Genomic DNA, 57109 nt, shown 5'->3' with positions numbered 1-57109 from the left:
CGCGCCTCAGTACTGGTTGGTCCAGATGAGGTCCAACCCGCCCGAGCGCGCGTCGCCGTACTGGCCTTCCAGGCTCCAGCGCGTGCCCAACTGGTACTCGAAGCGCACCGCGTTGGCGTTCTCTCCCTGCTGGAGGTTGGCGCCCACGCGGCCGGTGTAGCCGACGTAGATTTTGTCCGTCACGTACGTGCCGACCTCCAGCTTGGTGCCCGCGATGCCGGAGTCCCCCGCCTCGATGGAGACCACGTCCAGGGGCAGCTTCGCCGCCAGGGCCTTGCGGGCCTCGTTGGCCACCAGCGAGCCCACCACGGACGCGGCCTGCGCGCTGGCGTTCATGGAGGCACCGGAGCTGCGCTCCAGCGTGCGCCGGCCTGTCGCCAGCAGCGTGTAGATTTCCGACTCCGGCAGCGGCGGGTCGCTGGTGGGCTTGATGGTGAGTTCACGCCCCTGGCCCCGGATGGTGACGAACACGGTGACCTTGGCGCCGTCGTTGCGGTGCTCGGCGGTGACGTTGATGTACGGCGACATGGCCGGGCCGGTGAAGCGCACCTGGCTGTCGCGCTGGACGTCGAAGCGGCGGCCCAGCACGTCCACGCGTCCACGCAGCACGCGCACCTCACCGAACAGGCGCGCCACGTCCGTGTATTCGACGCGGAAGTCCTCCGACAGCCCCAGCTCCGCGTTGATGTCGGAGCCCTTCACCCAGAGGTTGCGGGGCGCATTCACATTCACCCAGAACACCATGGGCGGCGTGGCCGCTTCGTCCGGGGGCGCGCCTTCCACGGGTGTCCCATCGGGATTCGTCGGGAGCTGCGCCTGGGCCGCCTCCTTGCGCTTCTTGGGGTTCAACGGCTCGCCGTTGCGCACCAGCACCACGTCACCGGGCCGCTCCAGCGCCTGCAGGTCCTTGCGCTTGGCTTCCGGCAGCTCGATGGTGGCCTCGGGGATGGCGACGTTGCGCAGGTTGACCAGGCGCTGGGACAGCGTGCCCTCCACCTTCGCGCGCAGGCTCACCAGCGCCATGAGCTGGTCGTCGACGATGATGGGGAAGTTGCGCATCACCAGCGGCGGCTCGGACGTCCCGGGGCTGGACAGCTCGTACTCATTCCGGGCGTTGAGCACCGCGGTCAGCGGCGAGTTGAGGTGGAGTGCGCCGTTGCCGGCCTTCGCCGACAGCGTCGTGACGGCGATGGCCTCGCGGCTGGCCTTCAGGGCGAGCTGGATGTCGCGGTACTCGCCCAGGCCCATCAGCCCCAGCTTGCCGTCCTTCCACTCCAGGCTGCCGTTGATGCTGGGCGCGCCCAGCGTGCCGGCGACGCTGGCGTCCGCCTGGAGCACGCCGCCGATGCTGCGCAGCATCTCCACCGTGCCGGAGAGGAAGGCCGGGTTGAAGTCTCGCGCCTTGAGTGTGACCTCCACTGGCGCGGTGTCTGTCTGCGGTCCCCGGGTGAGCGCGGGCAGTGACACGTCCAGGCCCAGGCCGCCGTTCACCAGCATGGTGCCGCCGCCCGGCTCGGTGAGCAGCAGGTCGAAGCGGGAGCGGGTGTCCCTGTACGTGTAGTTCAGGCGCACCTGGCCCAGGCCCGTGTTGCCCACGCCCAGGTCCTGCACGCCAGCGGTGAGCTCCAGCTGCGGCGCGTCGAGCGTGCCCCGCGCGCCCAGCTCCATGGCCAGCACGCCCTGGATGCCCGTGGGCCGGCCCCCCTGCGGTGGCGGCGCGCCCTCCGCCACGGGCGACGCCGGGGTGGCCAGGCCGGGGAGCTCCTTCAGCGGCACCGGGCCCACGCGGCCGGTGATGTCGAAGGGGATGTGGCCGTAGACCTCGCGGTCCTGGAGCGCGCCCAGCGGGGCCGCCAGCGTGGCCGTCAGCTGCGCCAGCGGCCCGTCCTGGCGCTGCGCGTTCAGCGTCAGCTTCACGTCCTGGTCGCCGCCCACGACGCTGAGCTGCCCGTTCATGGGCGGCAGCCCGTTCATCGTCACCGCGTGGGCCTGCACGCGCAGCGTCGCCTGGGGCACCAGCACCGAGCCCTCGAAGTCCAGCTCCGCCGTCACGGTGCCGCCCGGCTGCTGCACGCCGCTCATGCCCTGGAGCAGGGTGAGGGGCAGCTGCGTGACGCGGGCCTCCACGCCCAGCGTCGTCGCGAGGAGCTCATCGGGCGTGGGCGGCTTCGCCATCAGCCCGCCCACCGTGAAGGGCGTCCGCAGGGCGACGTACGTCGGGGAGCCCAGGCCCTCCACGTCCAGGCGCGCATCCAACGTCGGGTCCTCGCGGTCGGACACGGCGCGCAGCTGGAAGGCCAGCGGCACGGGCAGCGAGAAGCCCGGCGGCGGCGTCTGGTAGCGCACGTCCTGCCCGCGCAGGGTGAAGTCCAGCAGGGGCTCACGCGCGGGGCCTTCCACGGTCAGCGTGCCCGCCAGCCGGCCGCTGGCGCTCTCGGGCTGGCCCGCGAGCTTCATTGCGCCGGCGAGGTCCAGGTCCTCCAGCTTCACGCGCACGGACATCGCGTCGCGCCGGCGCTTGAGCACGCCCTGCACCGGCACGTCGAACTCGGCGGCGAGCCGCGCCACGGGCAGGCTGGCCGCCAGCGTCCCGATGGCGCGGTCCTTCACGTAGCGCGCCTTCACTTTCGCCTGGAGCCCCTCGTAGCCGCGCGCGCTGCCGTCTTCCAGCCGCAGGTCGGCCTCCGCGTCGGGGCGCGCCATCTTCCCGCTGACGGCGGCGTGGCCCGTCAGCCTGCCGCCCAGGCCCAGCGACTCGGGGATGAGGGACCTGGGCAGCCGCGACAAATCGAACGCGCCCAATTCCACGCGCGCGGTGACACGCTGGCCGCGCATCGCGCCCTGGAGCGACAGCGTCTGCCCCTCCGACGCGAGCCGCAGCGGGGGCGCCACCTCGACGTCGCCTCCGCCGAAGCCCAGGTGCGTGGGCGCCTGGAGCGTCCAGGTGGCCTCCGGCCAGAACAGCGCCAGCTGCTGGATGGCCAGCCCCTGGCCATCGTCGTCCACCTGGCCACCGAGCGTGAGCCCCAGCTCCGCGTCTCCCGCCACGCGCACGCTGGCCTCCAGCGCGCGCTCCCGCGTGGCCAGCGTGACGGCGACGTCGCGCAGGTCCCGCCCGCCCGCCTTCAGCCGGGACACCACCAGCGTGGCGTTGGACGTGAGGGGGTGGCTGACGTCCGGCACCTCCAGCTTCAGGGACACGTCCTGCGCCGCAACGTCGCCGTACCGCAGCGCCGCGAAGCCGCCGTCGACCTTCACCGCGGGCGCGCGCGGCGGGCCCTTCACGGAGAAGTCCAGCGTGCCGTTGCCCGCCATGGGCGCCACCACGCCTGGCATCAGCTTGGACAGCATCCGCGACAGCAGGGCGAGGTTGCCGGCGGTGAGGCCGCCTTCCAGGTTCACCGACTCCGCCGTGCCGTCTCCCCTGGCCTGCAGGGCCACGCCCGGGGCGAGCAGCCGCAGCCGCATCAGCGAATACCGGCCCTCCTTCGCGCTGGCCTCCAGCTCCACCGGACCCAGCGGCTGGCCCAGGTACTCGGACGGGGACACGGTGAGCTTCACCTCGCCTTCCATCGACTCCAGGCTCGTGCCTCCGCCCTTCGCGTCCAGGTCCGCGGCGATGCGCGTCTTGGGGCCCTGCGCCATCAGCTCCGACAGGTCCACGTCGCGCGCCTTCACGGACAGGCCGTCGGTGCGCATCCGCTCCAAGTCCAGGCCGCCCTTCACGGACAGGGAGGCGCTGGCGGCCTTCGCGGTGACGTCCACCTGGGCCGCGTCGCCCTCCAGCCCGGCGGAGCCCTCCGCGGACACCGGCACCAGCAAGGGCCAGGTGGGCACGAAGGCCCGCAGCAGGTCGGGCGGCGCGGACAGGCGCCGCAGCTCCAGCCCTGCCTGGAGCATGCCCTCTGGCGCGCCCGGCGGCGTCTCCGGAGGGAGCTTCGCGCGGCCGCTGGCCTCCAGCGCCAGCCCCGCGGCCTCCAGGTCGACGTCGCCCTCGAACACGCCCTCTTCGCCGCGGGCCTTCAGCGCCAGCCGCACGGGCCCGGGCACGGGGCGGGTGAGGCGCGCGGTGGCCTCCAGGTTCGCGCCCACGCCCTGCGTCGCGGCGGCGTAGCGGGCCGAGCCCCGGGCCTCCAGGTCCTCCAGCCGCACCTGCCGCTCACCGCCTTCGGGCAGCGCCTGCCGGAAGTCGACATAGCCGTCCTCGAGCACCAGCTCGTGCAAGTCCAGCGTCAGCGAGCCGCGGCCCGTGGAGGGCTCCTCGGGGCTGGGCGCGCGGGGCTCCAGCGCGCGCGTCAGGTTCAGCCCGCGCTCGTCCTGGGCCAGATACAGGCGTGGACGCTCGAGGCGCGCGGACAAGAGGTCCACGTGCTGGCGCACCAGCCCCGCCAGCCGCGCGCGCACGTCCACCCGGGCAACCTCCGCCACCAGCTCGCCTTCGGGGTCATACAGCTTCACGTCCTCCAGGATGACGCCGCCCAGGGACAGGTCCAGGCGCCCCAGCTCCAGCCGGCCGGAGAGCTGCTCGTTGGCCAGCGCGAGCCCCTTCTGGACGAGCCAGGCCTCTCCGCGCGACGTCGTGGCGAAGACGAGCACGCCCGCGACGACGAGCACGATGAGGCCCACCAGGCCCAGCAGGCTCCACAGCACGCGGCGGCCCCAGCGCGCGGGCCGGCTCGGGGGGGATTGCGTCAAAACGCCTCTCCAATCGACAGGTGCAGCGCGCACTGCCCGTCCGGAGCGCCCGCGAACGCGCCGCTGGGCGTCGTCGGACCCGTGGGCCTCCACCGGCTTCCAATGCCGAAGCAGCCTCCCGCTTCGGGATAGATGTATCCCGGGGTGGAAACGGGCAATCCCCCGCCGATGTTCAACCGCCGGGCGATGTCCAGCCGGATGGGCCCCACGACGGTCAGGTACCGCAGGCCCATGCCCACGGCGTGGTAGTGCTGGGGGCCGAAGAGCTTGGGCCGGTTCCCATGGGCGAAGTCCTCGATGCCCACCAGGCCCGTGTCATAGAAGGCCGCCACCATCAGGCTCTCCGTGAACTGGTAGCGCATCTCCACCGAGGTCTCGAAGAGGCTGTTGCCCCCCACGGGCACGGTGTCCCACTCCTCGTCCTGGACGACCTCCGGGACGCCGTCGCCGTCCACGTCCGCGGTGCGCTGCAGGGCGGCCAGCGGGGACAGGCGCTGGCCGTTGAAGCCCCGCATGAACGTGCCACCGCCCGAGAAGAAGCGGGTGACGATGGAGCTCTGGCCGCCGCCCGCGGGGTTCAGCGTGCCCGCGCGCACCTTCGCCGCCAGGATGAACCGCTTGTCCTCGCCAAACGAGCGGTAGACGCGCAGGTCGGGCAGCAGGCGGACGTAGTTGAAGTCTCCGAAGAGCGGACCGCCGCCCTTCTGGATGGAGAGGGAGAGGTAGTAGCCGTCGCGCGGCTCGATGACGTCATCGCGCCGGTCCCAGGTGAAGGCCAGCTCCAGGAAGCTGAGCGCCACGTCGCACTGCTCCTGGCCTTCGCCGCAGCCCAGGACGATGGGCGGCACCCGGGAGTCCGCGCTGACACGGCCGCTGAGCCGGTACACCTGGAGGTTGTACGAGGGGAAGATGGAGAAGTCGGGGTGCGGCTGCCAGATGACACCCGTCTGGAGCCTGCCGCCCCAGAAGTCATAGGCCTGCTCCAGGCCCTTCTCCACGCTGAGCGAGTTCTGCGCCCGCAGGTCCCGGAACAGGAAGCGGGGCTGCTCGTATTCGGCGGTGACGTCGAAGACGGGGCCGTTCTTGTTGAAGCTGAGGACGTTGGGGATGAAGGCGTAGCCCAGCCGGCCGCGGACGGTGAAGCGGCGCAGGCCGCCGCCGAAGTTCCGGTGGGTCCACTCGCCCACCGCGCGGACCTCCTGCCGGGCCGCGTCCACGCCCAGGCCGCCGCCCAGCCGCACGGAGCGGAAGGGCGCCTCGCGCACGTCCACCACCACGGGCACCGTGCCGGACTCGCGGTCCGGCGCGCCGCGGTTCACCTTCACCGCGCCGAACACGCCCATGCGGAACACGCGCGCCTGCGCGTTGGCCAGCGCCGTCTCGCTGTACCAGTCCCCCTTCTTCAGCGCGCCCGTCACCTGTTCAATGATGCGGCGCGGAGGCACCTGGGGGTTGGCGTCCGTGGCGACGAAGGTGTTGCCGAAGCGGTAGCGGATGCCGGGCCGGGTGCGCAGCTCCACCACCGCCTGCCGGGTGTCCACGTCCACCCGGACCTCACCGTCGACCTCGGCCTCCGCGTAGGCCAGCTCGCGCAGCCGCTCCTGGACGCGGACCTTGGCTTCCTCCCAGGCCTCTTCCCTGAAGACGTCGCCCTCGTGCAGGGGCAGCCCGTCCAGCACGTACTCGCGGTGCTCCTCGCGCACGTCCTCCGGCAAGGTGTCCAGGCCCGTCACCTGGATTTCGCTGATGCGGGTGGGCTCGCCCTCCTGCACGCTGATGTCGATGGCGACCTTGTCGTCACCGTCCGGGTTCACCTCTGCGTTTGTGACTTTCGCCTGGTAGTAGCCCTGGGCCTGGTAGTACCGCTCGATGCGCCGCAGGTCCGCCTGCCAGGCGTTGGCGTCGAAGTAGCTGGGGCCGCCAAAGGGCCAGAAGCCCCAGAAGGGCGTCTCGGTGGTGAGGATGCGGTCCTTGATGGCGCCCTCGCTCACCTGGTCCGTTCCCTGGATTTCCAGGTGGGTGACCTTGGGCCCCGAGGGGGGCGGCGCGTTCGTGGTGGCGCAGGCCGCGGTGAGCAGCAGGGCGAGCGGAGTGGCAAGGCGGAGGTGTCTGAGCAGGTCGGCGGCCACGGGAGGTTTCATAGCCGGAAGGCTCGCGGCCCCAACACTTCTTCCGTCCAGGATGGCAATGCTTTGTCGCATACCGGGACGTCGGGCGGGACTCCAGTGTCCGGTGTCACGGCGTGGCGCCTCGTGAAGACGTGCAAGCCGCGCCCGGCTGGCCCAAGATGGGAGGTCATGGCCCAGTCCCGGCGAATCAGAAGCCTGGTGTTCTCCGTGCTCGCGGTTTGCGCGTCCTCGTGTGGTGTCTCCGAGGACGAGGCGGTGCGCCCCAAGGAGGGGGAGAGCTTGTCGGACGCGCCCTACTGCGGCTCGTTCGGCTGTGTGAATCCGTACCAGTTCTGCACGGAAATCTTCCTGGAGTTCGGCCGCTCGCCGCCCATCTGCGTCTTCGACAACGTCTGCGAGCGGCTGGAGTGCGCCAACGCCAACCGCACCTGCGCCCTGTTCGACGGCTTCCCGGCCCAGGTGAAGTGCGTCGAACCGTGAGGCCGGCGCCGCCCGGGACTCTGAAGCCCCCGGGCGGACGGTGGCTCAGCGCCGCGCGGACGCGGTGAGCCAGGCCAGCCGCTCGGCGGCCTCGCGCGTGCGCGAATCGGTGAGCAGGTCGCTCACGTTCTGTTCGATTCGATAGGCCCAGTTCGAATCGCTCATGGAGCCGGGCAGGTTGATGCGGTCCCGGGTGCCGAGCACGTCCTGCCAGGGCAGCACGCACAAGTCACTGTTGGCGTTGAGCGCCGAGGCCAGCATGGCCCGGTGCACGTCCGGGGTGAACTCGCGGGTGAGGGCCACGCCGTTGAGCTCCGGCCACGAGCGCGCCGCCGCCTGCCGCTCGGGGTCCCCCGCGCCCTCCCACCACTCGGCCACCGTGTCCGTGTCATGCGTGCCGGTGGTGACCAGGGACACCGCCGGGAACTGGCGCGGGTCGCGGTAATGGTTGTCGTCGCGCTCCCAGCGCATCACCCGGTAGCCGGGCAGCTGGAGCTCCGCGAGGATGTGGCGCACGAAGGGCGGAATCACGCCCAGGTCCTCGGCGACGATGCCGGCGCCCTCGGACAGCAGTCGGAAGGTCTTCTCACCCAGGCGGCGGTGGCTCTCCTCGTCCGGCGGGATGAAGCGCCCGGCGGGCGTCTGCGCGTCGCGAATCCACTGCCGGAAGTACCCCACCGCGTGGTCCACCCGGCGCAAGTCGTAGTAGCTGGCCGCCTTCTTCGCGCGCATCTTCAGCCACGCGAAGTCGTCCCGCTCCATGGCCGCCAGGTCGAAGTAGGGCAGGCCCCAGTCCTGGCCCGTGGCGGAGAAGTCATCCGGAGGCACGCCCAGGCGGGCGTCGCGCCGCAGGATGTCCGGGTGCGCCCACACGTCCGCGCTGTCCTGCCCGATGATGAACGGCTCGTCGCCGCACAGGAGGACGTCCCTGGCGCGGGCCTGCGTCCGCACCTCGTTCCACTGCTGCTCGGCCACCCACTGCAGCCAGGCGTGGTAGCGCACGCGGCGCTCCAGCTCCCGGGACTTCTGGGCCAGGGCCTCTGGGTGGCGGGTGCGCAGCGGCTCCGGCCACTCCCACCACGGGCGGCGGTCCTCCTGCTCGCTGATGGCGGTGAAGAGCGCGTAGCTCTCCAGCCACTCGCCCTGGGCGTCGCGCCACTGGCGGAAGGCCTTCGCCCGCTCGGACTGGGGCGCCCAGTGCTGGGCTTCGAAGACGTCGAAGGCGCGCGCGAAGGCGGCGTCCTTGAGGGGGAAGACCACGTCGTAGCGCACGCGCGGCGCCGCACGCGCCTCGGCCAGCTGGGCGCGCTGCGCGTCGGACAGGGCCGCCTCGCCGCCGGCCGCGGTGAACTCCGGCAGCCGCTGCAGGTCGATGAAGAGCGGATTGAGGCCGAAGGCGGAGCGCGTCGCGTAGGGGCTCGGGTCACCCGGCGCGGTGGGCAGCAGCGGCAGCACCATCAGCATCCGCTGGCGGGCGGCCTGCATCCAGGTGAACAGGCCCTCCAGGGCACCGAAGTCACCGATGCCAAAGTCGCTCTGCGAGCGGAGGGAGAAGAGCGGGAGCAAAAGACCGGAGAGCCGGCCGGGTGTGGACATGGTGCGATGCAATCTGCCCCAGCCCCGCGCCGGTGGGAACTGCCGACGCGCTCCGAAGGTGTCTGGGTTCTTCGCTTTCCGGACGGAAGGGCCGCTAACATCCAGGCGTGAACTGGTTGCCGGAGTCTTTCTACGCCCGCCCCGCGCTGGTGGTCGCCCGGGAGCTGCTCGGCACCTTGCTGGTGGTGGAGGAGGGCGGACAGCGCCGGGTGGGCCGCATCGTGGAGACGGAGGCCTATCTGGGCGAGCACGACCTGGCGTGCCACGCGGCCAAGGGGCTCACCCCTCGCACCGAGGTCATGTTCGGCCCGGCCGGCGTGGCGTACGTCTATCTGATTTATGGCATGCACCACTGTTTCAACGTCGTGACGGATGCCACGGGGGTGGGAGCGGCGGTGCTGGTGCGGGCGGTGGAGCCGGTGGAGGGCCTGCCCCCGGGGACGCGCACGGACGGGCCGGGCCGCCTGTGCAAGGCGCTGGGCCTCACCCGGGCGCACAACCGGCGGGGCCTGTGCACGCCGGCGCTGCACCTGAGACGCGGGACGCCTGTTCCCGAGTCAGCGGTGTCCCGGGGACCGCGGATTGGCGTGGACTATGCCGGGGCGTGGGCCGCCGAACCCTTCCGGTTGTGGGTCCGGGACAGTCAACATGTCAGCAAGGGGCCGTCGCCCGAGGGCCGCAAGCCCGCTTGACGGCGGGCTTCCTGGCTGGTTGGGTGCGTCCCGCCATGTCCGACGAGGCCGTCATGGAAGAGGACCGTCAGCTCCTCTCTCGCGCACAGGATGGGGACGTTTCCGCCTTCGAGGCCCTGGTGGATGCCCACCGGGACAAGGTGTATGGCCTGGCGCTCCGGATGACCCGTTCGGAGGCCGACGCGGCCGAAATCACCCAGGACACCTTCCTGTCCGCCTACCAACACCTGAAGGACTTCCGGGGGGATGCCGCCTTCGGCTCCTGGGTGCACCGCATCGCCGCCAACCATGCGCTCATGCGCCTGCGCCACCGCCGAGTAGCCCAGGCAGCCGAGCAGGAGCTCCAGGGCCCGGAGTTCACCGAGCGGGGCTCCCTGGCGGAGTATCCCCAGTCGGACTGGAGCCGGGACGCCGAGGAGAAGGCCCTGGACGCCGAGCTGGGGGCCGCCATCCAGCAGGCCTCGGACCGCCTGCCCGAGGGATACCGGGAGGTCTTCCTCTTGAAAGACGTGGAGGGCCTCAGTTACGAACAGATTGCAGAGGCAACGGGGGACTCCATCCCCGCCATCAAGAGCCGGTTGCACCGGGCACGGCTCGCGCTCCGTGAAGCCATCGACGCTTTCTACAACCGGGACAGTCGCGAGTTGTGAAACGCGACGAAGCGCTCGGCATCTTTGAGAGGAACGAGGGCGCGCCGCAGCCAGCCGAGGTTCGGATGTACAACTGCAAAGATTCCATCAACCTCCTGCTGCAATTTCTCGACGGAGAGATGTCTCCCGAGGACACGCAGCACCTGCGTGAGCACCTGCGCGGGTGCAGCCCCTGTGTGGATTTCCTGCGCACCTACCGGGCCACGCCCGGGCTGTGCAAGAAGGCGCTGGCGGCGAAGATGCCGAAGGAAGTCTCCGAGAAGCTCACCGAGTTCCTTCGCTCCAAAATCAAGTCCGCCTCGTGAACCTGAAGTCATTGTCGTTGCCGGAGTTGGAGGCCGCGCTCGCGCCGCTCTCCCCGTCGCCCGCCGCCGTCCGCAAGGTGTTCGCGGCCGTCTTCGCCCACGGTGCTCAGTCCGTGGAGGAGGTCGCTTCGGCCCGTCAGGTGCCACGCCGCGTGGGAGACCACCTGCGCGCCCACGCGGAGCTGCCGAAGCTGGCCATCGTCGAGCGCCGCCGCGCGGACGACGGCTTCGTGAAGTACCTCTTCGACTCGCCGCTGGGCGGGCGTATCGAAGCGGTCCGCATCCCCATCTTCGATGAGAAGTACGTCATCTGCGTCTCCAGCCAGGTGGGCTGCGCGCTGGCGTGCGACTTCTGCATGACGGGGAAGTTGGGCTTCAAGAGGAACCTCCAGACGTGGGAGATATTGGACCAGGTGCTCCAGGTCCGGGAGGAAGCGGACCGGCCGGTGCGCGGCGTCGTCTTCATGGGGATGGGGGAGCCGCTCCTCAACTACAAGGAGACGCTGCGGGCCGCGGACATCCTGCGCCACCCGGCGGGGTTCTCCATCGCGGGGGAGGCGATTACCTTCTCCACGGCGGGCCATGTGCCGGCCATCCGCCGCTACGTGCGCGAAGGGCATCCGTACCGGCTGGCCTTCTCCGTGACGAGCGCCATCGCGGAGAAGCGCGCGAAGGTGCTGCCGATTGAGAAGACGCATCCGCTGCCGGAGCTCATCGACGCCATCCGCGAGTACAGCGAGGTGCGGCGCGAGCGGGCGATGATCGCCTACGTCGCCATCAGCGGCTTCAACCTGGGCCGCGAGGACGCCGAGGCGCTGAAGGCCGCCTTCGAGGGCATCCGCATCAAGGTGGACCTCATCGACGTGACGGACCCCACCGGGAAGTACCTGCCGCCCACGCCCGAGGAGCTGAGCGCGTTCCGCGACCACCTCCAGATTCTCAAGTCACCGGTGGCGCGGCGGTACTCCGGTGGCAAGGAGATTGGCGCGGCGTGTGGCACGCTGGCGGCCACACAGTACGGCGGCACGGTGATGCCGCGGCCCGTTGAGCCGCCGCCTTCCACGACGCCGTGACGTGCGCGCGAGGGCTGGGGCCTAGGGCGGGGAGGGTGGACTGCCGCCGCCCTCGTTGTCCCAGCCATCCTCCTGGTGACCCGAGCCGTGCCATTGCCCCGCAGGGGGCGCCTGTCGTGCCAGCGGGCTCTTGCTCCAACTGCCAAAGTCCAGCAACTGGAGGGTCCGGTCCTCCGCCTGGACGCGGTACGCAATCCACTGGTCGCCCAGGAAGATTCGGTGCGCGCCGGGGGAGACGAGCGCGAGCTCGCTCGCATGGGGGCGGCTCATCCTGGACGGGGAGCGGGCGGCGTCGTCGGCAGCCGCGGCGAGCATGTCCAGCCGCTCCTGGATGGGGCGGCGCTCGGAGAGAGGCAGCCTCTGGTAGGCCTCCGTGAGCTCGGGGGCGACAGTGACGCGATAGGACATGGCGAGAGACCTCGGTGAGGGGATGGGCCCGCCATGGGATGTGTTCCGCCCGGAAGGTCCACGTGATTGAAGGGCGCGACTGAAAAATGGTCATGGTGGCCGCGCCCTGCCGTGGCCGGGCTGAGCCCTCGCTCGGAGGCCGGCATTCCTTCAGGTGACAGGCGGTGGGGCGGCGGTTCGCGCCAGGTGCGCGCTCCGGTGATGTTCACCGCGGGCGGGGCGGCGTGGATGCCGCTTTCGTATCGGCGGCGTCCGACTTAAACCCGACGGTGCTCGGCTCGCCGGAGGTCGCACGCGCGGATGGTGGAATTCATCGACCAGCTCATCTCGGCCCTGGGGCCCCTGGGCCTGCTGGTGCTGGGGCTGGCGGCGATGTTGGAGTACGTCGTGCCGCCCTTTCCCGGGGACACCATCACCCTGTTGGGGGGGGTGTACGCAGTGCGTGGCGCGCATCCGTGGGTGCTTGTCTTCCTGGTGGTGACGGTGGGCAGCGTGGTGGGCGCGGCCATCAACTACGCGGTGGGGCACTGGCTGGCGAAGCGCTTCGACGCCCACCCCGAGCGCAGCTTCGTCGGCATCACCCATGCTCGGCTGGCACAGGTTCAAGCGCGCATGCGCGTGAATGGGCCGTGGCTGCTGCTGGTGAATCGTTTCCTGCCAGGCATCCGAGGGCTCATCTTCGTCGCCGCGGGGGCCTCGCGCATGCCGCGCTTCAACGCGCTGGCGCTGGGGGCGGTGTCCGCCATGGCACACACCGGGCTGGTGCTGGGACTGGGCGCGGCGGTGGGTGGCAACCTGGAGCGGCTGACGGCGCTCGTCGCTCGGTACCAGTACGCGGTGGTGGGGCTCGTAGTCATTGGCGCCATCGGCGTGGGCATCCGGATGTTGGCTCGGCGCCGTGCCCCCGCGCCGGGGCCTTGAGTTCGTCTCAGGACGGCGCCTTGGTGTTGCATTGCAGAGGCGCGCGGCCCCGCGCTTGAGTCGCGGGCATGCATCCGCAGGCGCGTTCCTGGAGTCCGTTGTGGGTGGCCTTCATTCTCGCCGTGGCAGGGTGCCAGGCAGGGGACTCCGGGACGGGAGGCTCGCGTCAGGGGTTCCGGCCCCGGGATGCAGTGGTGGACTTCGGCCGTGTGCTGGAGGGGGCTCAGGCTCGCCGCGCGGTGACGGTGCTGGCCACGGGCCGTGCGGGCCTGACGGTGGTGGCCTCCGTGGATGCGCCCTTCGCCGTGGTGACGTCCGAGGTGAGCGTGTCCGGAGGCGGCGCGACCGAAGTGGAGGTTGTCTTCACCGCGGGGCATGGGCTGTCGGAGGGAACGCTGCTGCTGTCAGGCGCGGGGCTGACGGAGTCCGTTCGCCTCACGGGCCTGGGCATTCGTCCCATGCCGTGTCCGGGGCGTCCCTGCTTCGACTCCCGCTTCGACGTGGCGTCCGGGACGTGCGTGGAGACGTCGCTGGAGGAAGGCGCCGCGTGCACGCCGGAGAGCCGCTGTCAGGTGGACGGCCGCTGCCAGGCGAGCGTCTGCGTGGGCCACCCGAGGACGTGTGACGACAACAATCCGTGCACGGTGGATGCGTGCTCACCCACGCGGGGGTGTGTGACGTCTCGGGTGGCGTGTCCCGCGCCGGAGAACCCCTGCAAGGTGGGGTTGTGTGACTTGGAGGAGGGCTGCACGGCGGTGGACGCCGACGACTTCAGCCCTTGCGGCCCGGCGGACTGTCAGACGGCTCGCTTGTGCTTCAGCGGCGCGTGCCGGGAGGTGACGCCCCCCGAGGGCTTCGTCTGCGCGCCCGCTACCGCCTGCCAGGGAGAGGGGACGTGCCAGGGCGGCGTGTGCCAGCGGCCGGGCCCTGTCGAACTCGCGCCGGAGCTCAGCCTGGAACTGGAAGGCGTGCCAGTGGAGGCGGACGGTGGGACGGTGTTGCTCGTCTTGGAGGACTCCCTCTACACCTCCGTGTGTGGCGGGGACGCGGGCTGCCAACTGGTCGCGTATACGCGCTCGGGGCTGCTGCGTTACGCGACGCCTTATCCGGAGGGTGGGGCCCGGACGCTGCTGGCCGCATCGGATGCGGGGGTGGTGGTTCATGCCCCGGAGGGGCTGGAGGCCTATGCGCCGCGTGGCTCCGGGGCGCGCCTCTGGCATGCATCCTGGGCGTCGCTTGGAGTGGGCGAGCCCCCCTCGCCGGGCCGACCCCCTGCGAGCCACGTCGCACTCACGCTAGAGGAGGACGTGCTCGCGTATGTCGCGTGGCGAGCCGCCCCGGATGCCGGCGGCGCGGAGGACGGCGGTACGGCGCCTGAATCCGCGAGGCTCATCTTGCTCTCGGGTCGCGAGGACGCGGGCACGCTGTTGGGTGTGTCGCAGGTCGAAGCCTGGCGAGGGGAGGCGCGGCTGGGGCTCGACGCGCTGGGAACGGCCTGGCTCTACACGACGGATGGGCGGCTGGCGCGGGTGGACCTCGACATCAGCGCGCTCTCGAAGGTGTCGCCAATGGAGCCCGATGAAGGCGGAGGCACGGCGCTGAAGTTGAGCGCGCTGGTGGACGGCGGTGTTCCAGGTGGAGGTGCGTCCCTCGCCATCGCGGGTGGGCGGCTGCTGGTGGGGGCGCGAGCAGTTGTCCCGGTGGATGGCGGTGTGCCCGTCATGCTTTCGGACGGAGACGGCGGAGCCGGCGCGCGAGCGCCCATCGCGGAGCCCGCGCTGCTGCCCTCGACGGGCCAGCCTGGCTACCTCTTCACACGGACGTGTGCGCGCACGGATGGCATTCCCTGCACGGCGCGGGAGGCGCGTGTCGTGCTTCGCGCCGTGAACCCCGAGTCCGGACACGTGGTGTGGGAGGTGGATGCGCTTCCGGATGAGGTCGCGCCGGGCACGGTGTACGAAGCCGCGTTGCTTCAAGGGGGGCTGGTGGGCGTGCTCGCTGACGCCGAGCTGCCGGAAGGCCGCCAGTCCTGGATTCAGTTCTTTGTACGCGGTACCCGAGCCGGCAGCTGCCCGCTGCCCGGCCGTCCGCATGTGGCGGGTGCCGCGTTCCTGGGACAGCACCTGTATGTCGTCCTGAATCGCGACGGTGAGTGGCGACTGGAGTCGTACGGACTGGGACAGGACTTCAAGGCCGAAGAGCGCGGCTGGCCGCAGCGCCATGGTGGAACCGCGCGAACGCGAAGCGAGTCTCCGTGACGCCGACGTCGAGCAGCACCCGCTACGAGGCCTGACATCAAGCCCACGAAGGGGGCTCAACGCCGCTGCGGCGGATTTGACCCACTCTGGAGCCTGAAAGGCCATGCCATCGCGGGGGGATGGCAATGCGCTTCGACGTTCCCCCGGTGCGCGGTGCCGATGTGTGGGGCCCGCTTCCAAACGGCGGGCCGTGTCCGCGCGCCGGGCCGTCGTCGAAGGAGCGTTCATTCCAGTGATGCGTCACCTCAACGCCGTCAGCGCCTTCGACAGCGGAACCGGCTTCCGGTCGCGCCCGAAGCCACGCCGGCCTCAGGGCCAGGAGGTGGCCTGGTGGAAGGAACGTTCATTCCATCGGGAGGTCGCGGCCACGGGGCAGCGGCTTCGTCATCAGGGCCCCGAGGCGGTCCGCGCATCGGGCCATGTGTCAGACCCACCTGTTAGATGGGTCATCGTCGCACGCGCGTGACCGCCAGAGCGGCGGCCGCAGGGGTGGGTGGAAGGGGAGGGGTGATGTACACGTTGCAGGAGCTGCGCACTTCCAGGCTGCCTGACGCGGCGAGGTTGCTGGCACAGCGGGGCCTCGACAACGTCCGGGCCGCGGAACTGGCGCGTGCCACGAGGCTCTCGGTGGGCTCGCTTTACCGTTACTACGGCAGCAAGCAGGGCATCTCGAGGGCAATCCGGAACTTCACCGAGCGCGAGCTGTCCTACACCGGCTTCGTCGCCTACCAGATGGCGGACGGGGACCCGCTGAAGCAGGGTTTTCGCGACGTCTTCATCGCCTTCTGGCGTGAGTTCGCGACCTGGGCGCTGTTGCAGCCCCACCTCGTCGACTTCACGTTCCTTCATCATCACCCGGACGCAGGCACGCCCGGCGAGCATGAGGGACGGACCCGCGCGCAGGTGCTGGAGGTCCTCGAGCATGGCGAGCGCGAGGGGGTGTTTGCCCGGGGCCGCACCTGGCTCCACGAGTGCATGGTGTGGGGCGTGTTGGCGGAGCTCGTGCGAAGGGCGGGGCGAGGAGAAGCGATCAGTGATGAAGACGTCCAGGTGGCGGGAGAGTCGCTCTGGCGGGCGCTCATCCCAGAGGCGCCGTCCAGCCCGAGCGGAGGCGGGCCTCCCCCAACTGGAGAGTCGCTGCATACGATGGAGATTCTCCCGGCTCAGGACCTGGGCATTGCTGAGGGGAGCCTGCGCGGCGGTGTATCTGCGGAAGGCCTGAATGGGCGGCCTGACCAAACGGCGGCCGCCAGTCGTGCAGGGGATTCGGAAGAAACGCAGGCCCCGGGCAGCGTGGCGGAGCAGGCGCCATTCGTCCGTGTGGACCCGGGCCCGCGCGGGCGTGGTGTGAGTCGTGAGGCGGCGTGGGGCGACCTCTCGTCGTCCCCAGCTCAGGGCGCCACGGTCATTGCCTCGGAGGCGCGGGGGCAGTCGAGTCACCTGTCGCGGTCATGCACAACGCCGCGGGTGGACCGCTCGCGGGCACCTCATTCGTCACGGAGGTGTCGAGGTCCGGAGCCGCCTCGCTCAACTGGAGCGTCCCGTCGGTTCCGGCGGCCGATGGGAACACTTCGGCGCTCCTGGTCAGGTGGAGGCGTTCGGGTCCACCCAGAGGTCGTCGAAGCGCACCTGCGGCGGCGTCTGGTGCAGCCGCAGGCTCTGGACCGCGGGGGTCGCGGCCGCGTGGGCGCGGTCGTGGTACAGCGGGATGAGCGGGCAGTCCTCCTGGAACAGCTGCTCCGCGCGCAGGTAGAGCTGACGGCGCAGCTCCGGATCGATGGAGATACGGGCCTCGGCTGTGAGGCGGTCCAGCTCCGGGTTCCGGTAGCCCATGGGGAACACCGTCTGGGCGCTGGAGTGGAGGAGGAAGTGCAGGAAGGTGTCCGGGTCCGGGTAGTCGGCCAGCCAGCGGTTGCGGAACGCGGGGAGGCGGCCCTCGGTCACCTGGGCCGTGTATTCCTCGCGCGACATCTCCACGTAGCGCAGCTCCAGCAGCCCGGCCTGGAGCAGCGGACGGAAGAGCACCGCGTCCTCCGCGGAGTGGTCATTGCCGGTGGGGCGGTGGAGCGTCAGCCGCAGCCTGCGCAGGCCCACCTCTCGCAGCAACTGCTCGGCGAGGGCCACGTTCGGTACGGGCGCGGGCCCCATGTCCGCGTCATCCAGCAGCTCGGGTGGGGTCAGCGAGCGCGCCACGCGCGCGCCGGGGTGGAACTGGCTCACCATGGCCTGGATGTCCATGCCCGCGCGGAGCGCGCGCCGGACGCGCACGTCGTCAAAGGGTGCCTCCCGGTGGTTGAGCACCACGAAAGCCGTGGAGGGCGTGGTGCTCGCGGCACACTGGAACGCCTCCAGGCCGGGCAGCTCCACATGCTCCGTGTCGAGGAAGGACACGAGGTCCACCGCCCCCTGGCGCAGCAGCGTCACCGCCTCCTTGCGCGAGCCGGTGAGCAGGAACTCCAGCCGGTCCACCATGGGGCCGCCCGGGCGCCAGTAGGAGGGGTTCCGCTCCAGCACCACGCGCTCGGGCTCCAGGGCGAGGAGCCGGAACGGCCCGGTGCCCACCAGCCGACCGTTGGCGTCCGTGCGGGCCACCGCGGTGGCGGTGAGCGCCATCAACTGGAGGAAGAACGCCTTGGGCTCGCGGAGGCGAATCTCCAGGGTGTGGTCGTCCAGCACTTCCAGGCCGGACACGTCGCGCGCCATGCCAGCGGCGTACTCCGGCGCGCCCTCCACGTCCTCCAGGAGGCTCCGGTCGGGCGAGCGGAGCGCCGGGTCCAGCAGCCGCTCCAGGTGGCGCTTCACGTCGGTCGCCGACAGCAGCGTGCCGTCGTGGAAGGTGACGCCGCGGCGCAGGTAGAAGCGGTAGCGGCGCGCGGAAGGGTCTGCGTCCCAGCGCTCGGCCAGGTCGGGCTCCAGCCCGCCGTCCTCCCTGCGCACCAGCGTGGAGAACACGCACGCGGTGAGCTCTGAGACCTGGTTCTCCACGCTGAAGAGCGGGTCCACCGCCTGACGGTTTCGCAACGACGCGGCCTGGTGCATGCCCACGCGCAGCGTCCCGCCGAAGTGGGGCGTGGGGAGCTTGAAGTGGTACACCTCCGCTTCCAGGCCCTCGGCTTCGTGACCCAACTGGTCCACCGTGCGCGTCAGCCCGTCGCCGATGCGGATGACCCGGCGTGCGTCCTCGCGCACCTGGGCGACTTCCTCGCGGATGGAGGCGTCGGCCTTGGTGAGCACCACGTTGGCGGAGCGCAGCTCTTCCAGGGCGGCGCTCAGCCGCACCACCGATTCGGAGAGATCCCGGCCGGTGCGCGCCTGGGCCTCCGCCTTCTGCGAGGCACCCTGGCCCACGCGTGCCATCTCCTGCGTCTGGCGCAGCAGCTCGCGCGCATGGCCCGACTGCTCGATGGCCATGCGCGTGACGTTCTCCACCCGCAGGGCCACGCGGCGGCTGGCCTCCACCACCGTGGCGCCCTGGGCCTCCAACCGCTGCGTCTCCGCCACCGTGGCTTCGACGGCGGTGAAGGTGCGCTGGGTGATGGTGCGAATCTCCACCAGGGCCTCGGCGGCGCGGTCACCCAGGGCCACGCCGGCGGTGGCGCGCTCGCGGCCTTCCTGCACCAGCGCCACGGCCGTCTGCACGGCGTCGCGCACGCCCGCCACCATGGCGCCGATTTCGCGGGTGGAGCGCGTGGTGCGCTCGGCCAGGTTGCGAATCTCGTTGGCCACCACGCCGAAGGGCCGCCCCTGCACACCCGCCTGGGCGGCGATGATGGCGGCATTGAGGGCCAGCAGGTTGGTCTGGTCCGCAATCTCCTGGATGACGTCGACGATGCGCCCGATTTCCGTCGAGCGCGTGCCCAGCATCTCCATCAGCTCGGCGGCCTTCCGGACCGTCTCCTCCACCCGGTACATGCCCTTGACGCTGTCGCCCACCAGCACCTCGCCGCGCTCGGCGGTGGCCGTCACGGCGATGGCCAACTGGTTCGTCTCGTTGGCGCGGCGGCGCACCGAATCAATGCCGCCTTCCACCGCGGCGACGAAGTCCTCGGCCTCGCTGGCGAAGCGGCCCAACTCGTCACCGGACGCGGCGACGTTGGCCATCCGCTCGGCCATGGCCTGCATCAGCGACGTGGTGTTGTGGGCGAAGGTGTTGACCTGGGCCAGCGAGTCCACCACCTGCTCCATCCGCTCCGTCATCTCCAGCAGCGCGCCGGTGGTGTCGACGGCGAAGACCTCCAACTGGTGCACCCGCTTGCCGGCCACCTGGAGGCTGCCGCCCATTCCGCTGACGGCCTCCAGTGTGCGCTCCACGGCGCCGCCCTGCCGCCGCGCGGCCTCCAGCAGCATCCGGGCCTGTCCGCTCACGTCCGTGCTGGTGCGGTGCAGGTTGGCCGTCACCCGCTGCACCTGCGCCAGGGCGCGCCGCAGGGACAGGATGAGGCGGCGCACGTCCTCGTGGCCCTCGTAGCGCGGGCCCACCGTGGTGGTGAGGTCTCCCTCCGCCAGCCGCGCCATCACCTGCCGGCGGACCCTCCGCCGCTGCGCCGCCCAGCGAAACCACGCGAGGTATCCCCCCGCGAGATAGAGCGCGGGCGTGGCGAGCAACACCACCGCCCAGGTGGCATTCGACAGCGGCCCCTCGGAGACGGCCCGCAGCATCCCCCCCAGGAGGAGCGCGGAGACCAGCCCTGCCGCCAGGCCGAACGTGAACAGGTACCGTTTGGCGCCCATGAAGGAGTGGAACGCTACCCCGCCTTCTCGCGCCGGTCCTGAAAACGCCGCACACTGGGGCCGTGGCCACCCTGCTTGCCCTGCTGCTGCTGACGCTCCCGGTAAAGCCGGATAATCCAGTTAATACCGACGCGCCACCGGCGTCCCAGTCGGAGTCCTCGCGTTACGTCTTCGCCTGGCGCGGCGTGCCGGTGGGCACGGTGACGCTGAAACTGGAGCCGGGCCGCTTCACCTACGTCAGCCAGCACTTGCACACCCGCGCCGGGAAGGCGGGAGCGCGCCGCCGGGAGCAGGCCCTGGAGGTGGATGCCCAGGGGCGGGTGCGAGGCGCTCAGGCGGTGCCGCAGGCGCTGTGGCTCTGGAAGGGCGCGGTCACACTGGGATGTGTCGTGGGACGGGAGGAGCTGACGGGGCGCGAGGGCCCGCACTGCGTCACCCGGGTGGGGGACGGGCGCGTGGAGGGCACGTTGTTGGGAACGGCCTTTCAGGCCCGCTATGGAGCAGACGGCCGGATGGAGGCGCTGGAGGTGGGAGACTCGCGCTTCACCCTGGCCGCGCCCGGGGAGCGGCTGCGCGCGCCTCCCGAGCTCTTCGCGGACGGGCTGCCCGTGGAGGGGGCCCGGGGCGCGCTGTCGCTGGAGCCGCCGCTCGACGTTCCAGTGCGGCTCGCGGGGCTGACGCCGTGGACGGCGGCGGCGGCGCGGGGGCTGGCGGCCGAAGTCCACGCGGCCTTCCCGGAGAAGACGCCCGGCGGCGCGGACTGGAGCGAGGACGGCGAGGGCGAGGCGGGTGGGTGCCTGGCGCACGCGCTGCGCTTCGCCGCGGGGGCCCGCGCGCGGGGCGTGAAGGTGGCGTTGGTGCACGGGCTGCTGGTGGTGGACGGCGGGCCGGCGCGCCCCCACGCCTGGGTGCGCGTGGCGCTGGCGGCGGGTAGGACGCTGGATTTGGACCCGACGTCCCTGGACGAGGTGTCACCGAATACGCACCTGCCCATCGCCCTGGCGGAGGCGCAGGGCTCGGCGCTGGCGGCGGGGGCGCGCTGGCTGTCGCTGCTGCGCGGGGCGCACCGGGTGGTGCGCCGGCCGTGAGGCGACGGGCTACTCGAAGGGGATGATGGACACCTTCGCGCCGGCCTGGACGTCCAGGACCTCCTTCGCTCGCGCGGGCAGGAAGGCCTGGGTGTTCTCCAGGCGGGCCTGGCAGCGCACGGAGCGGAAGCGGTTGCGGCCGGTCTCACTCTCCACCGCGACGAGGACGTCATCACCCACCAGGTCGAAGTCCTCCTCCGCCACCTTGAGCGTGCGGTACTTGCGTATCAGGGAGATGTCGGCCGTGTCGGCTTCGAAGTGGGGGCCGCCGTCGAACGGGTCGATGCGCTCCATGTACTTGAAGCCGATGCGCTCCAGCATGCGCTGCACGCCACGCGTCTGCGGGCCCACCTCTCCCAGCACCTTCTGCACGCGCGCGGGGAAGAGCGACGCGTAGATGTCCGAGGCGGGGAAGAGCTCCTTGATGAACTCCTTGTTCTGCCGGCTGAGGCGGTCCGCCTCCTGGTAGGTGAGGCCGGTGAACTTCTTGCCGCAGGCCTCCCACAAGAGGCTGCGACCGTCCGGCAGCAGCGGCGGCAGCAGCTCCGCAAGCACGCGGGGGCGGAAGAGCCGCCGGTGCATGGCGATGAAGAGGAAGCGCCCGTAGGACAGCTGCTTGCCGGGCTTGTCCGGCGTGGCGCGGTAGGGCGGGTCCACGACGAGGCCACCCACCTCGGTGGGGCCCTCGTAGTTGTAGGCGATGGAGAGGACCTTGTGGCGAAGGTGACGGGAGAGGGACGCGGAGTAGTGCTCGCGCTCGCTCACCTCGTAATAGATGTGCGGAGCCTCATAGGTGCCGTGCTGCGCGATGATCATCGACGTGCCGATGATGAGGCTGTTGCGCACGTCCTCCAGCACGAAGAGATACTCGCGCTCGAAGGGGTTCTTCACCTTGCCCGCGAAGCTCTTCACCGACGTGTCCACGATGGCCGAGAGCGTTTCCTCGTTGTTCGGCAGGTTCACCGTGTTCAGCACGGCCGCGAGCCTCTTCAGCCCGGGCAAGTCGGTCTTCTGGACGTCACGCAGGACAAGCATGGGGACACTCGGGACGCCCCTGTGATGGAGCGCCGGAAAGAGGGGACCATACCCCACACCTGCCGCCCGTCAGCTTGAAGGTTGGCCGGCGTGTTGATGACGCGACGTGTCGCTGCCGGCTTGCCAGGATGCCCGGAGTGTGTAAGCCGCCCCGCGCTCGACGTGAAACATGGCGTGAAACATTCAAGGCCTTGCATGCCCGCCTGCCCACTTGCCGGACCAGCGGGAAGGATTTCGCGTGGGAATGAAGCAGGGGAGGGTTTGCGATACGGTGTGTCGGTCGTTGCATTCCAAACCTTTGCGAGGATGTGTTTTGAGAGCCTTTGTCCCCGGATGGCTTGTGATGTGGTGCGTCCCCGGGCTCGCCATGGCAGGCGTCGTGTGGCGAGGGGACTTCGAGACGGGTGACCGCTCGCAGTACTCCCGTGCGCAGATGGTGAACGCGAACCGGCTGCAGGTGGTGACGTCCCCCGTGGCCGAGGGCCAATACGCGCTGAAGGCGACGGTGCATCAGGGCGACGACCCCATCAACGCCAGCGGGAATCGTAACGAGCTGGTCTACATCAGCAACGTGCCGGTGGGCTCGGAGTACTACTACCGCTGGAAGGTGATGTTCGCGAACGACTTCCCCAGCGTGGACACCTGGCAGCTCTTCACCCAGTGGCACCACGACGGGTGCTGTGGTTCGCCGCCAGTGGAGTTCTACGTGAAGGGGGAGGAGATTCGCCTGTCGCTCCCTGGCACCAGCGAGATTCCCTGGCGCACGAAGCTCACCCGCGGCGTGTGGCACGAGTTCATCCTGCACGCGAAGTGGTCGTCGGACCCGAAGGTGGGCTTCGTCGAGCTGTGGCACAACCAAGAGCTGGTGCTGCCCAGGCGCGGCGCGATGACGATGTACTCGGGGCAGCGCAACTACCTGAAGCTGGGCCTCTACCGGAGCGACACGGTGCGGCCGGTGGGCGTCGTCTACCACGACGGTTTCATGCAGGCGACGGCGCTGTCGGACGTGCTCGAACAGAAGCCGGAGCCGCCTCCGGTGGACGCGGGGACGCCGGTGGACGCGGGCGCTCCCATGGACGCGGGTTCACCCGAGGACGCGGGCAGCGTGGACCCTGACCCCGTGGATGCGGGTGGGGCCGAGGAGCCGGGGCCGCAGCCGGACGCGGGCACGCCGGAATGGGACGCGGGCACGGCGCCCGGGCCGAACGTGCCCCCGCCCGGAGGCATCTCCCCGGATGAGGGCGGCGCGGCCCAGGCGGGGTGCAGCAGCACCGGTGGCTCCGCGGCGGCCTTCGCGCTGCTGGGGCTGCTGGGACTTGCGGGTTACCGCCGTCGCGGCAATTGAGCCCACGGGGGGGCGCGCGGGCCATGGGCTCGCGCGCCTTCGTGGGGAAGTGTCCGGTGCGAGGCTCGACCTACGTGTCTTGAGCGCTCGTACCCACCGGTGACGTTGGTCTGCCGGAGAAGGTCTGCCCGGCTCCGGGGCGGTGCGCCGCTCTCGTTCGAGTGGGAGACCCAACGTGGCACGTCCGAGTGATTCACGGTGCCGATGCTTCCTCACCTGGAAGTCTGACGCGTTGCTGGCACGCCTGACGTGTCAGGAGTGCCTCGTGTCAGCCCCCTTCGCGCGAGCAGCCAATCCAATCACCTGACAGGTCAGGACGGGGCCTGTCGCTCGGCGGGAAGGTCCCGCGGACTCGCCGGCCACGTCCCTCGTGAGGGCCGCTTCGCCGGAACCAGGGCCTCAGGGGTTTCTCCTACGCGGCCATCCCGTCGTGCGTCGTCGCGCACCTGCGCCCCGCCGCGGGACGGGACGACCGGATGGGGCGGGTCCAATCCTCCCCTGATTCCATATGCTGGTGCTGGAATGAAGGTGGCTTCGCGTCTGTGATTGAGGCGGATTCGGGCGCGCCTGGGGCAATGTCTTGCACGTCAGGCGCGGAGTGGTGGCGACAGCGGCTGACGCGTCAGTCGCATGGCGGAACTACGGCCTCCATGTGGATTTCAGACGCGGCGAGGGGGGGGGCAATGAATGGCATGTGAGTTGCTCTGGTTTGCGCCAGGCGGGATGAGCTCCTTGCCGTGAATCCGATGTAAGGGTTCAGCAGTGATAGACATCAACCACACGAAAGAGCTGGTGCGTACATGGCGAAGATCGTCTTCCTGATTGATTCCAGTGCACTTCCCAAGGGCGGGGCCTCCGTCAACACCGCGGTCGCGGTCGGGCATCCTCCGTTCGTCCTGAACGACAAGCCCCAAGACCCCGAGTACAAGGTGCCCGTCGCGAAGGGGGAGAACATCCGCATCTACACGGAGGAGCAGAACCACCTCACGTCCGTGAAGCTCGCGCCCAACGGCATCATCGCGCATACGTTCCAGGGCGCCCAGCTCACGGTCGCGGGCATGAAGGATTCCTCGAAGCGGCCCATCGACATCCCCAACTTCGACATGGACCCGGGCCCCGTGCCTGACTTCATCGCGTTCGACGACGAAGACGCGCAGTGGACGCAGACGCCTCCTTCCTGGAGCAACTGGCCCAACAACCCGCTCATCGACCAGGACCTCACGGCCAGCATGACGCGCAGCTACATCCCGTACGTCACGTTCAATGCCAGTACCATCGTGAGCGGTGAGCTCCAGTACGGATTGGTGTTCGGGCTGACGAGGGACGGGGCGACCGTCGAGTATTTCTACTTCGACCCCTTCATCGTCATTGGTTCGTGAAGTGGCTGGGCGCGGCCCCGTGGGCACTGCTCGCCTGGGCTGGATGCCATTGACGTAGCAGCCCTCTCATGAAGCGGCACCGGAAGCCGCTGCTCCAGCCCAGGGGGCGTTGTTCCCCTGGGCTGCGGCGGGCCCGCCTCTCCTCGGCACCCCTCGTGGGCTTGCCGCGCGTCGAGCTCGCGTCCATGGACTGGACGCCCGGGTGGGCGCCCGCTTCGTCCCTCGCCCTGGCGCGTGTGCCGTGCAATATCGGTGTTCCAGGGACGTTGTCCGAACAGCGCCCGCCCCTTGGAACGCCCATGCGATACCTCCTCTTCCTTCCGCTCTGCACCTTGCTGGCTTGTGCCCACTCGCAGCCGGCCGCCACGCCTCCGGCTCCCGCCGCGCAGGCGCCCGTGGACCCCGAGTCACGGTTCCGTGAGGCCCTGCAGCGGGCGGGCAGGGCGATGGAGGTGGGGCGCTTCGACTCCGCGCTCGCGGAGATGCAGCGGCTGTGGGACGGCGGCCACCAGACGGACGACGTGGCCTGGTATGCCGCCTATGCCTCGCTGGGCACCGGTGACGATGCCGCGGCGTTCACCTGGCTGGAGCGCTCCGTCGAACGCGGGATGAGCTCACCGGGCGACCTGCTGCACGACAAGTCCCTGGCGCCGCTGCGGCGGATGCCCGGCTACGACGCGCTGGTGGCGCGGGCCCGGGAGAACGCGCTGAAGGCGCGCGCCGAGGGCAACGTGGGGGCGGGGCTGGAGAAGACGACGCCCGCGGAGGCGGGGGTGTCGGTGCCGGCGCTCGAGGCCTTCGTGAAGGCGGCCGAGGACGCGGGCTCGTCGGCCCTGGTGGTGCTCCGTCATGGAAAGCTGGTGGGCGAGTGGTACTTCGGCGGCGAGACGCAGCGCATCGAGTCCATGTCCGCGACGAAGGGCGTGGTGGCGCTGGCCATCGGCCTGCTCATCGACGAAGGGAGGATTGCCTCCGCCGACGCGCCCGTCTCCACCTTCTTTCCGGAGTGGAAGGACGGCCTCAAGGGGAAGGTCACCTTGCGGCACCTGCTCAGCCACACCTCGGGGCTGGCGGCGAACGCCAGCGCGATGGACATCTACGAGTCGCGAGACTTCGTCCGCTACGCGTTGGACGCCCACGTGGTGGACGTGCCGGGGAGCCAGTTCTTCTACAACAACAAGGCCACCAACCTGCTCGCGGGCGTGGTGGAGCGCGCCTCGGGGGAGAAGCTGGACGCCTATCTCATGCGGCGCCTCTTCGAGCCGCTCGGCATCCGTGATGTCTTCTGGCAGAAGGACCCGTCTGGCAATCCGCTGGGCATGTCGGGGCTGCGCCTGCACCCCGTGGACTTCGCGAAGGTGGGCCAGTTGATGCTCCAGCGCGGCGTCTGGCAGGGCCAGCGCATCCTGAGCGAGTCCTGGGTTCAGGAGTGCACCGCCGCGCCATCGCAGGCCCACAATCCCACGGCGGGCCTGCTGTGGTGGCTCGTCTACGACAAGGCGTTCCGCGTGTTGGGCCAGGACATGGTGGACGAGGCGCGCCGCAACGGCATGCCCGAGGCGCCGCTGTCCCGCCTGCGCGACGTGGTGGACCAGCCGATTCCCTCCGGGGACTTCGTGCGGGTGCTCTCCGAGCGGCTGGGCGGGATGAAGGGCGTCATGGCGCTCATGGAGAAGAGCGCCCGCGTCCCGCTGCGAACGCAGGTGGAGGGGGCACCCCAGGGCTACTCGGCGCGCGGCTCCTTCGGACAGCTCCTGCTGGTGGTGCCGGGCCAGGACCTGGTGGTGGTGCGCATGGCCGTGCCGGATGGTCGGGTGCCTCCGGACGTCATGGAGTTCCCCGCCTTCAACGCGCTGGCCCGCTCGCTGGTGCCGTCACCCTGACAGGCGCTCAGGCCCGCGCGGCGCGACGGTGCGCTCGGGTGCCCGCGCCGCCAGCCCTGTGGCATAAGGCCCTTCCAGCATGCCGCCATCTCGCCGTGTTTCGCTCGTCCTGAGCTATCAGTACCCGGGCAAGTACGCCTTCACCGTGCTGGCGGGCGCCGTGGAGTCGGACCCGGCGCTGGCGGACGTGACGCTCCACTTTCCGCGCAGCCGCGAGACGCTGCTGGACACGCTTCGCGAGCGCGTGGACGCCGGAGACACGGTGGTGGCCGCGTGGTCCTTCTACTCGGCCAGCTTCGCCCCCGCGGCGGCGGAGCTGGCGTGGGTGCGTGAGCGGCTGGAGGGCCGGGAGGTGCTGTGCATCGCCGGCGGCGTGCATGCCACGGCGGAGACGCTCCAGACGCTCCAGGCGGGCTTCGACCTGGTGGCGGTGGGCGAGGGGGAGTACTCCCTGCGCGCGTTGCTCGGCCGGGTGCTGCGGGGCGAGGAGCCGCGTGACACGCACGGCGTCGCGTACCTGATGGACGGGAAGCTGGTGCAGCGCGGCCGGGGGGAGGGCGTGCAACTCGACGACTTCCCGCCCTTCGCGGCGCGCAACGGGCAGTACGGCGCCATCGAGATTACGCGCGGCTGCATCTACGCGTGCCGTTTCTGCCAGACTCCGTTCATGAGCAAGGCGCGCTTCCGCCACCGCTCCGTGGCCAACGTGGCGCACTGGGCGCGGGAGCTGCGGCGCTCGGGCCGACGCGACCTCCGCTTCATCACGCCCACCTCCATGTCCTACGGCACCGCCGACGAGTCGGTGAACCTGGACGCGGTGGAGGCCCTGCTCGCCGCGGTGAAGGAGGCCATGGCGCCCGATGGGCGCGTCTACTACGGCACCTTCCCGTCGGAGGTCCGCCCCGAGCACGTCACGCCCGAGGCGCTGGCGCTGCTCAAGCGCTACGTCCACAACGACAACCTCATCATCGGCGGGCAGTCCGGCTCCGAGCGCATCCTCCAGAGCACGCGCCGCGGGCACGACGTGGAGACGGTGGTGCGCGCCACCCGCATCGCGGTGGAGTGTGGCTTCGTGCCCAACGTGGACTTCATCCTCGGGCTGCCCGGCGAGGAGCCCGCGGACGTGGACGCCACGGTGGCGCTGATGGAGCAGTTGGCCGGGCTGGGGGCGCGCGTGCATGGGCATACCTTCATGCCGCTGCCGGGGACGCCCTTCCGCGACGCGCCGCCCGGTTCAGTGGATGAGGCGACCCAGCGCAAGCTGGACCGGCTGGCTTCGCAGGGGCGCCTGTATGGGCACTGGAAGCAGCAGGTCGCCCTGGCCGAGGGCATCGCCTCACGTCGCCGACCACGCGCGGGGTAGCGGTAAGCCAGGCCAGGAACATGACCCTTCGTGTGTTTGAGCGCTCCCAGGGCCGTCACTTCCACGGGCCTCCGCTCCGCCAGGCGCTTAGGATGAGGCCGCGATGTCCACCGACCCGGCACCTCCCTACTGGCTCCTCATCTCCGTCCTCTTTAGCAACCAGCCGCTGTCGCCCTCGCTGGCGATGACGCTGCACCAGGCGGCCTTCGAGTTGCACCAGCGCGGAGAGGGCGCCAGGGAGGTGGCCGGGGACATGGTGAGCGGCCGGGTGGTGAACCTGCGCAAGGATGTGTCCTTCGGCGGCATCGCAGGGCCGGCCTTCGAGGCGGAAATCGAGACGGAGCGAGGCTCCGGCGTGGTCCGCTTCGTCCTCACCCGCCAAGGGCTGGAGCGGATGAAGCAGCAGCCCGCCGAGCCGCCCCGGCCCAAGTACCTCAACTGAGCCAGCACGAGCCCGCCCGGCCGTCCGCTCCCTGCTCGCGGGCGGTGGGCGTCTCCACCTTGGGGACATGGACCCCAAGGACTACCTCAAGCGGAGCGCGGGCATCCCGCTGGACCCCCAGAAGCAGAAGGACCCCGAGGCGGACGGCGAGCACGTCCCCGCGGAGGGGCGCGCCGAGTTCCTCAACGACATCACCGAGCAGAACGGCGGCCAGCGCACCGACGTCGACCTGCCGTGGCGCAAGGGGCCGGAGCTGCAACGCGGCCAGCGCGACGCCTACAACGCGGAGAGCGACAAGAAGAAGGGCTGAGCCCTACTCCCGGTCGAGGTCCACCTTCATCTTGTTGCCCATGTGCAGGATGGAGTTGGACAGCGTGGCGGCGGACATCTCCGCCAGCTCCATGAGGACCTGCTCCTGCTGCGCCTGCTCCGAGCCCGCGGGGGCCTGGGACACCGGGGCCCGCGAGCCGTCCTCGGAGATGGGCCCGCGGCCCACGGCGGAGAGGTAGGAGTTCAGCATCCCGTTGTTCGGCGAGCCGCCCACCGAGGCGAGCGCCGAGGCGACCACCGCGCCCCCCGACACCATCAGCGGATCCCCAGGCCGGTTGGCCGGGGCCATGGGGTTCACCAGCGCGCCAAAGCCGGTGCTCGCGGCGCGGCTGCTCGCCTGCGTGGTGGGGGGCTGAATCCGGGGACCGTTGAGGGAGTTGATGCGGTTCATGGCGGCTCCGTCTCGGCCCGCGACGCGCACCACGCACGTGTCGGACCTCTCGAATCCCCATTATCGCCCGGCCGCCGGCGAAGTTGCGCGGAAGGCCCAAAACGCCCGAAGGCCGCGGACTTACGGGCGTGCTCCCCGTCAGCCGCGGCCTCCTTGGGACTTCAAACGGCGCCGTGGCCTAGAACTGGTGGGCCTCGGTGGACTCCGTCAGGGCGAGCGTGCTGGCGTTGCCGCCGGAGATGACCTCGGCCACCTGGTCGAAGTAGCCGGTGCCCACCTCGCGCTGGTGACGCGTGGCGGTGTAGCCGTCCTTCTCCGCCGCGAACTCGGCCTGCTGCAGCTCGCTGTAGGCCGCCATGCCGCGGTCCTTGTACTTCCGCGCCAGCTCGTACATCCCGAAGTTGAGCGCGTGGAAGCCGGCCAGGGTGACGAACTGGAACTTGTAGCCCATGGCGCCCAGCTCGCGCTGGAACTTCGCGATGGTGGCGTCGTCCAGGTTCTTCTTCCAGTTGAAGGACGGCGAGCAGTTGTAGGCCAGCAGCTTGTTCGGGTACTTCGCGCGGACGCTCTCGGCGAACTTCTTCGCCTGGGCCAGGTCCGGGGTGCTCGTCTCGCACCACACCAGGTCCGCGTAGGGCGCGTACGCCAGGCCGCGGGCGATGGCGCAGTCCAGGCCGCCGTTGAGGCGGTAGAAGCCCTCCGCGGTGCGGCCGGCCTTCTTGTCGATGAAGGCGTGGTCGTACTCGTCCGAGTCGCTCATCAGCAGCTTGGCGCTGTCCGCGTCCGTGCGCGCCACCAGCAGGGTGGGCACGCCCATGACGTCCGCCGCGAGCCGGGCCGCAGAGAGGGTGCGGATGAAGTGGTTGGTGGGCACCAGCACCTTGCCGCCCATGTGGCCGCACTTCTTCTCGCTGGCCAGCTGGTCCTCGAAGTGAACGCCAGCGGCGCCGGCCTCAATCATGCCCTTCATCAGCTCGAAGGCGTTGAGCGGGCCACCGAAGCCGGCCTCGGCGTCGGCGATGATGGGCGCGAACCAGTAGCGGTCCTTGCGGCCCTCCGCGTGGTCAATCTGGTCCGCGCGGCGCAGGGCGTTGTTGATTTTGCGGACCACGGTGGGGACGCTGTCCACCGGGTAGAGGCTCTGGTCCGGGTACATCTGCCCCGCGGAGTTCGCGTCCGCCGCCACCTGCCAGCCGGACAGGTAGATGGCCTTCAGGCCCGCGCGCACCATCTGCACCGCCTGGTTGCCGGTGAGCGAGCCGAGCGCGTTGATGTAGTCGTCGGTGTGGAGCAGCTCCCAGAGCTTCTTGGCGCCCAGCTCCGCCAGCGTGTAGCTGATGGTGACGGAGCCGCGGAGCTTCTCCACGTCCTGCTGGGTGTAGTTGCGCTTGATGCCCTCGAAACGCTGCGCGTGGAGCTTGGCGTGAGGGGAAGCATCGGCGGTCGTCGGCGTGGCGTCGTACATCGTGGGCTCCTCGCTACGGTAAAAGTGGTGGGTTGTTGCCGCGAAGGTGAGAAGGGTTCAGCGTTGGGCTTCCAAGGCGTCGTAGGCCGGCAGGGTGAGGAAGTCCTCGAAGGTGCCGGCGGTGGAGAGCTGCTCGAAGAGCACGCGCGCGCGCTCCAGGTGGGCCGCGCCGTAGCGCTCCTTCGCGCCTTCCTTGTCCAGGCGGGCCATCTCCTCGCCCAGCGCGTCGCGGAAGAGGGCGGGCGTCACCTCGCGGCCGTCCTCCAGCGAGGCGCGGTGGTGAATCCACTGCCACACCTGGGCGCGTGAGATTTCGGCGGTGGCCGCGTCCTCCATCAGGTTGTAGAGCGGCACGCAGCCCAGGCCGCCCAGCCACGCGGCGGTGTACTGGATGCCCACGCGGATGTTGTGGCGCAGGCCTTCCTCGGTGCGCGTGCCAGACGGCACCTTGAGCAGCTCCGCCTCGCCAATCTTCACGTCGTCGCGCTTGTTGGAGAGCTGGTTGGGCCCCTTCATGTGCGAGTCGAAGATGTCGCGCGCGATTTCCACGAGGCCGGGGTGGGCCACCCACGTCCCGTCGTGGCCGTTCTTCACCTCGCGCAGCTTGTCCGCGCGGACCTTGTCCATGACGGCCTCGTTGGCCGCCGCGTCCCCCTTGATGGGGATGAAGGCCGCCATGCCGCCCATGGCGTGCACGTCGCGGCGGTGGCAGGTCTGGATGAGCAGCTGCGAGTAGGCGTTGAGGAACGCCTTGTCCATCGTCACCTGGCCGCGGTCAGGCAACACGACGTGGGTGTCCGACTGGAGCGTCTTGATGAAGCTGAAGATGTAGTCCCAGCGGCCGCAGTTGAGGCCGGCCGAGTGCTCGCGCAGCTCGTAGAGGATTTCGTCCATCTCGAACGCGGCGGGCAGCGTCTCGATGAGGACGGTGGCCTTGATGGTGCCGCGCGGGATGCCCAGCTCCGACTGGGCCAGGTGGAACACGTCGTTCCACAGCCGGGCCTCCAGGTGGCTCTGCAGCTTCGGCAGGTAGAAGTAGGGGCCGGTGCCGCGCGCCAGCTGCTCCCGGGCGTTGTGAAAGAAGAAGAGCCCGAAGTCGAGCAGCGAGCCGGAGACGGGCTTGCCGTCGACTTCGAGGTGCCGCTCCGGCAGGTGCCAGCCGCGGGGGCGCACGAAGAGCACGGCGCGCTTCGGGTTGAGGGCGTAGTGCTTCCCGTTCTCCGCGGTGAAGGAGATGGTGCCGCGCACGGCGTCGCGCAGGTTGACCTGCCCGCGCACCACGTTGTCCCAGGTGGGGCTGTTGGCGTCCTCGAAGTCCGCCATGAAGACGTTCGCCCCGGAGTTCAGCGCGTTGATGACCATCTTCCGGTCCACCGGGCCGGTGATTTCGACGCGGCGGTCCTTCAGGTCGGCGGGCAGGGGCGCCACCGTCCAGTCTCCCTCTCGGATGGCCTTCGTCTCCGGCAGGAAGTGGGGCCGCGCTCCCTTGCTCCAGGCCGCCTGCACGGCCTTGCGGCGCTCCAGCAGGGCCAGCCGGCGCTCACCGAAGGTGCGGACCAGCTTCGCCACGAAGTCCAGGGCCTCGGGCGTGAGGACCTCGGCGTAGTCGGGGTGCCAGGGCCCCTTCACCACCACGCCCGGTCCGAACGCCGGGGGTTTCACAGCGGGGGCTTGGTCCGACATCTGGGCTCCTTTGGCTAGGCGCGTTGTAAATTTGCTGTGACGGCTCGGAAAATGAGTCCTGAGAGTGCAGAAAGGAAGTGCGGCGTGAATCTTTGCCTGCTTGCCTGTAACTGTGTCAACAGCCGACTTGTTAAATCTGTAAATCAACAAATCGCCCCCCAGGGGCGGATGCAATGGGGAGCACCAGGGCGCGTAGGTAGGAATGGGGGCCACGGACGCCAAGTGGGAGCCGCCCCGGAAGGGAGAGGTGATGGACGCCAAGAGACGCTGCGCCACCTGCACGGAGGAAGTGAGCCTGGAGGTCCGGAGGTGCCCGCGCTGCGGCGCGCGCACGGAGCCGATGCACCGGGGCGTGGACGGGCGGCTGCTGACGGGGGTGTGCGCGGCGCTGGGGCGGGAGCTGGGCGTGGACGCGGCGCTGGTGCGCGTGGGCTTCGTGGTGGCGCTGGCGGTGTCCGGGGGCACCGCGCTGATGGTGTACCTGCTGTTGTGGGCCTTCACGCCGCCATCGGCGACGGGCACCGCGCCCCTGCGGCGCACGTACAACTGGCTGGCCGGCCTGGGCAACTCGGAGCGCACGCCGCGCGTCGAGCGCCGGGTGTAGTGCTCAGCGTCCAACGATGAAAAACACGCCGGAGCCCTGCCTGAAGGCTCCGGCCTGTTATTCGAAGGGGCCACCTTTCTTTCCAAGGAGCCCCGCGCGTGAGCACGAAGAACGTCCGCACCGAGAGAGACACCTTCGGCCCCATCGACGTCCCCGCCGACCGGCTGTGGGGCGCCCAGACGCAGCGCAGCCTCCAGAACTTCGCCATCTCCACGGAGCGCATGCCGCTGGCCCTCATCCGCGCCCTGGTGCTGGTGAAGAAGGCCGCCGCGAAGGTGAATGTGGAGAACGGCTCGCTGGCGAAGGAGAAGGGCGAGGCCATCCTCCGCGCCGCGGACGAAGTCCTGGCCGGCCAGCACGACGCGGAGTTCCCCCTGAGCGTCTGGCAGACGGGCAGCGGGACGCAGACGAACATGAACACGAACGAGGTGCTGGCCAACCGCGCCTCGGAGCTGCTGGGCGGCGAGCGCGGCGAGGGCCGTAAGGTCCACCCCAACGACGACGTCAACAAGGGGCAGAGCTCCAATGACGTCTTCCCCACCGCGATGAGCGTGGCCGCCGTGGCCGCCCTCAGCGAGCACGTGCTGCCGGAGCTGAAGGCGCTGCGCGACGTGCTCGCGCAGAAGGCCCGCGCCTTCCATGGCGTGGTGAAGGTGGGCCGCACCCACCTGCAGGACGCCACGCCCCTGACGCTGGGACAGGAGCTGGGCGGCTTCGTGGCGCAGCTGGACCACGCGAAGGGGCACCTGGAGCGCACCCTGCCGCACCTGCTGGAGCTGGCCCTGGGCGGCACGGCGGTGGGCACCGGCCTCAACGCGCCCAAGGGCTACGCCGAGCGCGTGGCGAAGGAGCTGGCGCAGCTCACCGGCCACCCCTTCGTCACCGCGCCGAACAAGTTCGAGGCGCTGGCCGCCAATGACGCGCTGGTGCAGGCGCACGGGGCGCTCAAGGGGCTGGCGGCGGTGCTCTTCAAGGTGGCCAACGACGTGCGCTGGCTGTCGTCGGGGCCGCGCTCCGGGCTGGCGGAGCTCATCATCCCGGAGAACGAGCCGGGCAGCTCCATCATGCCGGGCAAGGTGAACCCCACCCAGAGCGAGGCGCTCACCATGCTGTGCGCCCAGGTGATGGGCAACGACGTCGCCGTCACCGTGGGCGGCGCGTCCGGCAACTTCCAGCTCAACGTCTTCAAGCCGCTCATCGCCCACAACCTGCTCCAGAGCTGCCGGTTGCTGGCGGACGGCATGCGCAGCTTCCGCCTTCACTGCGCGGTGGGCATCGAGCCCAACCGGCCCCGCATCCAGGAGAACCTGGAGCGCAGCCTGATGCTCGTCACGGCGCTCAACCCCCACATCGGCTATGACAACGCGGCGAAAATCGCGAAGACGGCCCACCGGGACGGCACGACGCTCAAGGAGACGGCCGTGGCGCTGGGGTTCGTCACGCCCGAGCAGTTCGATGCGTGGGTCCGCCCGGAGGACATGACGGGCCACGAGGGGTAGGCCCCCAGGGAGGCGGGGGCCCCGGCGTCGAAGCGTGGGGCAGCGCACGCTCCGGGAAGAAGGGACGGGCGCGGCGGCGGAAGGGCGATTAGGGTAGGGGCGTCATGAACGTCCCCTTCGTCATCGAGACCACGCACCGCGGCGAGCGGGCGTACGACCTGTACAGCCGGCTCCTCAAGGACCGCATCATCATGCTGGGCACGCCTGTCAACGACGACGTGGCCAACATCATCGTCGCCCAGCTCCTCTTCCTGGAGTCGGAGGACCCGGACAAGGGCATCAACCTCTACATCAACTCGCCGGGTGGCTCCGTGACGGCGGGCCTGGCCATCTACGACACCATGCAGTACGTGAAGTGTCCGGTGTCCACCATCTGCGTGGGACAGGCGGCCTCCATGGGCGCGCTGCTGCTGCTGGCCGGGGCGAAGGGCAAGCGCTACGCCCTGCCCAACAGCCGCATCATGATTCACCAGCCGCTGGGCGGCGCGCAGGGCCAGGCCACGGACATCGACATCCAGGCCAAGGAAATCCTCCGCCTGCGCAGCTACATCAACGGCCTCATCGTGAAGCACACGGGGCACACCGTGGAGCGCATCGAGAAGGACACCGAGCGCGACTACTTCATGAGCGCCGAGGACGCGCGGCAGTACGGCCTCATCGACGAGGTGGTGGAGAAGCAGCGCGCCATCGCCCCGACGCCCGCTCCGGCGAAGTAGGGCCCTCTCCGCCCCGGACGTTTGCCGGGGTGGGGTGCGCTCCCGGCGGGGTGCCACTCAGGCGCCGCGCCGGACGCACGTCCCGCACTGGACGTTTCCGGCTTCCCTGCCTGCAGGTGGCACGCGGCGTGCTCACCATGGGCATATGACGCCGATCCGATTTCGCATCGTCCCGCGGTTCCTCTTGCCCGGCGCCATCCTGGCCTCCATGGCCTGCGCGACGGGGCCCACCGGCCGTCCCCCCGTGCCGCCCAGCTCGGCCGCCGTGCAGACGGAGCTGGGCGCCCGGGACGTGGTCCAGGCCGGTGAGGAATACGCCCGCAACAACGCGGTCGTCCTCGCCGAGGCCAGTGAGGCCGTGGAGATACGCCCCAACTACTGGCGCATCCGCTTCGGCCTCGCGGACCAGCCCGGCCGCTTCCTGGAGGTCGAGTTCGACGAGCTGACGCGCCAGGTGACGAACGCGCGCGAGCTGGACGTCATCCCGGAGAACCCGGGTGACGCCGCCCTGGGTGGCAGTGGCCCTGTGCCGGCGGCCGGTCAGCCCCGGGGCCCCATTCCCTGAGCGGGAGGAGCGCCCCTCGCCACGGGCGGCGGCCCGCCTGGGCGCCGGCGTTCCCTTGGAGGCGCCTGGCGCAACACGGCTGGCGCGTCACGGTGCCGGCGCGTGGGTGTCCTCGCAGAACAGCAGCGCCGCCTGCGTGCCGGCGCGCCCCACGAGCACCGCCACCTGTCCATAGGCGCGGCCGAAGCGCGCGGCCTCCCCGCGGGGCAGGCCCGGGATGAAGAGGCTCTGCTCGCACCAGCTCCCGTCATCCGCCTGGCCCAGCGCGGGCGCCACCACCCAGCCCCCCGCGACGAGCTGCGCCTCCAGCCGCTCCTGCGCGCGGCGGTTCTCCTCGGCGCCACGCCGCTGGGAGCCGGGGTTCCACGCCGTCAGGAAGGCCCACTCCCGGTGGCCGCGCGCCGCAAGGGTTGCGTCCAGCGCGGGATGCAGGGCGCCCGCCCGCAGGATTTGCTCCACGCCACCGGTGCAGGCGTGGGGCCGGATGACATAGCGCGTCGCCGCGTAGGCCTTCGTCAGTCGCTCGCGTTCATGGGGGCTCATGCCGCTCATGATGCGCCGCGCCCCCGCCAGGAAAAATCGGGTTTCGGACGATTCAGTGTGAATGTCCGATTCCGTTCGTCGTCCATGCCCCGCCACGTTCCGGAACGGAATGAGAGGCTTTGGAGGGGAACATGTTTCGTCGCTCTGTTGCTGCTGTATCTGCATTGATAGGTGTGCTTGGGACGGGCTGCGCGTCGGTGAGTCACGTCCAGACGGCGGACACGCTGGGGGAGGGCCGCTTCCAGGTTGGCATCGAGCCGGGTGTCATGGGCGCGGCCGTCCTTGGGGATGACGAAGGTGTTTCGGCGGCGGGGTACGTGCCCCACTTCGACCTGGCGATTCGGTATGGCGTGTCGGAGCGCGTGGACCTGGGCGTCCGGCTGGGTTCCTCCCTGGCGGAGCTGCAGAGCAAGTTCCTGTTGACCCAGCCCAATGACCCGGTCAAGGCCATCTCCCTGGCGCCGTCCATCTCCGGCGCGTCCATTGGCACGGGGACGGGCGACGACGGCGAGTCGGCCTCGACGAGCTACCTGAACGTCGCCGTCCCGCTGCTGGTGGGCTTCAAGACGAAGGGCGGCTCGGAGCTGGTGCTGGGGCCTCGCGCCATCTGGACGCGCGTCGCCGGGTCCGCGGGCGATGACGGCGCCGCCATCAACATCATCAGCGTCGGCGCCTCGGTGGGCTACGCGTTGCGGGTGACGGAGGGTTTCCGGCTGATGCCCGAAGTGGGCCTCTCCTTCCCCATCGTGGGTGAGGTGAACAGCACCGGCACCGACTCGGAGGCCATCGCGGGCTTCAACGGCGGCTTCGCGCAGTTCAAGCTGGGCTTCCTGTTCGGCGCGGGCCGCCCGGTCCGGCGCGGTCCCGACATCCTCCCCCCGGGCGCCATGGAGGAGACGGACCACCGCGACGACAGCTACCGCGCGTCCGAGCGTGCCGGCGAGGACATGGACCACTGAGCGGCACGCCCTGCTCCGGCCGTCCCATGCCGGAGCAGGGCTCATCAGGGCGTGGTCCGCACCCCGCCCGTCACGCGCTTCACCGTGCGGCCCGCGGGCAGCGTGTCCCCGGGCTGGACGCCGTTGATGAGGGCCAGCTCCTCCAGGGGGATGGTGGACGGATTCTGCTCGTTGAACTGCTGCAGCGTCATGGGTGACGCCACCTTCGCCAGCTCGATTTTCGCGGGCTGGACGGCCAGCGCCGACGCATCCGTCAGCTCGCTGAAGCTGGAGAAGGTCGCGCGGAAGGCGTCCTCGTAGGCGGGGAGCTGCTGCGCGCCGGTGTAGCCCAGGAGCTGGAGCGTGGTGCCGCCCTGGGACACGAAGGCGGTGACGCCGGCGATGACGCCCTGCTCCGTCTGCGCCTGGAAGAACGCGGCGCCCTGGGGGAAGCCCGTGGGCGCGGCGCTCGTGGGCTGGATGCCCTCCTGCGCGAGGAAGCGCTGCATGGCCTCCCGCGGGGCGATGTTGCCGGTGGGCACCAGCCCGACGATGGCGTCCTCCTGGGGGCTGATGCCCGCCACCTGCTGCGGCTGGTTCGCCGTCTTCCACCCCTGGGGGAAGGTGAGCTGGAAGCGCAGGCCCGGGTGCATGAAGACGTTGCCCCGGAAGAAGCCCTGCCGCGGGTCGTTGCCGTAGGGCATGCCCTGGAGCATGGCGAGGTACGCCTCCCGGCCATCCTTGAGCTGGCTGAAGTCCACGTTGGCCTTCGCGGCGCGCGCCTGCGCCGTCTTCACGCGGTCGCCCGGGTCGGGGTGGGTGGACAGCCACGCGGGGAGGCTCTGCCCGCCCGCGGCCTTGCCCACGCGGTCCAGGGTGGCGAAGACGTCGGCCGCCTGGCGCACGTCGTAGCCGCCGTCCAGCATGTACTTGAAGCCCAGCTCGTCCGCCTGACGCTCGTCGTCACGGCCGTACTTGAGGAACAGCAGCTGGAGACCGGCGGCGGCCAGGCCCCCGAAGCGGGCCACGTCCTCGCTGAGCACGCTGCCCAGCAGCAGGCCGGCCTGGGCGAGCTGCGCCTGGGACAGCTGCTCCACGGAGTGCCGCGCGGTGATGTGGGCGATTTCGTGCCCCAGCACGGAGGCCAGCTCCGCCTCGGAGTTGAGCGCGGTGAGCAGGCCCCGCGTCACGAACACGGGCCCGCCGGGGAGGGCGAAGGCGTTCACCACCGGGTCATCCACGGCCTGGATGGTCCAGGGCAGCTCCGGCCGCTCGGAGGCCTTCGCCATGGGCAGGCCCACCCGGGCGACATACTCCTGCACCTTGGGTTCCTGGATGAGGCCAATGGAGCCGCGCACCTCCTCCGCGCTCTGCTTGCCCAGGGCAATCTCGTCATCCTGGGAGACGAGCGACAGCATGCGCTTGCCGGTGGCGGGGTTGCGCACGCAGGTGGTCAGCGAGAGCAGGGCCAGCAGCGGCAGCAGCCGGAGTCGTGAAGTCATGGGGCCTTCCTGGTAGGGGTGGATGCGCAGATAGGTCAGCGGCGGCCATGCGACCACGGTGGGCGTGGGCGAGCCGTCACTGCTGGACAGTCGGGCGCGCGCACCGGGCCCGCTTCCGTTAGCTTCTCTTCGCGAGGAGGCGTTCGAATGGATTCGGAGTCGCTCGAAGCACGGATGGCGCGGCTGGAGCGCAGTTGCCGGCGGTGGCAGGGGCTGACGTTCGCCGCGCTCGCGCTGGCGGGGCTGGGGCTGGGCGCGGCGGCGCTCCGGGGCGAAGACGTGTCCTCCGGGACGCTGGTGGCCTCCCGGCTGGTGCTGACGGACGCGCGCGGCCAGACGCGGGCCACGCTGGACACCGACGCGCAGGGCAACGCGGGCCTGGTGCTGCGCGACGGAGAGGGCCGGCCCCGGGCGCTGCTGGGGGTGGGCGAGGACGGGTCGCCCCGGCTGCGCTTCTCCACCGCGGAGGGCCAGTCCCTGGCGGAGCTGATGGTGTACTCCGACGAGGCGCCGCGTCTGACGCTGTCCAAGCCCGGCGGCGGGGAGCTGTTCGCGGTGGGCCTCCAGGTGGATGGCTCGTCGCGGCTGGAGCTGTCGGACGCGGACGGACGGCCCCGGGCCATCCTGGGCGCGGACGAGCATGGCGCTCCCGGCCTGGTGCTGAGGGACCGCAAGGGGCTGCCGCGCGTGGCGCTCCGGGTGTCTCCGTCGGATGGCGCCAGCCTGGTGGTGGAGGGCCAGGACGGCGCGGTGTTCCGCGCGCCGGGCGGCTAGCGGGCGGCTACAGCGTGGGTGGCACCACCTTGTAGCCACGCTGGAGCAGCGGTGACAGGCGGTCGGAGATGTCCCAGGACTCCACCACCTTGCCGTCGCGCAGGCGGTACAGGGAGTGTCCTTGCAGCAGGAGGGCCTGGGGCTCACCGGCCGCGTCCACCTGCTGGGGGTCCGGCCCGGTGGCCTTCCAGTGCACCAGCACCAGGTCGCCGTCCGCTATCAGGTGGAGGATGTCGAACCTCAGCTCGGGGAAGGTCTGGAAGCTGGCCTCCGCCTGCTGGCGGATGAAGGCGGGGCCCACCGCGTTGAGGGGCGCGCCCTGGGAGCGGTCCACGAAGTCCTCGGCGATGAACTCCGGGATGCGGTCCAGCTTGCGCAGGTTGTAGAGCTCCTCGGTGAGCTGCCGCACCCGCTGCTTGTTCTGGGCCTCCAGGGCGGCCGCGCGCTCCACGGGGGACAGCGTGGCGCAGCCCGACAGCCACCCGAGTGCGAACAATAGAATCGTCGTGTGTCGTGTCATGGCCCCATGAGGCTGCGCATGGGGCAGGCAGGCGGGCAGTGCCGCCCGCCGCAAACGTTCACCTCATGGCGACAGGTGGCCCAGGCCGATGGGGGCGGCGAGGCAGGTGTCCGGTACTCCAAACGCGTTCACCAGCGCCACCGCATCTGGGCGCAGCTCGGCGCACAGGTGCGTCACCTCCTTGCGGATGGCCTTCGCCTTGGCGGCCTCGAACCACCCGTGCTCCTGGAACCAGCCGCTGGCGGCCTCCAGGCAGGACAGGCCGTAGAGGTCGCACAGGCGCACCAGCACCGTCTTCAGGCCGGGGTCCTTCACGTCGGCCACGCCCTTGAGGAACTGCTCCAGCACCAGCCGCTCCACGTGGGCGTGCGCCAGCTCCAGCAGGTGGACCTGGACCTGGTTGAAGGCCGCGAAGGCCTCCACGCCCGCGCTCAGGCGCTTGCGGAGGCGCTTGGACACGGTGGCCAGCAGCTCCTCTTCACGGAAGCGCAGCGCGCGCAGGTGGTAGTCGTTGTCGCGCAGATGTTCGCTGTCGGTGCGCCGCGCGGCGAAGGGGTTGCGGTCCACCACGCTGGTGGCCCGGTCCGCCAGCAGCTTCAGCACGGCGAAGACGCGGTCGTCCTCGAAGCGCTGCTTGTAGCCGGTGAGCAGGCCCTTGGCGACCAGCTGCATCAGCACCGTGTTGTCGCCCTCGAAGGTGGTGAACACGTCCGTGTCCGCCTTCAGCGCGGCCAGCCGGTTGGCTTCCAGGTAGCCCTGGCCGCCGCACGCCTCGCGCGCCTCCTGGAGGACGGCGGTGGTGTGCCAGGTGCTGTAGGCCTTGAGGCCGGCCGCCAGGGACTCCACCTCGCGCGCGTCCTCCTCGGTGCGCTTCACGTAGCGCTCGACGAGGTATTCGAGCGCGAAGTCCACCGCGTACGTCTTGGCCAGGGGCTTGAGCAGGCGCCGCTGGTGGGCCTGGTGGTCCAGCAGGCGGAACTCCTTGTCGCCCGCGGGGCCGAACTGGCGCCGCAAGTCGCCGTAGCGCACGGCGATGGTGAGCCCGCTCTTGGCCGCGCTCAGCGCCGCGGCGGCCACGCTCACCCGGCCCGCCACCAGCGTGCCCAGCATGGTGAAGAAGCGCTTGGAGTCGCCGGTGATGGCGCTGGTGTATTCGCCCCGCGCGTTCACCTGGCCGAAGCGGTCCAGCAGGTTCTCCCGCGGGACGCGGACGTGCTCGAACCAGATGCGGCCGTTGTCCACGCCGTTGAGGCCCATCTTCTCGCCGCAGTCCTCGATGCGAACGCCGGGCAGCACCTTGCCGGCCGGGTCGCGCAGCGGCACCAGCAGCGCGTGGACGCCCAGCGCCCGGCCACCGACCTCCAGCTGCGCGAACACGGTGGCGATGCGCCCGTGCCGCGCGGCGTTGCCAATCCACTCCTTGCGCGCCGAATCCGTCGGCGTGTGCACCACGAACTCGCCGGCCTCCGCGTCGTAGCGGGCCACCGTCTCCACGTCCCGGACGTTGGAGCCGTGGCCCAGTTCGCTCATGGCGAAGCAGCCGGGCAGCTCCAGCGAGGCCACCTGGGGCAGGTACTTCCGGTGGTGCTGCTCGGTGCCGAGGAAGAGGATGCTGGCGCCGAAGAGCCCGAAGTGGACGCCGGCCTTGATGACGAGGCTCAGGTCGAAATAGGCCAGCGTCTCGAAGGCGGTGACGAAGGCGCCCAGGTCCGCGCTCGCCTCATTGCCGGCGGGGAAGGCGATGCGGCCCAGGCCCTGGTCGGCCATGGCCTTGAGCCAGGCGAGCACCTGGTCGCGGTACTTCGTCGTATCGCGGGTGTCCGTGTATCGAAACGCCGGGTCCGCCAGCCACTGGCGCACCTGGGCACGCGTCTCCGGGTACGTCCGGTCCAGCACCGCGCGCAGGGCCTCCGGGTCGAAGGAGGTGGGCGTGCCCTGATGGGCGCGGCTGGGCGATGCGGCGGGGACGAGCGAGCGGACGGCCTCGCTGCCGGAGACGCCCAGGGACGCCTCCAACTGCGCCAGCGCGCGCGTCAGCTCCGGCATGGGGGCGGGGAGGCCCTCATCGCCGTTGCCCACCTGGGCGAGCCGCGCGCCCAGCTCGGCGAGGTTGTTGTGTTCGCTGTGGGACAGGCGCTCCGCGGTGCGGCGGATGTGCTCGCGCACCTGGGCCAGTTCGCCGGGGCTGGGCGGCACCAGCGGGTCCAGCCAGCCCGCCAGCACGGTGTTGGCGCGCAGGTCGAGCCAGGGCTGCTCGCGGGCGGCGGAGCCCATGGCGCGAAGCTCCTCCGGCGTGAGCTCCCCGTCCGTCCAGGCCACGTACAGCATGGGCACGAGCGGCGCGAGGCGAGGAAGGGACAGCAGCTCGTGGGCTGTCGGACGGGTGTCATCCACCATGGGCGGCGCTCCTGGATGCGAGAGGACGGGCGCAGTGTGTCCAGCATGGCGCCGCGCGGCAACGGGAAGCGTGCGCCGGGCCCGGGGCAGGCGAGCAGGCGAGGCATTCCGAGCGGAGGGGGGCATCCCTAGCTTGCCCGTATGGATGAAATGCAGGAGCTGGAGGCGCTGATTCCCAAGCCTGGGGCGCTGGGCTTCTCTGACGGCGCGGAGCGTGAGCGCCATGAGATGACGGGCCCCTTCACGCTGCCACCCGGGCCGGAGGCGTTCTCGTTCGCGCTGTACCAGTCCACGGGCGTGGGGCTGATTCCCGGGCACTCGCTGGAGTTGCTGGAGAACAGCGCCGTCTTCGAGCGCATGCTGGAGGACATCCGCGCCGCCCGGAGCAGCGTGCACGTCCTGGTGTACATCTGGCGGCCCTGTGAGCTGTCGGACCGCATCGTGGAGGCGCTGGTGGAGCGCGCCCGGGCGGGCGTGGCGTGCCGCGTGGTGGTGGACCCGGTGGGCAGCGAGGAGATTCGCGGCGACCGGGACTTCGACCAGAAGGTGGAGAAGGTGCTCACGGAGGCCGGGGTGGAGGTCCACTACTACCGGCTCCTGGCGGGCAAGGTGCTGGGGCGTCTGCTGGGGCGCAGTCACCAGAAGCTCGTCATCGTCGACGGGCGCATTGGCTATACGGGCGGCTTCGGCATCTGGAAGGTGTGGGAAGGCGACGGCCTGAAGCCGGATGAGTGGCGCGACACGCACGTCCGCGTCGAGGGGCCCGAGGTGCGCCGCATGCAGTTGTCGTTCTCCCGGCACTGGCAGGAGTCGGGCGGCGGGTTGATTGCGCCCAGCGCCTTTCCGGAAGCGGAGCCCGCGGGCCCCTGCGCCGCGGGCTTCATCGACAGCGCGGGCAAGCTGGGCCTCACCGACGCGGAGCGCATGATTCGCATCGTGATTGGCGCGGCGCGTGAGCGCATCTGGATTGCCAACGCGTACTTCTCACCGCCCAACGCGATCCTGGAGCAGTTGGAGGAGAAGTGCCGTCAGGGCGTGGAGATTCGCGTCCTGGGGCCGGGGCCCAACCATGACGTGCCCATCATGAGGGCGTCCCAGCGGTCGACGTATGAGCGGCTGCTGGCCGCGGGCGTGCGCATCTGGGAGTACCAGCCGTCGATGATGCACTCGAAGACGCTGCTCGTGGACGACTGGCTCGCCGTGGTGGGCTCCACCAACATGGACTCGCTGTCGCTCAACAAGCTGAAGGAGGGCTCGCTCGTCATCCACGACGCGTCCTTCGTCCGCAAGCTGGCGCGGTGCTGGGCCAGGGACCTGCGGCACTCGAAGGAAGTCACGCTGGAGAATGGGGGCCGCACCAACCCCTGGCGGCGGCTGGCCCGCCGGGCGACGCAGTTGGTGGGGCAGGACCGGTAGCGTCAGCGCGCGTCCGTCTTCGTCAGTCGAGCGGCTTTGACAAGTCCCGGGCGTACCAATGGTCGCAGCCGAAGTGGCCCGTGCGGCCCAGGGGCGCGCACAGCGGCTCGAAGCCCATGCGGCGGTAGAGCTTCTGGGCCTGCTGCATTCCCGCCAGCGTCTCCAGGTAGCAGCGCTGGAAGCCCGCTTCCCGCGCGAACTCCAGGCAGCGCCGGAGCAGGCGCTCGCCCTGGCCGAGGCCCCGGGCCTCGGGGAGGAAGTACATCTTCCGCAGCTCGCAGACGCCCCTGTCTCCGCCCTCCAGCGGGGCGACTCCACCGCCGCCGATGACGCGCCCCGCCCGCTCCACGACGAAGTAGGCGTGCCGGGGCCGCGCGTAGGCGGCGGTCATCGCGGACACCTCGGGGTCGTGGATGGCGAAGCCAGGGCCGTCCGCGCCGAACTCCGGCATCACTGTCCGGATGACGCCGGCCACCGCCGCGTCATCCCGCGCTTCAATGCGTCGCAGCGTCAGTTCTTCCGTGCTCATGCGCGCGACGGTTCCACAGCCGGGGCCGGAGGGCCAGCGGCGGGTGCGTTGAGGCTCACGCACGGGTTGTGCAGCCGGATGCACAGGTGTCGCGGGCGTGAGGCACCGTGCACGTGTACGCGTCCCCTTGCCTGGAGGCTGTGCCTGTACGCGACGGCCTCTTGAATGGCATGTTCGTTGTATCGAGGGGGATGCATGTACTGCGCTGACTGCCGCGAAGAGCGGCGTGGCAAGGACTTCTGGTGTGCGCTGTGTGGCGCTCGGATGACGGAGCGCTCGCGTGAGGTCATCGAAGCGGAGCTCACGCACGTTCAATTCCTGCTCGATGAGCTGACGCGGTGGGGGGCCTCCGAGGTTCCTCCCAACGTCCGGCGCTTCATCTCGGAGCGGTATGAGCGGCAGGCGCGCATCCTCCTCGCGGTTTTGACGGAGGTGCCTCCGGCGGGCTCCGCGGAGGCGGCGTCCGTGCAGCCTGCGGCCGAGGTGCCTCCAATCGTGGAGGCACCGGGACTCGCCGAGGAGCCGCGCCGGGCCGAGGCGCCTGCGTCGTCGGAGCAGGAGGACGTGGCGGCGCCGTCGCACCCGCCCGCGCCGGAGGTCGATGCCGGGGTGGACGCGGCGCCCGAGGCCGTGCAGCCGGAGGCCCCGCTTCACGAGGCCCCGCCTGTCTGGATGCCGCTGCCCGCGAATCCGGCGGAGCCCTACGCGGAGCCTCCGCCAGCGCGGAGCCTCACCGCGCGCCTCGTCGAGGAGACCTCCACCTGGAATCGCGTGTGGAGGCCGTTCCTCTACGAAAGCATCATGTGGTTCATCGGGGCCTTCCTCATCCTCTCCAGCGCCCTCTACCTCGTGTTCGAGAGCTGGGCGGGGATGTCGTCCGACGGCCGCTCGCTGACGGTGTTCGGGCTGACGGCGGGTTACTCCGCGGGCTTCACCATCTGGGGCGCGTACCTCGCCAGGCGCGAGGCGTTGCGCAAGCCGGGGAACATCCTGGGGCTCATCGGCTCGGCCGTGGCTCCGCTCGCGGGCATCGCGCTGGGGCCCATGGGCCTGGGGGACGTCTTCCAACTGGGAGGCGTTGGCACCGGGTTGCTCATCCCCGCGCTGCTGGTGTGGGCGGGCGTGGCGGCCTTCCTGGCGCGCAAGCCGCTGGAGGCCTTTGATTCCACGTCCCGTCCCTTCATCCAACTGGCGCTCGTGGCCAGCACCTTGATGATGGGGTTGGCGCCGCTCGCAGTGGGGCTGGGCGGCCTGGCGCTGTGGCTCAACGTCCTGCCGTGCGCGCTCTTCTTCCTCTTGTCCTCGCGTCCGTCACCCGTGCCGCGAGAGAGCACCGCGCTCGCTTTCGTCGTCGCCGCGCCGCTGTACCTGCTGCTCCTCTATTTCACGCGCCTGCATGTCGCGCTGGCGGACGCGGACCTGGCGGTCTCCGTGGGCACCTATGCCCCGTTCGGCGCCTTTCTCCTGGCCACCGCGTTGCGCTTCCGCACCCTGGATGCCGAGCGGGGCGCGGATTCGCTGTCCATGGGCGCGGTGTCACTCCAGGCCACCTGCCTCATCGCCGCGGCGATGGCTCCGGCGCCAACGTTCTTCGTCACGGCGGCGGTCATCTCGTGGACGTTGCTGTCGCTGTCACGCGGCGGCGTCGCCCGCATCCGGTGGGTCTACGCGGCCTACGCGAGCACGTACTTCGCCTATGCCTCCTTCTCCCAGCTCATCCCCGGGCCGGTGCGTCGCCTCATCGATACGGTGAAGGCCTGGCTCGGCTACGTCACCGAGCCGCTGCCTCTTCAGTTCGGAGCGCTGTCCGCGCTGCCCTTCATCTGCGCGGGCGCGCTGTTCGCCGTCTCTCGGCTGTGGCGAGGCCAGCGCACGGGCAACGCGCGGGACCTCGCGCTGGCGGAGGTGCTGCTGCGCGCCACCGCGGTGGCCAGCCCGCTCTTCGTCTTCCTGGGCCTGACGGGGCCAGACGCCCGGCCCTCCTTCTGGAGCGCGCTGGCGCTGGCGGTGCTGTGTCTCGTCCTGGGCCTGCTGGTGGAGCGTTTCTTCCTGACGGTGGTGGGGGCGGGGCTGTCGCTGTTCCTGCCCTTCCAGGCCTACGCCGTCCTGGGCGCGTCCGCGGGCGCGGTCGCGTCGGGGGCGCTGGCCCTGGTGCTCGCCGCGGTGAGCATGCTGTGCACCGCGCGCACGCGCGTGCTGCTGGGCGCCGTCGTGGGCGTGGTGGCCATGGCGGGGTTTCTCATGGGCCTGGTGGCCGGTGACGGCTTCACGGCCGTGACGGGCATGGCCCTGTGTGGCGCCGCCGCGCTGCTCGTCGCCTGGGTGCTCCAGCGCGCCTCCCTCATGGCGCTGGCGTCCGTGCTGGCGGCGGCCGTGCTCCCGAGGATGGCGGGTGAGTTGTCGTCCGCGGCGGTGGCGCCCGCGCTCGCGGCGGTGGCGCTCGGACTCGCGTTGCTGGGGATGCGGGGGGGGCTGACGCGGTGGCTGGGCCTGCCGGGCGTCTTCTACGCGGTGCTCGCGATTCCCTGGGGCGTGCTGGCCCGGGTGCCGGGGCTGGCCGGCGTCATCCTGGTGTCCGCGGGCGCGGTGGCCGTGGCGTCGCGGACCTTCCCGGTGGTGCGTCCCCTCGCCGTGCTCATGTCGGCCCTGGCGCTGGTGCACGACATCCCGAAGCTCTATTCGCCATGGGGTGGCTGGATGTCGCCGGGCCTGTCCGTGGCGCTGTTCTGCTGCTGGGCGCTGGGGGCTTCCGTCGCCGCGGCGCGGTGGGGCCGAGGCCTCAGCGTGACGGTCGCCGGGCTCATCGCGCTCGTCTTCCCGCTGACGGCCCTGCTGGGCACGCGTTCATCGGAGCACGCGCCCCTCCTGCTGGGAGCGGCGCTCGCGGCGCTGCTCACCGCGCGCGTACTGCCCGCTGGGCTGAGCGTCGCCGTGGCCGCGCTCTATGCGCTCATCGCGACGTTCAGCTTCGGCGCCGTGCCGTTGTTGTGCCTCGCCGGGGTGTTGAGTCTCCTGGCCGTGCTGGAGGAGGTCCCCGCCGTCTTGCGCGTGGGGGCGGGTGGTCACCGCTTCGCCCTGGCGGCGACGGTGGCCGCCGCTGGGGTGCTGGGCGTCGCGGTGGTGAAGTGGGACGACGCGGGGCTGCCGTTGCTGCTCCTGGGCACCTGTGTGCTGCCCCTGCTCTGGACGCGCGCCAACCGGCAGCCGTTCTTCGCGTCGCTCTCCGTCCCATATTCCTTCGTGGGCATCGCGGTGGTGGGCGGCGAGCTGCCCGCGTGGATTCAGGCGCTCCCGCTGCTGAGCCTGGCGCTGGTGCGGGTCGTGGCGCACGTCCCCGCCGCGGCGTCGCTGCTGCTGCGCTCGCGTGAGGAGGCCCCTCGCCAGGCGCTGTCCGCGTGGATGCAGGGCTGGCTCGCCGGGGTGGCGCTGCCCGTGCTCGTCGTCGCGCTCAGGCCGTACCATGTCCCCACGGCGCTCTATGTGCTGTTGGCGTCGCTGGCGCTGATGCCCGGAGCGCGCCCCAGCTTGCGCGTGTGCGGCTCCGCGCTGGTCTTCCTCTTCTTCCCAGCGGCCCGTCCCCTCGTCATTGGCCTGTTGCTCGCGCTGGCCATCGCGGAGACGCATTGGCCCGCTCGCGTCTGGGCGTTCTTCCGGAGCGCGCCGGACAAGGCGCTGCGGCCCTGGGCCGTCGTGTCGGCGCTCATCCTCGCGGCGCTGCCCGTCATTGATTCGCCCATGCCGTCTCAGCTGGCCACGCTGGCGGGGGTGTTGACGCTGGCCGCGTTCCTGCTGTCTCAGCGCTGGCTGCTGGCTCCCGCCACCTGGGCGTTGGCGCTGGCGCCCATGGGCGCGTCCAGCGTGAGTGCGCTGCTCGAGCGAGGATTCGACGCGGGCCTGTCCGTCATCGCCGTGGTGCTGGGCGCGGCTGTGGCGTCCGCCGTGTGCCAGTCCGGGGGCATCCAGCGCGCGCTCACCCAGACCTTCGCGAAGGTGCTGCCGCCGCTGGAGGACACCTGGAGCGAGCCGCTGTGGGTGGGCAGCGCTGGCGCGTTGGGCGTGCTGCTGCTGGAGCGCCTGCTCCTGTTGGGCCCTGGCTCGTTGCCGCTGCTGGTGGCGGTGGGTGCCGCGGTGACGGCATGTGTGTTGATGGTGACGCGGGAGCGGTGGATGGCCAACGTGGCCACCGCGTTGCTGGGGGCCTCGCTCGTCGCCGCCGTGGACCCGCTGTGGGTGCCCGCTGTCGTCAGTGGAACAGGGCTGGCGCTGTGCCTCATCGGGGCGCTCGTGGACGCTCGCGGTGGGCGCGTGGGCGCCTCTCTGCACCATGGCGGCTGGGTGCTGGCGGTGCTGTCGCTCGCGGGCTTGCGCGAGCTGGAGCACGTGGGCACCCCGCTGACGTTCCTCTTCGGCGTGGGCGCGGCGTGGGCCGTGGTGTGGCGGCGCCGCGAGCGTGAGGTGGTGGGGTGGCTGGCCTCGCTCGCCGCCGTGCACGGAGGGCTGCTGTACCTGGGCGCGGTGTACTCCAGCGGCCGGGGCGCGGCGTTCATCCTTCCGTACTTCGGCGCGGCCAGCGCGCTGCTCGCGGCGCTCTCGCTCTTCGTGGCCGGCAAGGCGCGGCGCCGGAGCGTGGGGCACGGCTTCGCAGGGGTGGCGCTGTTCGAGGTGATGGCGGGGCTGGCGCTCGTGGACACGTCGCTAGGCGCGCTCCGCGAGGGCCTGGTGGCGAGCGTGGCGCTGGGCGTGCTGCTCGTCGCCCTGGTCCGCCGCGCGGCCACGGAGAAGGAAGAGGCGTCCGCCTACCTGGCGCAGGCGGTGCTCGCGCTGGGCTATCTCTCCGTCCGCATGCTGGGAATGGGGGCGCACCCAGGCCCCGGCGACAGCCTGGCGGCCCTGGTGGGCGGCGCGCTGTTCACCGGCCTCTACTTCTTCGCGCAGCGCGAGGGCTCCTCCCTGGCGTGTTTCCGACGGCCCGCCTTGTTGGGCGCGTACCTCTTCCCGCTGGCGGGGTTGCTCTCCGCGCCATGGAGCGAGCCCCTTCACGGCGCGGCGCTGATGGTGGGGTATGCCGCGCACTTCGCCGCGCTGGCCACGCACCCGCGGCACCGGGGCCTGGCGTCGCTGACGTCGGTGGTGGCGTTCAACGCGGCGCTGCTGCTGGTGTGGCGGGGGACGGGCGCGGGAGAGGCGCAGTTCTATGTCATCCCCGCGGGGCTCTCCCTGCTCGCGCTGCTGCGCGTGTTCCGCGAGACCATCGAGGAGGAGACCTATGCGCGGCTGCGCGCGCTGGCCGTCACCGCCATCTACGTGGCGGGGGCCTGGAAGCCGCTCATGTTCAATGACGGCGGCTCGATGCTCCTGTGCGTCACGCTCTGCGTGGTGGGCGTGGCGTGTGGCATCGCGCTGCGCATCCGCTCCTACGTGTACCTGGGCACGGCGTTCCTGGTGACGTGCATCGGCGCCAACCTGGTGCGCTTCGGCATGCGGGACCACCGGATTGCCGCGGCCTCGTTGTTCGTTCTGGGACTGATGGTCATTGGTTCCATGGTGATGCTCAGTGCGCACCGCGCGGCGCTGCTCCAGAGGTATGCACGGGTGCGCGCCATGCTCGCGACCTGGGAGGGCTGACACCGGGAGTTCTTGGCGGACGGCCTGGGAGGTGGTCTTGAATGCGGCCTCTCATGTCGCTTCGCCTTCCACTCCTGGCCGTCCTCCCCTTCTACGTCCTCGTGGGGTGTGCCACCGTGACGCCGCGTCCCACGGAGCCCGTCGCCACCCCGGAGGTGGTGACGGTGGCCGCGCCAGGAGGACTCGCGGTGCCGGTGACGACGGTGGAGCTGGGGGCTGGCCCGGCGTCACCCACGCACTGGTTGAGCGCGGGTGTGCTGGAGGCCACGCTGCAAGCAGCCGAGCAGGTGACGGGGCCCGCCAGCACCACGGGCCGGTTCTGGGACGTGGTGCTCACGCCCACGCGGATGGCGCGCTCCATCGTCCAGCGCTCCATTCAGCTCGTGGGCATGCGCAGCCTGCGCCGTGTCAGCCGCGGCGTCCCGGATGACTGCTCCGGCTTCGTGCGTCTGGCGTACCGCTCCGCGGGCATCGACCTGGTGGCGCACGGCTTCCTCGCGGGAGAGAACGCCGTCTCCGCCATCTTCCGCCGCGCGGTGGAGGTCGGCTCCGTCCACCACCAGCCGCCGCGCCCCGGAGACCTCGTCTTCTTCCGTGAGACGTATGACCGCAACCGCGATGGCCGCCGCAACGACGGAATGACACACATTGGCGTGGTGGAGGCCGTGGATGCCCATGGCACCGTCACCTTCATCCACCGGGGCGGCAAGGGCGTGGCGCGAGGCCGGCTGAACCTGTCCTTCCCGTCGAGGCACCAGTTGGAGTTGGGCGGGCCCGTGGTCAACGACTACATCCGTCCCGCGGCGAAGGGCTCGCGAGCCTATCTCGCTGGGGAGCTGTTCGCGGCCTTCGCGTCGCCTGAGGGGCTGTAACTTTCCAGCGCACGGCTCACACCCCGCGTGGCTTTGAAGATGTGCCGCGCTGAGGCGTCATGGGTGGCATGCGACTCGCCCTTGTTCTTGGCTGTCTGATGCTCGCTTCGGGTTGTGTCATGCACACCCGTGCACCTCCGCCGCGTCCCCCGCCTCCTCCGCAGCGTCCGGTGGCGATGACGTACAGGGAAGCGGTGAACCTGGGCTTCAGCCAGTGCCGCTCCCGTGGCTATGAGTGCCGCCTGAAGGACGCGGACCGCAAGGGGCGGGACGTGTGGCGGGTGAAGTTCCACGCCTTCGCTCGCGGGGCGAGGGGCCACCTGCACCTGGACTTCGATGCGTACTCGCGCAGGCTCCTGCGGGCGGACGAGAAGGTGAAGGCCCGCCGGCATGACTGGGACGATGACGATGACCGGCGCGGGCGCGGGCACGGCAAGAAGAAGGGGCACGCCCGGCGGGATGACTGACAGCGAGGACAACGACACGGACTTTCCGTAGCTTGGAGCCTTCCTCGCGCTGGAAAGCGGCTCATGGCAACTCGTCTGGGCGTCACGGTCCTGCTCTTCGCCCTCCTCGCTGCGTGCTCCACCCCGCGCGCCATTCGCCTCGACATGGGGCAGGGCTCGCCCCTGGAGTACAGGCCGTCTTCCTCGAACACGTTCGTGAAGGTGGACGCGGGAGTATTCGAGGAGGCGCTGGTGCTGGAGGTGCCCCTGACGCTCCGTGCTCCCCAGCAAGGCTTGCTGTTGCGCGCCTCCCACTCGGGAAACAGTGCTGACGCCCGCTGGCAGCGTCTGATGCGCAAGAGCTTTGGCGGCCTCTGCGAGCCCGGTCAGCGCAGGGCCCACTGCCTCTCCCTGCTCGACATAGGGCCTGGCCTTGGCGAGTGGGACAAGCTGGGTGTGGCCTTGGGCCTGTCGCTGGAGCCTCTCAAGGAGAGCATCGCCCGGTCGGTGGAGAAGACCCTGGCACCCCAGCTCTTCTACACGGTCATCGCCACGGGGCTCGTCACCTGGGCCGTGCTGGCGGCGAATCCCGAGCCGGTGTTCACCAAGGCGGCGGCCGTCATCTCCGCGGTCCTGCTCATCTACCTGGGATTGGAGACGTTCCTGGAGGTGGTGGACGCGAGCCGGGAGCTGAAGCGGGCCACGGACAGGGCCATGACATGGATTGAGCTGGAGCAGGCCGGCCAGCGCTTCGCCCATCGGGTGGGGCCGGAGGTGGCGCGCGTCTTCGTGCTCGCGGTCACCGTGGTGGTGAGCCATGGCATGGCTGGAGGCGCCGCGTGGCTGGCGTCGCGGCTGTCGATGTTGCCGAGCTTCACCGAGGCAGCGGCGGTCGGGGCTTCACGGGTAGGCATCAGCCTTGCGAGCGTGGGACAGGTGCGTGCGGTAGCCGTTGAAGGAAGCACCGTCGTCATCTCCCTGCCTGCCACAGCGGTCGCCATGACGGCACAGGGCTCCCGAGGAACCGCAGTGGGAGTCAGTCCTGCCGGCTTCAGGTCCTGGGGCTCGTCTTCCGGACTCAAGAGTGCCTTGGGCCCGGCTGGCCAGGGAAAGCAGTGGCACCACATCGTCGAGCAGACCCCAGGCAACGTGGAGCGGTTCGGACCTCATGCCCTGCACAACACCGAGAACGTCATCCGCCTGGGGCAATCGCTACATACCCGCATCAGCGCGCTCTAATCGTCCATTCGCTGGAACATCACCGGTTCGAGGAGTCTGACCGTACGACAATGGTTGAGCACCCAGCCGTACGAGGCCCGGCGCAAGTTTGGTTTCATGGCGATTGAGAAGGTCACGAAGGGGGTCTGGTAATGAAGCTGGAGGATCTCGTCGAGCAGTTCGCCGAGAACGTGGCTGCGCAGACCGATGCCATCTGGCGGGGGGACGCAAAGACAGGGAACAAGCATGCCAAGAGGTACGGCGCCGCGTTCGACAAGCTCCGGACCCATGGAGATGCTGGACGAGATGCACTTGCCGCTCTTTTGAAACACCCGCGACTGGATGTCCGGGTCACAGCCGCGGCCTGCCTGCTCCGCCATTGCACGGTGGAAGCCAAGGCGGTTCTGGAAGAGGCTGCCAAGGGTGAGGGAATGGTCCCCTTCGAGGCGCAGCAAGCCCTGCAACGGTGGGAGGACGGCACCTGGGCCTTGGACCCGGCATGAGCCTGCGCAACCTCCAAGAGGCGAGCATCAATGAACTCGTCCAAGAGTACGAGCAGTCGGCTGTCGCCTACGGGCAGGCGCTGGCCGCTGCGAACCATCGCGCTGCCAATCGCGCCCACGACAGGATTGCAAGTGCCTACCGTGAACTCCGGAGGCGAGCGGCGGCACTCCATCTTCTCCCGCTGTTGAAGAACGAGAACGAGAATGTCCGCTCTTGTGCTGCGGCACACGCGCTTGAGTTCGCACCAGAGCAGGGGGAACCTGTTCTGTTGGAGCTTGCAGCCCGTCCAGGACCCATCCGGACACCCGCCGAGTACGCGCTCAAGGCGTGGCGAGCGGGCACGCTCAAGTTCCCGTGAGACAATGGCTGTTCGTTGCGAAACCGCCGCTTCATCCCACTGGCCCTCGCCTCAAGGGCTGCCGGAGTCAGTTGCTCGTCTTCTTGAGTGACTTGATGGCGTCCGCAGCCGCGTCGTGGCCGCAGTCCTTGCTGCCCAGGAGGCCCTTCTCCTTGGGCAGCGTGGTGACGCGCTCCAGCGCGGGGATGGCATCCGCGTCACCCAGGCCCGCGAGCCGGTTGGCGGCCTGGGTGCGGATGCCGCAGTCCGGGGTGTTCAGCGCCTCGCTGTACGCGCGGACCAGGTCCACCCCGTCCGCCGCCTTGGCGAACTCCAGGTAGCGCAGCGCGCCCCACTGGCGCAGGGAGTACGCCTCCTCGGCCAGGTCCTCGTAGTGGGCGCGCACGCGGTCCTTCGGGAGCCGGGCCAGGGACCGCTCCAGGACCGTGAGCGGCTCCTTGCCGTAGTCCTCCGCCATCCCGTCGAGGATGAGCGGCTCCACGTCCTCAAGCTCCTCCTCCTTCAGGTGGTTGAGCGCGGTCCGCTCGCTGATGTGGTGCCCCTTGGAGTGGTGCGCCGCCACGCGCGCGCGCCGCAGCGAGGGCAGCTCCTTCTCCTCGTCGGTGGCGGTGTCCATCAGCGCCAGGGCTTCGTCGAGCTTCCCATCCTCCAGCAGCGCGAAGGCCCGCGTGCCGGCGTCGCTGCGCTGGCCCAGCCACGCGGCCCCGGCGCCCAGGAGCACCACCGCGCCGGCGACCAGCGCCGCCTCGCGCCGCCGCTGACGCAGCAGCTCCCCCAACCCTGTGGGCAGCTTCACGGCCTGGAGCTTCGCCAGCAGGGGGGCGAGCGCGTTGCCCCGGCTGCCTTGCGAGGCGAAGCGGTCGCCAAAAGGCGGCCCCTCCGCGGCGCGCTGGCAGCGGTAGAGCTGGAGCTGCTCGTCGCGGCCGGGCAGGGCGATGGCGCCGCAGGGCTCGGCGGTGACCTCCGCGCGGTTGCGCGCCAGGTTCACCGCTTCGGTGAAGGTGACCTCGCCCGCGCTGGCGACGTGCTCCACGGCCTCGACGACCTCCATGGGCTCGCCCATCACGGTGTCAGGCGTGGCGAGCACCTCGCCCGCGTGCAGGCAGACGCGCACGTTGAGCCGGTCCACCTCCGGCACCGCCTGGTTGTGGCGCCACAGCCGGTCCTGCATGGCCATGCCGCACAGCACACCCGCGGTGGGGGAGCGGAACACCACCAGCAACGCGTCACCGCGCTTCTGGACCAGCCGCCCGTCGTGCTCCTTCACCAGGGGCATCAGCAGCTTGTCGTGCGTCTCCAGCATCCGCGCGTTCTCTTCGTGCGTCTGCCGGCTGGTGCGCTCGGTGAAGCCCTGGATGTCGGTGAGCATCACCGTGAGGTTCTGCGGCTTCACCGCCAGCGCGCCGCCGCCTGTCACGGCGGCCATGCTGCCGGAGACCTTCATCCCGAAGGCCGCCGTCCCCGTGCGCGGGGCGGACGCCGCCGGCAGGGCGCCCGAGGTCGAGCCGCCGCTGGAGGCCACACCGAACGCGGCGGTGCCGCTGCTCGCCTGCGGCGCCGGAGCGACTCCCGCGAAGGCCGCGGTGCCCGTGGGGCCCGCACCGCTCCCCGTGGCGCTCCCGGTGCCGAACACCGACGTGCCGGAGGAGGGCGTGGCGCCGCTCCCCGGCGGCGGGACGTAGGCGGGGGTGCCCAGGCCGGGCGTGAAGGCGGCGAGGGCCGAGTGCGCCGCGGCCAGCGCGTCCGCCAGCTCGTGCGCGCTCTGGGGACGCTTGCCCGGGTCCTTCTCCAGCAGGCGCATCACCAGCGACAGCAGGCCCACGTAGCGCGACAGCGTGGGGGCCGCGCGGTCCAGCGGCAGCGGCGCGGCGGAGGCGTGCTGCGACAGGAAGTTGCGCGGCAGGGGCCCGTCGAAGGGGAGCCGCCCGGACAGCACGCGGTAGGTCAGCACGCCGAACGAGTACAGGTCGCTGCGCGTGTCCACCTTCGCGCCCACGGCCTGCTCCGGCGACAGGTACTCCGGCGTGCCCAGCACCACGCCAATCTGGCTGACGCTGCTGGCGGCGTCCGGCTCCACGAGCCGGGCGATGCCGAAGTCCAGCAGCCGGGCCTGCTCGCCCCGGGCGCTCTTGGAGATGAAGACGTTCTCCGGCTTCAGGTCGCGGTGGATGATGCCCTTGTCGTGGATGGCGGCCAGGCCCTCCGCCAACTGCTGGAGCAGCGGCAGCCCGCGCCCCGGGGGCATGGGACCTGGGGTGAGCACGTCGTACAGGCTCTCACCTTCGACGAACTCCATGACGAGGCACGCGTGGTCGCCGGACTCGCCGAAGTCGACGATGCGCACCACGGCCGGGTGCTCCACGGCGGAGAGGAGGCGCGCCTCACGCTTGAAGCGCTCCGCCATGCCGGCCTGGGCGTGGAGGTCATGGTGCAGGACCTTGATGGCCACCTTGCGGCCCAGGGAGACCTGTTCACCAAGGTAGACCTCTCCCATCCCGCCCGAGCCCAGCGGACGGAGAACCCGGAAGCGACCGTCGAGGACAAGGGAGTCGGGGGCCAACACGCGGGCGCATCTTGTCCGACTTCGGCCCAGGGCGCAGCCCGTTCCTTCACCCTGGATTCGGGGAGCCATCACGTCTCGTTGCCTGCCCCACAAGCGGGGGTTTGCCAGAAATTTCGAGGGCTTGGGCCCCGTGCTAACGTCCCTGCTCCCGCGATGGCCACCGAAAGCGATTCTCCCAAGCCCGCCACGGCGCTGGATGCGCGCGCCGCCGCCCCCGAGCTGCGCCTGCTGGACCGCAGGGCGTTCGTGGGCTTCCCGGCGCTGGAGGTCCTGCCGGGGCTGCGCATCTCCGACTTCGCCCTCCAGATTCCGGACGTCAGCTTCCCCTTCAACGTCAGCGCCGGCGCCACGCGCTACCAGCGCAAGAAGCTGCACTTCGGTTTCCTCGAGCTGTCCGTCGACGCGGACCTGGTGACGCGCCGGGTGGCGGAGCTGGCCGGGCGTCTGGCCGGCATCGAGGACCTGCGCCTGCACTTCCGGCCCGGCTACCTCGAAGGCCAGGGACGGCTGCCGGCGCCGGAGCACACGCCCTTCACCTTCAAGGTGGCGTTCGACGCGGACGGGGAGCGGCTCGCCGTCTATCTCTACGACGTGCGCCTCTACGGCTTCTCCTCCACGCCGTCCGTGCAGGTGCCGGGGCTGCTGTCCGCGGCGGTGGGCGCGCTGGCGTTGGTGCCGGAGGTCGAGGTCCGCGGGGCCACGGGGTTCTCCACGCGCGTGTTGCCCGTGCTGTGCCAGCTGGCGGCGGTGAGCCGTGGCTACAAGATGCCGACGCTGGACACCGCGCGCCTGTCGGCCGCGGAGGTCTCCAGCACGGGCCTGCGCCTGCGCTTCTCCGCGGGGGGCCTGCCGCCGCCGTCGCCTCCAGACGAGGAGCTGCTGCTCGCGCTGGAGGGCGCGCGCGCCTTCGCGGACGCCGAAGGGCTCATCGCGCAGGGCCGGCTGGCCGACGCACGTCAGGCGTATCTCCAGGCCGGTGACGCGCAGGACGCGCACCCCTTCGCCGCCGAGCGGCTGCTGTCGCTGATGGTGGCGGACCCGCAGGCGCATGACCTGGCGCTGGACGTGGCGGCGACGCTGCAACGCCGCAGGGACCGCAGCCCCGCCTCGCTCTGGGGCGAGGCCGTGGTGCGCGAGCGCCGGGGCGAGGGAGCCCGCGCCGCCGAGCGCTACCTGGC

The 57109-nt window shown here is 70.6% G+C and carries 43 protein-coding genes and 1 pseudogene (1 of these 44 only partly in view); 29 read left to right on the top strand and 15 right to left on the bottom strand.

Annotated features, from left to right (window positions below; genetic code table 11):
• Nucleotides 1–6: 6 nt before the first annotated feature.
• Together HV824_RS01815 and HV824_RS01810 are read right to left on the bottom strand one after the other, a co-directional pair.
• Entirely contained in the window at nt 7–4695 is a 4689-nt protein-coding gene (locus HV824_RS01815; protein ID WP_176422521.1) for a translocation/assembly module TamB domain-containing protein, read from the bottom strand.
• Nucleotides 4692–6836 (bottom strand): outer membrane protein assembly factor, encoded by a 2145-nt coding sequence (locus tag HV824_RS01810; protein ID WP_176422520.1) that lies wholly within the window; start codon nt 6834–6836, stop codon nt 4692–4694. Before HV824_RS01810 ends, HV824_RS01815 begins: the two co-directional genes overlap by 4 nt.
• Nucleotides 6837–6992: 156 nt before the next feature.
• Here HV824_RS01810 and HV824_RS01805 point away from each other — a divergent pair, with 156 nt between their 5' ends.
• Nucleotides 6993–7304, top strand: a complete 312-nt coding sequence (locus HV824_RS01805; RefSeq protein ID WP_176417982.1) for a hypothetical protein — start codon at nt 6993–6995, stop codon at nt 7302–7304.
• 45 nt (nt 7305–7349) lie between these two features.
• Here HV824_RS01805 and HV824_RS01800 read toward each other — a convergent pair whose 3' ends face one another.
• The gene (locus tag HV824_RS01800) at nt 7350–8900 is read right to left on the bottom strand and encodes a 4-alpha-glucanotransferase (protein ID WP_176417981.1); all 1551 of its coding nucleotides are present in this window, start codon (nt 8898–8900) and stop codon (nt 7350–7352) included.
• A gap of 107 nt (nt 8901–9007) precedes the next feature.
• On the opposite strand from HV824_RS01800, the gene HV824_RS01795 reads away from it, so the two are divergent.
• The 4 genes from HV824_RS01795 (at nt 9008) to HV824_RS01780 (ending at nt 11620) form a co-directional block, all read left to right on the top strand.
• A complete protein-coding gene (locus HV824_RS01795; RefSeq protein WP_176422519.1) occupies nt 9008–9592 on the top strand; it encodes a DNA-3-methyladenine glycosylase in 585 nt (194 codons plus the stop codon).
• A gap of 35 nt (nt 9593–9627) precedes the next feature.
• Entirely contained in the window at nt 9628–10242 is a 615-nt protein-coding gene (locus HV824_RS01790) for an RNA polymerase sigma factor (protein ID WP_176417979.1), read from the top strand.
• A 65-nt stretch (nt 10243–10307) separates the two neighbouring features.
• Nucleotides 10308–10547, top strand: coding sequence for an anti-sigma factor (locus tag HV824_RS01785; protein WP_090488769.1), 240 nt, complete (start codon nt 10308–10310; stop codon nt 10545–10547).
• Entirely contained in the window at nt 10544–11620 is a 1077-nt protein-coding gene (locus tag HV824_RS01780) for a radical SAM protein (protein ID WP_176422518.1), read from the top strand. The genes HV824_RS01785 and HV824_RS01780 overlap by 4 nt, the downstream gene beginning before the upstream one ends.
• A 21-nt stretch (nt 11621–11641) precedes the next feature.
• On the opposite strand, the gene HV824_RS01775 is transcribed toward HV824_RS01780, so the two are convergent.
• Complete coding sequence (locus tag HV824_RS01775; protein ID WP_176422517.1) at nt 11642–12028, bottom strand: hypothetical protein; 387 nt, start codon at nt 12026–12028, stop codon at nt 11642–11644.
• Between the two features lie 300 nt (nt 12029–12328).
• Between HV824_RS01775 and HV824_RS01770 the strand changes: the two genes are divergently transcribed.
• The 3 genes and pseudogenes from HV824_RS01770 to HV824_RS37080 form a co-directional block, all read left to right on the top strand.
• A complete protein-coding gene (locus HV824_RS01770) occupies nt 12329–12949 on the top strand; it encodes a DedA family protein (protein ID WP_176422516.1) in 621 nt (206 codons plus the stop codon).
• Between the two features lie 104 nt (nt 12950–13053).
• Nucleotides 13054–15207 carry a hypothetical protein gene (locus HV824_RS01765; protein WP_368738005.1) on the top strand — a complete coding sequence of 718 codons (2154 nt, stop codon included), beginning with the start codon at nt 13054–13056 and terminating at the stop codon, nt 15205–15207.
• Between the two features lie 441 nt (nt 15208–15648).
• Nucleotides 15649–15873: pseudogene (locus HV824_RS37080) on the top strand (helix-turn-helix domain-containing protein); the annotation flags it as partial.
• A 918-nt stretch (nt 15874–16791) separates the two neighbouring features.
• Here the strand turns inward: HV824_RS37080 and HV824_RS01755 are convergent.
• Nucleotides 16792–19938, bottom strand: coding sequence for an ABC transporter substrate-binding protein (locus HV824_RS01755; RefSeq protein WP_176422514.1), 3147 nt, complete (start codon nt 19936–19938; stop codon nt 16792–16794).
• 62 nt (nt 19939–20000) lie between these two features.
• Here HV824_RS01755 and HV824_RS01750 point away from each other — a divergent pair, with 62 nt between their 5' ends.
• Nucleotides 20001–21026: a lasso peptide biosynthesis protein gene (locus tag HV824_RS01750; protein ID WP_176422513.1), complete on the top strand. Its 1026-nt coding sequence runs from the start codon at nt 20001–20003 to the stop codon at nt 21024–21026.
• A 9-nt stretch (nt 21027–21035) separates the two neighbouring features.
• Here HV824_RS01750 and HV824_RS01745 read toward each other — a convergent pair whose 3' ends face one another.
• Nucleotides 21036–22061, bottom strand: a complete 1026-nt coding sequence (locus HV824_RS01745) for an arginine N-succinyltransferase (RefSeq protein WP_176417972.1) — start codon at nt 22059–22061, stop codon at nt 21036–21038.
• Between the two features lie 343 nt (nt 22062–22404).
• Here HV824_RS01745 and HV824_RS01740 point away from each other — a divergent pair, with 343 nt between their 5' ends.
• The 6 genes from HV824_RS01740 to HV824_RS01715 all read left to right on the top strand — a co-directional run bounded on the left by HV824_RS01740 (nt 22405) and on the right by HV824_RS01715 (nt 28783).
• Nucleotides 22405–23406, top strand: coding sequence for a polysaccharide lyase (locus tag HV824_RS01740; RefSeq protein WP_255207675.1), 1002 nt, complete (start codon nt 22405–22407; stop codon nt 23404–23406).
• A gap of 800 nt (nt 23407–24206) precedes the next feature.
• Nucleotides 24207–24785 carry a hypothetical protein gene (locus tag HV824_RS01735; protein ID WP_176417970.1) on the top strand — a complete coding sequence of 193 codons (579 nt, stop codon included), beginning with the start codon at nt 24207–24209 and terminating at the stop codon, nt 24783–24785.
• A gap of 299 nt (nt 24786–25084) precedes the next feature.
• Nucleotides 25085–26668 carry a serine hydrolase gene (locus HV824_RS01730; RefSeq protein ID WP_176422512.1) on the top strand — a complete coding sequence of 528 codons (1584 nt, stop codon included), beginning with the start codon at nt 25085–25087 and terminating at the stop codon, nt 26666–26668.
• Nucleotides 26669–26747: 79 nt separating this feature from the next.
• Nucleotides 26748–28031: a TIGR04013 family B12-binding domain/radical SAM domain-containing protein gene (locus tag HV824_RS01725; protein ID WP_176417968.1), complete on the top strand. Its 1284-nt coding sequence runs from the start codon at nt 26748–26750 to the stop codon at nt 28029–28031.
• Nucleotides 28032–28134: 103 nt separating this feature from the next.
• A complete protein-coding gene (locus HV824_RS01720) occupies nt 28135–28473 on the top strand; it encodes a hypothetical protein (RefSeq protein WP_176417967.1) in 339 nt (112 codons plus the stop codon).
• Between the two features lie 67 nt (nt 28474–28540).
• Nucleotides 28541–28783: a hypothetical protein gene (locus tag HV824_RS01715; RefSeq protein ID WP_176417966.1), complete on the top strand. Its 243-nt coding sequence runs from the start codon at nt 28541–28543 to the stop codon at nt 28781–28783.
• A 3-nt stretch (nt 28784–28786) separates the two neighbouring features.
• On the opposite strand, the gene HV824_RS01710 is transcribed toward HV824_RS01715, so the two are convergent.
• The 3 genes from HV824_RS01710 to aceB form a co-directional block, all read right to left on the bottom strand.
• Nucleotides 28787–29194, bottom strand: a complete 408-nt coding sequence (locus HV824_RS01710) for a hypothetical protein (RefSeq protein WP_176417965.1) — start codon at nt 29192–29194, stop codon at nt 28787–28789.
• A gap of 178 nt (nt 29195–29372) precedes the next feature.
• The gene (gene aceA, locus HV824_RS01705; protein WP_176417964.1) at nt 29373–30659 is read right to left on the bottom strand and encodes an isocitrate lyase; all 1287 of its coding nucleotides are present in this window, start codon (nt 30657–30659) and stop codon (nt 29373–29375) included.
• A 57-nt stretch (nt 30660–30716) separates the two neighbouring features.
• Entirely contained in the window at nt 30717–32342 is a 1626-nt protein-coding gene (gene aceB / locus HV824_RS01700; protein ID WP_176417963.1) for a malate synthase A, read from the bottom strand.
• Nucleotides 32343–32592: 250 nt separating this feature from the next.
• Between aceB and HV824_RS01695 the strand changes: the two genes are divergently transcribed.
• The 4 genes from HV824_RS01695 to HV824_RS01680 all read left to right on the top strand — a co-directional run bounded on the left by HV824_RS01695 (nt 32593) and on the right by HV824_RS01680 (nt 35726).
• Nucleotides 32593–32946, top strand: coding sequence for a PspC domain-containing protein (locus HV824_RS01695; protein WP_240358020.1), 354 nt, complete (start codon nt 32593–32595; stop codon nt 32944–32946).
• 98 nt (nt 32947–33044) lie between these two features.
• A complete protein-coding gene (fumC, locus tag HV824_RS01690) occupies nt 33045–34445 on the top strand; it encodes a class II fumarate hydratase (RefSeq protein ID WP_176417962.1) in 1401 nt (466 codons plus the stop codon).
• Nucleotides 34446–34549: 104 nt separating this feature from the next.
• Nucleotides 34550–35161, top strand: coding sequence for an ATP-dependent Clp endopeptidase proteolytic subunit ClpP (clpP, locus tag HV824_RS01685; protein WP_140795382.1), 612 nt, complete (start codon nt 34550–34552; stop codon nt 35159–35161).
• A 145-nt stretch (nt 35162–35306) separates the two neighbouring features.
• Complete coding sequence (locus tag HV824_RS01680; protein WP_176417961.1) at nt 35307–35726, top strand: hypothetical protein; 420 nt, start codon at nt 35307–35309, stop codon at nt 35724–35726.
• 87 nt (nt 35727–35813) lie between these two features.
• Here HV824_RS01680 and HV824_RS01675 read toward each other — a convergent pair whose 3' ends face one another.
• Entirely contained in the window at nt 35814–36269 is a 456-nt protein-coding gene (locus HV824_RS01675; protein WP_176422510.1) for a DUF3293 domain-containing protein, read from the bottom strand.
• A gap of 131 nt (nt 36270–36400) precedes the next feature.
• Here HV824_RS01675 and HV824_RS01670 point away from each other — a divergent pair, with 131 nt between their 5' ends.
• Nucleotides 36401–37228: a hypothetical protein gene (locus tag HV824_RS01670; protein ID WP_255207674.1), complete on the top strand. Its 828-nt coding sequence runs from the start codon at nt 36401–36403 to the stop codon at nt 37226–37228.
• 44 nt (nt 37229–37272) lie between these two features.
• Here HV824_RS01670 and HV824_RS01665 read toward each other — a convergent pair whose 3' ends face one another.
• Entirely contained in the window at nt 37273–38709 is a 1437-nt protein-coding gene (locus tag HV824_RS01665; RefSeq protein WP_176422509.1) for a M48 family metalloprotease, read from the bottom strand.
• 147 nt (nt 38710–38856) lie between these two features.
• On the opposite strand from HV824_RS01665, the gene HV824_RS01660 reads away from it, so the two are divergent.
• Nucleotides 38857–39483: a hypothetical protein gene (locus HV824_RS01660; RefSeq protein ID WP_176422508.1), complete on the top strand. Its 627-nt coding sequence runs from the start codon at nt 38857–38859 to the stop codon at nt 39481–39483.
• Between the two features lie 7 nt (nt 39484–39490).
• On the opposite strand, the gene HV824_RS01655 is transcribed toward HV824_RS01660, so the two are convergent.
• Nucleotides 39491–40003: an ester cyclase gene (locus tag HV824_RS01655; protein WP_176417957.1), complete on the bottom strand. Its 513-nt coding sequence runs from the start codon at nt 40001–40003 to the stop codon at nt 39491–39493.
• A gap of 63 nt (nt 40004–40066) precedes the next feature.
• Nucleotides 40067–42400 carry an acyl-CoA dehydrogenase gene (locus HV824_RS01650; protein ID WP_176422507.1) on the bottom strand — a complete coding sequence of 778 codons (2334 nt, stop codon included), beginning with the start codon at nt 42398–42400 and terminating at the stop codon, nt 40067–40069.
• 141 nt (nt 42401–42541) lie between these two features.
• On the opposite strand from HV824_RS01650, the gene HV824_RS01645 reads away from it, so the two are divergent.
• A complete protein-coding gene (locus HV824_RS01645) occupies nt 42542–43816 on the top strand; it encodes a phosphatidylserine/phosphatidylglycerophosphate/cardiolipin synthase family protein (protein WP_176417955.1) in 1275 nt (424 codons plus the stop codon).
• A 22-nt stretch (nt 43817–43838) separates the two neighbouring features.
• Here HV824_RS01645 and HV824_RS01640 read toward each other — a convergent pair whose 3' ends face one another.
• Nucleotides 43839–44345 (bottom strand): GNAT family N-acetyltransferase, encoded by a 507-nt coding sequence (locus HV824_RS01640; protein WP_176417954.1) that lies wholly within the window; start codon nt 44343–44345, stop codon nt 43839–43841.
• 165 nt (nt 44346–44510) lie between these two features.
• Between HV824_RS01640 and HV824_RS01635 the strand changes: the two genes are divergently transcribed.
• From HV824_RS01635 to HV824_RS01610, 6 genes are all read left to right on the top strand, one after another.
• Complete coding sequence (locus HV824_RS01635; protein ID WP_176422506.1) at nt 44511–49970, top strand: hypothetical protein; 5460 nt, start codon at nt 44511–44513, stop codon at nt 49968–49970.
• Nucleotides 49971–50011: 41 nt separating this feature from the next.
• On the top strand, nt 50012–50842 hold the full coding sequence (locus HV824_RS01630; RefSeq protein ID WP_176417952.1) for a CHAP domain-containing protein: 831 nt from the start codon (nt 50012–50014) through the stop codon (nt 50840–50842).
• A gap of 176 nt (nt 50843–51018) precedes the next feature.
• Entirely contained in the window at nt 51019–51309 is a 291-nt protein-coding gene (locus HV824_RS01625; protein ID WP_255207672.1) for a hypothetical protein, read from the top strand.
• Nucleotides 51310–51372: 63 nt separating this feature from the next.
• Nucleotides 51373–52527, top strand: coding sequence for a hypothetical protein (locus HV824_RS01620; protein ID WP_255207671.1), 1155 nt, complete (start codon nt 51373–51375; stop codon nt 52525–52527).
• 131 nt (nt 52528–52658) lie between these two features.
• Nucleotides 52659–53009 (top strand): DUF2019 domain-containing protein, encoded by a 351-nt coding sequence (locus tag HV824_RS01615; protein ID WP_176422505.1) that lies wholly within the window; start codon nt 52659–52661, stop codon nt 53007–53009.
• Complete coding sequence (locus HV824_RS01610) at nt 53006–53368, top strand: DUF2019 domain-containing protein (protein ID WP_176422504.1); 363 nt, start codon at nt 53006–53008, stop codon at nt 53366–53368. The genes HV824_RS01615 and HV824_RS01610 overlap by 4 nt, the downstream gene beginning before the upstream one ends.
• A gap of 67 nt (nt 53369–53435) precedes the next feature.
• Here HV824_RS01610 and HV824_RS01605 read toward each other — a convergent pair whose 3' ends face one another.
• The gene (locus HV824_RS01605) at nt 53436–55931 is read right to left on the bottom strand and encodes a protein kinase (RefSeq protein WP_176422503.1); all 2496 of its coding nucleotides are present in this window, start codon (nt 55929–55931) and stop codon (nt 53436–53438) included.
• 153 nt (nt 55932–56084) lie between these two features.
• On the opposite strand from HV824_RS01605, the gene HV824_RS01600 reads away from it, so the two are divergent.
• Nucleotides 56085–57109, top strand: partial view of a flagellar hook-length control protein FliK gene (locus HV824_RS01600; RefSeq protein ID WP_176422502.1) — the 5' end (the start) only. Its footprint extends 8524 nt past the window's final position; 1025 of the gene's 9549 nt are visible here — the first part of the coding sequence; its start codon is at nt 56085–56087; its stop codon lies beyond the right edge, outside the window.

This window comes from Myxococcus sp. AM009 (genome assembly GCF_013372605.1).
GTDB lineage: Bacteria > Myxococcota > Myxococcia > Myxococcales > Myxococcaceae > Myxococcus > Myxococcus vastator.
This window is presented reverse-complemented; position numbering and strand designations above follow the sequence as displayed.

Excerpts from the sequence above, each read along its gene's own strand:
- HV824_RS01810 (WP_176422520.1), bottom strand. The coding sequence starts at position 6,836 with ATGAAACCTCCCGTGGCCGCCGACCTGCTCAGACACCTCCGCCTTGCC.
- HV824_RS01805 (WP_176417982.1), top strand. The coding sequence starts at position 6,993 with ATGGCCCAGTCCCGGCGAATCAGAAGCCTGGTGTTCTCCGTGCTCGCG.
- HV824_RS01800 (WP_176417981.1), bottom strand. The coding sequence starts at position 8,900 with ATGTCCACACCCGGCCGGCTCTCCGGTCTTTTGCTCCCGCTCTTCTCC.
- HV824_RS01790 (WP_176417979.1), top strand. The coding sequence starts at position 9,628 with ATGTCCGACGAGGCCGTCATGGAAGAGGACCGTCAGCTCCTCTCTCGC.
- HV824_RS01785 (WP_090488769.1), top strand. The coding sequence starts at position 10,308 with ATGTACAACTGCAAAGATTCCATCAACCTCCTGCTGCAATTTCTCGAC.
- HV824_RS01775 (WP_176422517.1), bottom strand. The coding sequence starts at position 12,028 with ATGTCCTATCGCGTCACTGTCGCCCCCGAGCTCACGGAGGCCTACCAG.
- HV824_RS01770 (WP_176422516.1), top strand. The coding sequence starts at position 12,329 with ATGGTGGAATTCATCGACCAGCTCATCTCGGCCCTGGGGCCCCTGGGC.
- HV824_RS01755 (WP_176422514.1), bottom strand. The coding sequence starts at position 19,938 with ATGGGCGCCAAACGGTACCTGTTCACGTTCGGCCTGGCGGCAGGGCTG.
- HV824_RS01745 (WP_176417972.1), bottom strand. The coding sequence starts at position 22,061 with ATGCTTGTCCTGCGTGACGTCCAGAAGACCGACTTGCCCGGGCTGAAG.
- HV824_RS01740 (WP_255207675.1), top strand. The coding sequence starts at position 22,405 with ATGTGGTGCGTCCCCGGGCTCGCCATGGCAGGCGTCGTGTGGCGAGGG.
- HV824_RS01735 (WP_176417970.1), top strand. The coding sequence starts at position 24,207 with ATGGCGAAGATCGTCTTCCTGATTGATTCCAGTGCACTTCCCAAGGGC.
- HV824_RS01730 (WP_176422512.1), top strand. The coding sequence starts at position 25,085 with ATGCGATACCTCCTCTTCCTTCCGCTCTGCACCTTGCTGGCTTGTGCC.
- HV824_RS01725 (WP_176417968.1), top strand. The coding sequence starts at position 26,748 with ATGCCGCCATCTCGCCGTGTTTCGCTCGTCCTGAGCTATCAGTACCCG.
- HV824_RS01720 (WP_176417967.1), top strand. The coding sequence starts at position 28,135 with ATGTCCACCGACCCGGCACCTCCCTACTGGCTCCTCATCTCCGTCCTC.
- HV824_RS01715 (WP_176417966.1), top strand. The coding sequence starts at position 28,541 with ATGGACCCCAAGGACTACCTCAAGCGGAGCGCGGGCATCCCGCTGGAC.
- HV824_RS01710 (WP_176417965.1), bottom strand. The coding sequence starts at position 29,194 with ATGAACCGCATCAACTCCCTCAACGGTCCCCGGATTCAGCCCCCCACC.
- aceA (WP_176417964.1), bottom strand. The coding sequence starts at position 30,659 with ATGTACGACGCCACGCCGACGACCGCCGATGCTTCCCCTCACGCCAAG.
- aceB (WP_176417963.1), bottom strand. The coding sequence starts at position 32,342 with ATGTCGGACCAAGCCCCCGCTGTGAAACCCCCGGCGTTCGGACCGGGC.
- HV824_RS01695 (WP_240358020.1), top strand. The coding sequence starts at position 32,593 with ATGGACGCCAAGAGACGCTGCGCCACCTGCACGGAGGAAGTGAGCCTG.
- clpP (WP_140795382.1), top strand. The coding sequence starts at position 34,550 with ATGAACGTCCCCTTCGTCATCGAGACCACGCACCGCGGCGAGCGGGCG.
- HV824_RS01680 (WP_176417961.1), top strand. The coding sequence starts at position 35,307 with ATGACGCCGATCCGATTTCGCATCGTCCCGCGGTTCCTCTTGCCCGGC.
- HV824_RS01675 (WP_176422510.1), bottom strand. The coding sequence starts at position 36,269 with ATGAGCCCCCATGAACGCGAGCGACTGACGAAGGCCTACGCGGCGACG.
- HV824_RS01670 (WP_255207674.1), top strand. The coding sequence starts at position 36,401 with ATGTTTCGTCGCTCTGTTGCTGCTGTATCTGCATTGATAGGTGTGCTT.
- HV824_RS01665 (WP_176422509.1), bottom strand. The coding sequence starts at position 38,709 with ATGACTTCACGACTCCGGCTGCTGCCGCTGCTGGCCCTGCTCTCGCTG.
- HV824_RS01660 (WP_176422508.1), top strand. The coding sequence starts at position 38,857 with ATGGATTCGGAGTCGCTCGAAGCACGGATGGCGCGGCTGGAGCGCAGT.
- HV824_RS01655 (WP_176417957.1), bottom strand. The coding sequence starts at position 40,003 with ATGACACGACACACGACGATTCTATTGTTCGCACTCGGGTGGCTGTCG.
- HV824_RS01650 (WP_176422507.1), bottom strand. The coding sequence starts at position 42,400 with ATGGTGGATGACACCCGTCCGACAGCCCACGAGCTGCTGTCCCTTCCT.
- HV824_RS01645 (WP_176417955.1), top strand. The coding sequence starts at position 42,542 with ATGGATGAAATGCAGGAGCTGGAGGCGCTGATTCCCAAGCCTGGGGCG.
- HV824_RS01640 (WP_176417954.1), bottom strand. The coding sequence starts at position 44,345 with ATGAGCACGGAAGAACTGACGCTGCGACGCATTGAAGCGCGGGATGAC.
- HV824_RS01635 (WP_176422506.1), top strand. The coding sequence starts at position 44,511 with ATGGCATGTTCGTTGTATCGAGGGGGATGCATGTACTGCGCTGACTGC.
- HV824_RS01630 (WP_176417952.1), top strand. The coding sequence starts at position 50,012 with ATGCGGCCTCTCATGTCGCTTCGCCTTCCACTCCTGGCCGTCCTCCCC.
- HV824_RS01625 (WP_255207672.1), top strand. The coding sequence starts at position 51,019 with ATGACGTACAGGGAAGCGGTGAACCTGGGCTTCAGCCAGTGCCGCTCC.
- HV824_RS01620 (WP_255207671.1), top strand. The coding sequence starts at position 51,373 with ATGGCAACTCGTCTGGGCGTCACGGTCCTGCTCTTCGCCCTCCTCGCT.
- HV824_RS01615 (WP_176422505.1), top strand. The coding sequence starts at position 52,659 with ATGAAGCTGGAGGATCTCGTCGAGCAGTTCGCCGAGAACGTGGCTGCG.
- HV824_RS01610 (WP_176422504.1), top strand. The coding sequence starts at position 53,006 with ATGAGCCTGCGCAACCTCCAAGAGGCGAGCATCAATGAACTCGTCCAA.